This window comes from Bacillus sp. FH, assembly GCF_052216825.1.
Taxonomy (GTDB): Bacteria; Bacillota; Bacilli; order Bacillales; family Bacillaceae_G; genus Bacillus_A; species Bacillus_A paranthracis.
Window position 1 is genome coordinate 2,014,526 of the sequence record NZ_JBQOUU010000001.1, and the last position, 57,671, is coordinate 2,072,196.

Here is a 57,671-nt window from a genome sequence, read left to right on the forward strand (position 1 = left end):
AACAATATCGATGCAGAAGAGAAAGCAAAGCTTGGTAAAATCGGTTACTATTTAAGCACAATCCGAACTGTAAAAAATGCTGAAACATTCCCGGTAAAAATTACGTACGACGGACAAGTATATGAAGACGAAGCTGTTCTTGTTATGGTTGGCAACGGTGAATATCTTGGCGGTATCCCATCCTTTATTCCGAACGTAAAATGTGACGACGGAACACTTGATATTTTCGTAGTCAAATCAACAGGTATTCAAGCATTTAAAGATTACATCGGAAAGAAACTATTTGAAGACTCAAACGAAAATGACATCTTCCACGTAAAAGCGAAATCCATTCATATCGAAACAGAAGAAGAAAAAGAAGTAGATACAGATGGAGAAAGTTCGCTTCATACACCTTGTCATATTGAATTGTTACAAGGGCACTTTACGATGATTTATAACCCTGCGGTTGTGTAATACAAAAAGACGAGCTAAAGTTTTAACATTTTAGCGCGTCTTTTTTATTACAAAGATATTTCAATATGAATTTTCGTAATCAAACTCCACCCAATTTTTCCAGTGCGTATTAGCATCCTTCTTCACAATAATACTTGGATCTTTCTTCTCTATTGCAGCGGCTACTGATTGGAAGAATTCATTTTCACTTACTTTTTCATCTTCAACATGTTTCCATTCTTCCGTTTCATACGCTACTTCCCAATTTCACTAGAGTATAACATAACCATACTTACCTCTGACATTATAATAATCCTACTTAAAAATAGCAGAATGGTCTATTTGCATCCTCTAGTTATTTTTAGATACAATTAAGAAAAGAAGCACCTTCATATAAGGGAGAGGACAACCTTTGTTCAACCAACAATTAGTGAATTTACGCATTGATTTTGCATTTAAACAATTGTTTGGTACGAATGGTAGTGAAGATATTCTCATTGCCTTTTTAAACGCGATGTTACAAGAGTCTTTAGAGTCACCTATTGCTTCTCTACAATTAGAAGATCCACATTTACACCGAGAACACGCAAATGATAAATTATCAATTCTAGATATTTCAGTAACATTAGACACAGGGACAAAAGTAAATGTAGAAATACAGCTTAATAATAATCACGATATGATGAAACGCAGTTTATATTATTGGGGAAAATTATACACATCCCAGTTACAAAAAGGTATGCCCTACAGTGCACTTCGTAAAACCATCACCATTAATTTATTGAACTTCATAATGTTTTTAGATCACAAAGAATTTCATACAAAGGGCACATTGTGGAATACACAACAACAGAAACTCTTGAGTGATGACATAGAAATTCACATTGTAGAAATTCCAAAGTTAACAGAACAGTGGCATGAAGAAAAAGTAAATCCGTGGAAAGACCCATTTGCTCGTTGGCTTTTATTGCTTTCAGCAAATGAGGATGAGCACTTAACTAAACTATTGGAGGATATTGCTATGAACCAAGACCCTATTTTACAAAAAGCAATAAACAAGTGGGAACGTATGAGTCAAGATTCCTCTTTCCGACAAGCCTATGACGCAAGGGAGAAAGTTTTAATGGATGAAGCAGCAAAATTCGCCCACGCAGAGACAGAAGGTATGAAAAGAGGCATGGAAAAGGGTATGGAAAAAGGTATGGAAAAAGGCTTAGAACAAGGTATAGAAAAAGGTCGAAAAGAAGGAGTTCAACAGGGAAAAATCCAAATGATTAAAAGTATGTATGATCTTGGTATACCACTTGAGACGATTGCTAAGGCAAGTAAATTAAGTGTACATGATGTTGAACGAATTTTAGAAAATAAATAATGATAAAAAGCGAAAGAGAACATAATTTTCACTATGCTCTCTTTCTCTCTTTTCTATTTACTAACGATCCCAAAATAAGCACGAACCGTCAACAAATAATAACCAATATAAATAACACTATACACGCCGATGCTAATTAACAACGGAACTGCAATTTCATACGGAAGTACTGTCGCTAATCCTGTTAATGCAAATAAAGTGTGTAATATGCCAACTACTAAAGGAATGAAGAAAATAAATCTCATTTGTTTTGCGATTGCCCTTTTCATTTCTTTTTTCGTGACACCTAGTTTTCGAAGAACGATGTAACGCTCACGATCTGCATGTGCTTCTGTTAATTGCTTGAAGTAAATGATAGACCCTGTTGCGAGTAAAAATACAAGTCCTAAGAACATACCACTAAACATCATTAAACCTGATACCTCAATACCATCACGGAAAATAGTATAGAAATCACTGAATTGTTCTTTACCTTCTGCATCTTCTTCCGGTATTACTTTCTTTAAATTCTCCGTTAATACTTTACTATTTCTTTCATCTTTCACATCAATATTTTTTACAGTATGAGAGCCAATTGTCTTCTTTGCTTGCTCATATACTTCGTCTGGAACAACAACTAGAAGTTCATATAAGTTTGTAATGTTTTTTGCTTGTACATCTTTCACTTGTACTGGTGCTACTTCTTCAATTTGGAATGTAGCCTTTCGATTTTTATATACCCCACTATCTCTCTTACCTTCACTGTACATACCATCAAATGCATACAATTCGTTCTTCTTTAAATCTAAAGTTTCTTCATTTAAATATTTTGCAATTTTATTAAATGATGATTGTGCGATAAGTTCTGTTGTTCTTGATTGTAATGAAGTTCCATCATCGTATTCTCCTACTACTTTTACTGTCTCTAATTCATATTGATGAATGACTTCATTCTTTCCTTCTTTTAAAATCCCACTCACTTTACGATCCAATTCTATATCTTTCTTTTCATATGAATAACTAACTGGGTGATATTTCTTCGCCTGCATATATGTGTTGTAATACATCGTAACAGACATTCCAACCGCTGTTAACGTTACTGCGCTTAATACAGCAATTGTCGCTAACGATTTTGCATTTCCTTTAATGCGGTATAGTAATTGAGATGTCGTCACCATTTTCATTCCATTATAAAATGAAGATTTTATATCTCGCGCTCTTTTTAATGCAAAAACAGTAAAGAACCTAAATAATAAATACGTTCCAAGTACTGTTGCTAATACAATATAAAGCGCAAGTGGCATAAAGTTATCGCTGCTTGCATTTTTAATAGCCGTTACTGAAAAGAAATAACCTGATCCAATTAATAATAAAGAAATGATAGCCATTATTTTAGAATCTTTTGGCATAACTTCGCCTTCGTTATCTGCACGAAATAGCTCGATTAACTTAAATTGATAAATAACGCGGTATCCTTTAAATGACGTATATAAAATAATGAAACAAAAAATAACTGCTGTATCTATAATAGCTCCAATTGGTACTTCAAAATGAACATTTACATGTAGCTCTAACATATTTACAAGTAGCTTTAGGAATCCTTTTGAAAGTAAGCTACCAATTACAATTCCGATTACTAACGATAATAAACCCATTAACATATTTTCATAAAAAAGCATTTTACCTATTTCTTTCTTTCGAATACCGAGTAAAGAATAAAGACCTATTTCCTTCTTACGCTTTCGTGTAAAGAAACCATTCGAATATATAATAAATACCGCAACGAAAATAATGAGCATAACACTCGCGAGCTGGAATCCTCGTCCGATGTTATCTCCAGCTTCACTTATTTGTGAATTGTATTGCAACGCCTTAAACGTAAAATAAATGACGATGCTAAAAATCATAGAGGCAAAGTATATAAAATAATCTTTAAAATTTCGTTTTATATTACGAAGTGCAATGCTAGATAAGCTCATTTGTCGCACCTCCAGATATGGAAGACATCATATCAATAATTTGCTGGAAGAACTGTTTTCGTGTCATCCCTTTACGATGTAATTCTTTATATAACTTTCCATCTTTAATAAATACAACACGTTTACAATAACTTGCCGCAAACGCATCATGCGTTACCATTAAAATCGTTACAAGATCTTTTTCATTTAATGTCTTCATACTTTCTAATAAATCCGTCGCTGACTTTGAATCAAGCGCACCAGTTGGCTCATCTCCAAAAATCATACTTGGACTTGTTACAATTGCCCTTGATGCTGCGCAGCGTTGTTTTTGTCCACCGGATACTTCATACGGATACTGATTTAAAATATGATCTATTCCAAACTTCTTCGCAATCTTCTCAACGCGAGATTCTACTTCTTTCGCCTTCACTTTTGACAAAGCAAGTGGCAATGCAATATTTTCTCGTACCGTTAACGTATCTAATAAGTTATAGTCTTGAAAAATGAACCCTAAATGATTACGGCGAAAGAGTGCCAATTCATCATCATTCATCTTCACAATATCTTTTCCATCAATTAAAATCTCACCCTTTGAAGCCGTATCAATAGTAGAAAGAACATTCAAAAGTGTCGTCTTACCAGAACCAGATGGTCCCATAATACCGACAAACTCTCCTTCTTTCACCTGCAGATGAATATCTTTCAACGCTTCAAACGTATTCCCGCCTGTATTATATATTTTCGAAATCCCTTTCGCTTCTAACATCGTTTTCATCTATTTGTACCTCCTGTTATAATTCGTGATGTTCTCTTTAAGCAACAGAATTCAGTATAGATACATTTTCTTAACAAATAGTGCTAGGGTTTCTTAATATTTTCTTAAAAAGAAATTCCATAATCAAAAAAGTCTGCAGTTGTTACACTGCAGACTTTCAAATGTTTAATAAATTGATTAAGCTAAATATGTTTGTTGTAACGCCTCTAAACCATCTTTATAAATGCCATGGAATAGATTAATTGCCTCTTCATCAGTAACCGCTACAGGAGTGAAGCTACCAGACCATTCAACTAATGATGTGTTAGCATCTTTACCTTCTTTAACACGGATTGTAGATAAATAATTCGTCACAGGGAATGGTGCTTGCATAATTGAATATGTGTAGTAACGTTCTTTCTCATTAAATGCTTCTAAGCGCTCTACGATTGCATCGCCATCAGGATTAGCTAAATGACGTACACGTCCACCTTCCGTTACTTTACTGCTAGGGATATATGGTAACCAATCTGGAAGTGCATCAAAACCTCCGATTAATTGCCATACTTGGGCAGGTGAAGCTGGAATTTCAATAGATGTAATAGTATTTGCCATTTTCATTACTCTCCTTTTTATTTAACGTTAATTGGTAGTGGTGCATTAACTGCAACTAATTTTTGTTCACGCATTTCTTCCCAGAACGCTGCTGGAATCACTGTTTTCAATGCAGCTTGGTCTTCTGCAATTCGTTCCGGTTTACTTGCACCTGGAATAACAGCAGCAACCGCTGGGTTAGCCAGTGAAAACTGTAAAGCAGCAGCTTTAATACTGATTCCATGACGATCGGCAAGGTTTTTCATTTTATTAACTTTTTCAATGATTTCTGGTGACGCTTTTTGGTATTCAAAGTGAGTACCTCCAGCAAGAACACCTGAGCTATATGGTCCACCAACAACAATGTCCATATTGTTTTTTACAGCCGCAGGCATTACGCGTTCTAACGCACGCTCGTGGTCTAATAATGAATAGCGACCAGCTAATAAAGATACATTTGGTTTTGCTTCTTCTAAGTCCAGCATAAGTTCAATAGCTTCTACTTTATTTACTCCAAGGCCCCAGCCTTTAATTACACCTTCATCACGCAATTGAGTAAGTGCACGGAATGCTCCTGTTCGAGCAATCTCAAATTGTGAAATCCACTCATCTCCATAAAAATCTTGTGCTACGTCATGAATATAAACAAAATCTAGACGATCTGTTTTTAAACGTTTTAAACTATCTTCAATAGAACGAAGAGTTGCATCCGCACTGTAGTCGTTGATGATTTTATTTTTACGACCAAATTCGAAAAGTCCGCCTTTTTCACCTAAATCACGTGTAGATGGATCTTCCAATTCATCTGAAATAATTCGACCTACTTTTGTACTTAAGAAGTACTCATCACGATTTCTTTTCGATAGTGCTTCACCAAGACGAATCTCTGCTAAACCAGATCCATACAGTGGAGCTGTATCAAAGTAACGAACACCATTATCCCAAGCAGCATCCACTGTTGCGATTGCTTCTTCCTCTGGAATATTACGGTACATATTACCTAGTGGTGCCGTACCAAAACCAAGTGTACCTTTTAATAAATCTTTCATTTAAAATCTCCTCCTAAAATCTATTTAAAAATGATGAATGAATATCAATTAATGTGACAAGGGCTGACCGATTAAAGCACGATAGTTATGAAAAATAACGTATATGCTTTTTAGTTCTACACTACTCATTTCCCTCTCACGTATGTAATTATGTCTTATCTACAACACAATAAAAAGTACGCACTTTAAAGTGTTATAGATACTAATAAGTAACAATTTTATGTTTCAACGTCTGTAGCTCCAAAATAAAATGATTTTATAAAAAAAACCTATTTTTGCGGAGATAACCGTAGAAATTATGAGTGGAACATAGAAAGTTGTTATTACTCTTCATTCAAAAAAGGCCAAAACGAACTGAAATATGTTCGTTTTGGCCTTTTTATCTTCTTTAAAAGATTACATTACATTTCGAACAAAAAGGAGCAGAATTCCCTTTTCTAATTTTCGCATCACATTTTGGACAATATACGTATCGTTCTTCTATCTTTTCTCGTTCTATCATATGTAATGATACTATTCTCATACTACACATGATTCCAATTAAAATAAGGCTAACAATGAGTAGCATTCCTCTCACTCCTCCCCTTTAAATTTTACCATAAAATAACAAAACCGATTCTCTCATCGAGAATCGGGTTTATATTTACAATCCTAACTTTGCCTTTGCACCGTCAGGAATTATTTCTTCTTCTATTTGTACCTTATCGTGCACAGACTTTCCTCTCGTAATTACATGCCAGTATGAACCTTTTTGCAATGTATCCACTCCATCAATTGTTATCTCTTTTTCGTTTCCATCCTTATCATATGTGTTCACTGTGTATGCACGGCCTTTATTTCCACCTAAATCTTTTCCATCGTTATCAATTACGGCATAACGATATTCTAATTTAAGAAACGGGTTCATGGAATCTACTGTAGCACTTCCACTTAATAAATATGTCGCTCCTGCGACGATAACAAGTAATGATCCAAAAATAAATCTTTTCATTTATATTCCGCCTTTTATTAAGTTTTCTTGAGAACATTTCTAAGTATAGTGCGCATTTCTTAATAAAAACTCGTACTGTTTCTTAACTTTTTCTTAATGTAGAAGAAATGTGGCGTTACATCTAGGTACATGAAATTATATCGGCGATTTTTCAAATATATCGAACACAACTCAAAATATATCAACGATTTTTCGAATATATCGACGTTTCGACAAGGAATATCGACTTACCGACAAAAACTGATAGTAGAAACAACAAAAAAGGCTGTCCAAAATGTATTTTGGAACAGCCTCCGCTACTTACTCACTACTGCACTTCTTTTTACATAAAACAAACTACCAATTAAAACGACAATTACGCCAAAATACACACCATACTCTATCGCAACTGCTACAATTCTTTCAATATGTTGTCCGAATAAAGAACCGAGCACAAAATAAATGAGCGTCCAAACAAATCCTGTCGTATAGGAATACAAAGCATATACCCGAAATGACATGTTATTCATTCCAACTACATACGGTACAATATGTCTTACAACTGGTATGAAGTAACTTGTAACTAACGCATAATGACCATATTTCTCTACCATTTGTTGAGATTTCAAAAGATATTTTGCCTTTTTCTTTTTCATTAGTTTATGAAGTACTTTTGTACCAAATATTTTCCCTAGTATATAACCTAAAGAAAGTCCGGATACAACTCCTAAATACGTTAATAAAAATGCAGGAATGATACTTAATATCCCTAGTGAAGAGACAAATCCGCCACTCATTACAATCATTTCGTCTGGAATTGGCATACCGATAATACCCAACCATAAACAGAAAAATAACGCCCAATAACCATACTGCTCAATATAGGATAATAATTCATGCAATTCCATTATGCATATACTCTCCTTAGCTCTTTTTTACAGCTAAAGACGTACGCTGGCGGGAAATTGAGCCACACTTTTTCTAATGTAATTTGAGGAAAGAAATGCTGTATAAATCCTTTTTTCACAAGTGAATATTGAAATGTTATGAATTCCCCATTCTCATGTATTGCTTCCATTACATTATTTAAAATGCGTTTTGAAACTTCTTCTGGTAAAGAGGTAAAAGGTAATCCCGATAAGACATAATCCACGCATTCTATATGGAACTCTTCCATATACTTCTTTATATTTTCAGCTGAACCGTGTACAACAATAACGTTCTGCTCATCTTTATATTTTCTCTTTAACTCATTGCAGAACACTTCATTAATTTCAATAAGAAGAAATATTGTTCCCTTCTTTTTTCTCTTCATAATCTCCTTCGTAAAAACCCCTGTACCAGGCCCTAACTCTACGATGCATTTTGCTTTATTAAAATCAATTACATCTACCATTTTCTTTGCTAATATTTTTGAACTTGGCGCAACTGCACCAGTATGTTTCGGATGTTTAATAAATTCATGTAAGAATGTTATGAGCTGCATGTAAACCTCTCCCCATTTGTTCAATAGTTTTTAACTTGTTTTTAAGTATAACTATCGTTTCTTAACAAAAATTGAGGAGATTTCTTAAGATTTTATGAAGAATATATCATTTGTTCTTATATATAAACATCTCTCTTATATTTATTAATTCGGTATAATGGATATAAAAAATGAACTTTATGGAAGGTACCATCACTACGTCTATTTTCATACAACATCTGTAGAAATAAATCTGTCAATTATCTTTCATTATTATCCAACATATGTAATTATTTTGTATGAACAAAGAAATTCAAATAATAAGAAATTTATATTTTGTAGAAACGAATATAGGTTCAAATATATTTCAAAACGATTTAAAAGGAGAAGATTATGAATAATTATATCGACATACAGCACTTATGCGACCTTGTACATAGCACTTTTCATGTACCTGTTCAATTTTTAGCTACTAATAAAAAAATTGTATATGAATCTACTTCTCATACGATTGGTAGTCCTTTTTATACTTCTAAAGAAGAACATCTGAATGAACTTTATCAAGAAAATGCTCCTTGTAATTTTCCAATTTTCAAAGGGAATAAATATCTTGAGAATTTCATTAGCATTCATATAACAAATCATGAACATATAAAAGGAACGATTATAATCGGCCCTACCACTTACCCAAAAGTATCAGATGAAATGGCTATTAAACTTATGAAGTATTTCAACTGTAATGATAAAACGCAGCAAGGAATAGACTACTATCAATTTCTACCCGAGATGAAAAAAAGTACGCTAATTGATATAAGTATTTGGTTACATTACGTCATTTTCAATGAAAAATTAGATCGCGATATTGTTTGGAAAAAAAATAAATTGCTCGAAGATGTTTCTTATAAAATCGTAAATCCTGATCTATACATTTCAAAACGTCTTCGGCATGATCCGCAACATTATGACATATCATTGGAACGTAAATTTTTTTCTGCAATTAAAGAAGGCAATAAAGAAAAAGTCATACAATATGCATATTCCTTCCCGCAAGAAGATTCAGCAATTTCATCTAAAGGAGATCAACTGAGAAACCAAAAAAATAATGGCATTATCGCCATTACGCTAGCTATTCGATATGCGATAGATGGTAATCTTCCATCACATATTGCTTTTTCACTCGGTACTTTATATATCCAAACCATCGAAAAACTAGATAACATGTATTCCGTAAATAGATTAATTGAAGATGCATTATGTACTTTTGCAGAACGTGTAAAAGAATATAATAATCAAGCATATTCTAATGCCATTACTACATGCCTAAATCATATTCACAAACATATTTACGATGAAATAACTCTTAATGACCTTGCTAACCTTTTACATATTTCCCCTACTTATTTATCAAAGCTATTTAAAAAAGAAGTGGGAATTCCTTTAAGTGAATACATCCAGAGGGAACGAGTAGAAGAAGCCAAAAAGTTATTAACATTAACGACCTACCCATTATCAGATATTTGTGCCTGGCTTAACTTTAATGACCAAAGTTATTTCACAAGGGTTTTCAAAAAAATTACAAACATGACTCCTAGACAATATCGTGAAAATCATACCGTTATATAAAAACGCTTTCTTAATAGAGGGTGAGATAGTTGTCATACTTGCTCACCTTCCTCCATTTGATTTCCTCTCCTTCATCCAAAATAAAGTTTTAATCCTCTTCAAAAAAGTACAAAAATGACAAATAAATTACTATAAATAAGTGAATGAATTTGATAATTTTTTAGTACTAAGCAAATTCGGTTCCCAATCAGACATAATAAAACTAACACAAGGTACTTCGGAATGATCAGCAGTAGTTACTTCCATAGTGATTAACCTTCCTATATAGAAAATATATTGTTAGGAGAATAGAAAGCATGAGTAGTACAAATATATCAAAATCGGTTCAATTGACTAGTATGTCTAAACAATCTGCTCACATGAAAGAATCGGGAAAAGTATCACCATACGATGATAGAGAAAGAATTGAAGACACTTTATTACGCTCATTCATTTCAGAAAAACAAATATTGGTCACTTATTATAAAGATAATTATTTCCCTACAATGTATATGACTGTAATTGAATTAAACCCTTTGAAACGTTCTTTAATATGTATAGATACCTTTGGCCGTAAACATACCTTTAGTTTCATCGACATAATTGATGCACGTTAATTATTTCTATACAAAAAAGCCACTCACCTATAAAAATTAGGTAAATGGCTTTTTCCTTCCTCACAGCTTCACTTATTATTTCGCACTCACAATCTTATAATAAGAACGAACTGTTAAGAAGTAATATCCGATATAAATAGCGCCGTATACTCCAATACTAATTAGGAGTGGGATCATGATTTCATACGGTAATATGTTCCCTAAACCTTTTAGTGCAAACAAGCTGTGCAAAATTCCGATTACTAACGGAATAGCGAAGATAAAGCTTACTTGTTTTGCGATAGCTTTCTTCATTTCTTGCTTCGTTACACCAACTTTATGAAGGACAATGTAACGATCACGGTCAGCACTTGCTTCTGTTAATTGTTTAAAGTAAATGATTGAGCCTGTCGCTAATAGGAAGACTAATCCTAAGAATAACCCAATAAACATCATTAAGCCTGTCGTTTCAAGCCCCATTTGGAATCCTGTATAGAAATCGTTAAATGGTTTTAAAACTTCTGATTCACCAGCTGGCATAACGCTTGCTAATTTCGCTGTTAACTCTTTACTATTTCGCTCACCTTTTACATCAATATTTTTTACAGTGCGCGTTTCGTTTACTTGTTTCGCCTGCTCATATGTTTGATCTGGAACGATTACAAATAATTCATTTAAGTTTGTAACACTTCTACTATTTACACCTTTAATCTTTAACTCTTTCAATTCATTTCCAACAGGGAATACAGCTGTATTTCCTGTGTAAAGGGGACCAAAATCAAGTGTTTCAATATATAAGCTATCATATACAAAAGCTTCATTCGCACTTAAATTTACAGGTTCTATATCTAAATGTTTCGCGATTGTATTAAATTTTGATTGAGAAATAAGCTGGTACTGCTTCGTCACATTATAGTGTGTGTTCAGAACTTGATCCGCTCTTTCACCTTTAAATGTTCCTTTCACAGGAATCATTTCAACTTCTGATTCATATGTGACTGGATGATTATTCTTTTCTCCAGCAAGTATTTCATTTACTTTTTTATCTAATGCTGCATCTTTTTTCTCATAGGAATAACTATACGGCGCAGCAACTTTTGATTGCGTAAATGTGTTGTAATACATCGTAACTGACGTACCAACCGCCGTTAATGTTACTGCACTTAAAATAGCGATTGTCGCCAGTGATTTCGCATTTCCTTTAATGCGATAGAGTAACTGTGATGTCGTTACCATATTCATACCGTTATAAAACGCTGATTTATTATTTCTCGCACGTTTCAATATAAATACTGTGAAGAACATGAACAATAAATAAGTTCCTGCTACTGTCGCTAATAAAATGTATAATGCAACGACCATAAAGTCTGCATACATAACTGCTTTCATGTACATTAGCGCTAAGAAATAACCTGAACCGATTAAGAAAACTGAAATGAATGCCATAATAACAGAGCCCTTCGGCATTGCTTCTCCTTCACGTTCTGCACGGAAAAGTTCAATTAGCTTGAATCGATAAATTAAACGATATCCTTGAAGTGATGTATATAAAATAATCACAAAGAAAATAATTGCTGTATCAATAATGGCAGCCATCGGTACTTCAAAATGAACATTTAAATTTAATCCCATCATATTTACTAATAACTCAAGGAATAATTTTGAAAGGACACTACCAATCGCAATCCCGATAATTAAAGACATTAACCCCATTAACATATTTTCATAAAAGAGCATTTTACCAATTTGTCTTTTACGAATACCTAATAAGGAATAGAGTCCAACTTCTTTTTTACGTTTTCTTGTAAAGAAACCGTTCGAATATATAATAAACACCGCTACGAAAATAATAAGCATCACACTGGAAACTTGGAATGCCCCGCTAATTTTTTTAGAAGCTTCCGCTGCTTTTTCCATTTGTGAATTATATTGCAGTGCTTTAAATGTAAAGTAAATAACGATACTAAAAATCATAGATGCAAAATATACAAAGTAGTCTTTAAAGTTCCGCTGTATGTTGCGGAGGGCAATGCTAGATAAGGTCATCAGCCATACCTCCGGAAATAGAAGACATTACATCAACGACTTGTTGGAAGAACTGTTTACGCGTTAACTCGCCGCGGTGCAATTCTTTATATAACTCACCATCTTTAATGAAAATAACTCGTTTACAGTAACTTGCCGCAAACGCATCGTGCGTTACCATTAAAATTGTAGAATTATCATATTCATTTAGCGACTTCATACTTTCAAGTAAATCTGTCGCTGATTTCGAATCAAGTGCTCCCGTTGGCTCGTCCCCGAAAATCATACTTGGATTTGTAACGATTGCACGTGATGCCGCACATCTTTGCTTCTGTCCACCAGATACTTGATATGGGAACTGACTTAAAATATGATCAATACCGAATTTCTTTGAGATTTCAAGAACGCGGCGATCAATCTCACTCGCTTTCACCTTTGATAACGCAAGAGGTAACGCAATGTTCTCTTTTACAGTTAACGTATCTAATAAGTTATAATCTTGGAAAATGAAACCTAAATGATCGCGGCGGAATAACGCTAACTTATCATCATTCATTTTCACAATATCTTTTCCATCAATTAAAATTTCACCGTTCGTCGCATTATCAATTGTAGAAAGAACGTTTAGTAAAGTCGTCTTACCAGAACCAGAAGGTCCCATAATTCCAACGAACTCACCTTCTTTTACTTGTAAGTTAATACCTTTTAACGCTGCAAATTTATTACCACCCGTGTCATATACTTTTTCAATATTTTTTGCTTCTAACACTGTTTTCATCTCGACATCCCTCATTTCATCTATTCTCTATTTTCACTATATACATTCTCTACTTTTTCCACTATCGATGTTTCTTACACAAACATGACAGTTATGTAAGACCAGTAAGCAAAGAAATCAAAATTTAACCTAATGAATCAAAGTACTTTGTTACTATAACATTGGGATATCATGCCATCCATTCATTCTCCTTACAGGAACATTACAATTTTGTAAGGTACAAAATGTACCCTACAAAGTTGTGCACGAAATGTCGGATGGAGCTATTTCGTTCCTGCTATTCTATGTACAGAGGAGGTCATCATATGGATTCACTTAAAAATATGAATGCTGCAATGCACTATATTGAAAACAACCTAACAAATGAAATTAATTTTAAAGAAGTTGCGAAGCTAGCTTACTGCTCGGAATATCATTTCAAAAGAATGTTTTCTTTTCTAGCTGGCATATCACTATCAGAATATATTCGTTGTAGACGTCTGACTCTCGCTGCTTTTGAACTAAAAAATAGCGATGCAAAAGTCATTGATGTCGCTATTAAATATGGGTACAACTCACCAGATTCTTTTGCGCGTGCCTTTCAAAATTTGCACGGCATAACACCTTCAGAGGCCCGAAATAGTAGTCATTCCCTAAAAGCCTATTCACCAATGACCTTCCAATTATCCATCCAAGGAGGAAATGAAATGAATTATCGAATTGAAGAAAAAGAACCATTTCGAATTATAGGTATTACAAAACGCGTACCGATTGTATTTAACGGTGTAAATGAAGAAATTGCTTCTATGTGGAAAAGTTTAAATCCAGATGTCATTCAAACTTTAAAGTCACTTTCAAATATGGAACCTACTGGAATTATTAGTGCTTCTACTAACTTTTCTGAAGGAAGAATGGAGGAAAAAGGAGAACTTGATCACTATATTGGCGTAGCCACAATGAAAGATTGCCCAGAGCAATTTGCGCAACTTGAAGTTGCAGCTTCAACGTGGGCTATATTTGAAGCTGTTGGTCCATTTCCGGATGCACTACAAAATGTATGGGGACGCATTTATTCCGAATGGTTTCCTTCCTCAAACTATGAACTAGCAGAAGGACCGGAAATATTATGGAATGAACAGAAAGATATATCTTCTCCAAACTTTAAAAGTCAAATTTGGATACCGGTTTTGAGGAAATAAAAAATAAAGCTGCTTTTCCCTAAAAGGAAAAGCAGCTTTATTTTACATTTTTAGTTCTTTTTTATAAGCGACATAGGAATACACCATCGTACCAACAACCAATACAGCAACAACACTTAACAAACTAATCACTTTCCACATTCCCGGTAGAAACGCCGAAATCATAATTACAATACCGCCAATCATCATAATCTTTGCCCCTAACCTATGTGTTTTTCTCCATACTTCCTCATTACTTAACGTCCACGGCGTTTTAATACCTATGAAGAAATTTGGTTTACATTGCTGCATATAATTGCCGAGTACAATAAAGAGTATACCGAGCATTATGTTCACAACAATTGCAATAGGAATGTTGTATCCTAAAGCATTTGCGAGTGCCATGATGTTATTAGCAAATAAGAATAATAAAATAGCTCCATTCATCATCATATATGCTTTCGAAAACTTGCCGTAATTCGCATATCTCGTATCTAATTTAGGTAAAACAATTGCTAAAATATATATAAATAACATAACTGCAACATCCAAAATCATCATGCCCATCTTCGACATATGTCCATCTACTTCACCCGAGACATTTATATGGCTCGGAACCTCTCCTGGTAAATAAGGCCACGCGACGCACCATGCAATAATCGTTAAAGCAATTAACAATAACGGAAATATATGCTTCCTCATTTCCCCTCTTCCCCCTTATTCGTAAATGTAAACACCCAAGTCAATAAATCTTGAAAGACCGTTGTGTTTAAAGAGTACATAACGAATTGACCTTTCTTCTCATCTTGAATAAGTTCAGCATTTTTAAGTGCGTTTAAGTGGTGTGAAATACTTGGTTTTGTCATATTGAAATGTTCAGCAATCTCACCAGCGGTTAGATCACCTTCTTTTAATAAGTCTAAAATTTTTCGCCTTGTTGGATCTGCTAATGCTTTGAACGCTTGATTCAATGTCTTTCTTCCTTTCACTAATTAGACATTTAGATATTTATCTAAATGTTAAAATGTTTTCAGTTAATTGTCAATTATATACGAGGCCCTTTTTACTTTCTCCGCTTTTGACCTATACTGTTTATTAGCTTATCTTTCAACATAATGAAAAGACTTGAAACACATGATACACTATATCTACAATTGTTTTTTAGGAGGAATATACATATGTATAAAATTTTAATCGTTGAAGACGATCCAAATATTTCATCATTACTACAATCTCACATTCAAAAATATGGCTATGAAGCTGTTGTTGCAGAGAACTTCGATGATATTATGGAGTCTTTTAACGCTGTAAAGCCACATCTTGTTTTACTTGATGTAAACTTACCAAAATTCGATGGATTTTACTGGTGCCGCCAAATTCGTCATGAATCTACTTGTCCTATTATTTTCATTTCAGCTCGTGCTGGTGAGATGGAACAAATTATGGCGATTGAAAGCGGTGCGGATGATTATATTACAAAACCGTTCCACTATGACGTTGTAATGGCAAAAATTAAAGGTCAATTACGCCGTATTTACGGTGATTATGCGCCAAATATTTCTGAACGTATCGTTGAAGTAGAAGGCTTAAAACTATTCCCAGAACGTCCTGAAATTCACTTCGGATCTGAACAAGTTCTTTTAACGAAGAAAGAAGCTATTTTAGCAGAAATGTTATTATCTAAATTCCCTCGTACAGCGAGCCGTGAAGATTTACTAGCCGCTCTTTGGGATGACGAGAGCTTCGTTGAAGAAAACACATTAAACGTAAACATTACGCGTCTTCGTAAAAAGTTCAATGAGCTTGGTATTGAAAATGCTATTGAAACAGTGCGCGGACTTGGGTATCGTTTTAACGCAACTTGGAGTGAATAAGCATGAAGCTATTTTTACGTGATCATTTTGCATTTTTTCTACTGTACGTATTAAACTTCGGTATCATTTTCGTTCTGTATGATGCAGTAGATGGATTTCAAAATAATAAATTTTACTTCGTCGTTTTAAGCTTATACTTATTTATTTGTTTCCTCGCTTACCGTTACGTTCGTAATCGTAGAATGTACCATAGATTAAGTGAACAACCAGAAAAAATGGAAGATGCATTTATTGAAAGAGCAACTGCTCCGATGCCTCACGGTGTAAATGAACTCGTGCGCACGCAGTATCGTCTATTCCAAAAAGAACTACAATCGTACGAAGTAAAACAACAAGAACATCAATTATTCATTAACCACTGGGTGCATCAAATGAAAACGCCCGTTTCTGTTATGCAACTTATGGTACTCGAAATGGAAGATGAACATTTAATTCCGAAATTCAAAAAAGAATTAGAACGTCTAAACCAAGGGCTTGATATGGCTTTATACATGGCAAGGTTAAATAACTTCCATGAAGACTTCCATGTTGAGACGATTTCATTAAAAGATACGGTAACGAAAAATATTAATGGATTAAAAGAACTATTTATCCGAAACGGAGTCTTCCCTGTTTTAGAAGTTCATTCTGATTTACAGGTTGCTTCTGATGCGAAATGGCTAAAATTTATCATCTATCAGTTAATGACAAATGCCGTTCGTTACTCTGGTGAGCGCGGAAAGAAAGTATTCTTATCCGCTTATCGAAACGGAAAAGATATTATTTTAGAAGTTCGTGATGAAGGTGTTGGTATTCCGCAAGAAGATATTCGACGAGTATTCGAACCGTTTTACACTGGGAAAAATGGTCGTACATTCGGAGAATCTACTGGTATGGGACTTTATATCGTAAGTAAAATTTGTGATTATTTAGGTCACTCTGTCAAACTAGATTCTGAAGTTGGGAAAGGAACGACGATTAAAATCATCTTCCACAACGCTGCAAATAATCAATCAGAACATACGGAGAAGGTGACCGAAGCATGATCGTGACATATGCAAGCAAAATGTATGAGAACTCACTCTCATACATTTTTTGCAATAAAACTACTTCTATATCTTCTAATCGGAGGTATAATTTATGACATTTTGGCAATTTGCATTTAAAAACGTCACGCGCAACTCGAGAGCTTATTTTGCTTACTTTGTAAGTAGTTCTTTTTCGATTGCCGTTTTCTTTTCATTTGCTGTTTACTTATTCCATCCGAAATTACAAAACTTTGGCACGGTCTCTGAAATTTCAGGATTAATGATATTTTCAGAAGTAGTAATTGTATTTTTTTCTTTCTTCTTTTTACTATATTCCATTGGCACTTTTTTAAAAGTTAGAAAAAAACAATTCGGCGTTTTGACCGTTTTAGGAATATCGAGAAAACAATTACACCGTCTCGTCTTCATGGAAAATATGTTAATCGGTATTTTATCTATCTTTTTCGGCATGCAGTTTGGACTTGTCTTCTCGCAATTTTTCTTATTAGTGACAGCAAAAATTACGCATGTACCGGGCATATATTTATACTTGCCTATTAACGCGTTTATTTTAACGACAATCGTCTTCCTTAGTCTTTTTATCGTTGTATCTACATTGACACCGATGCTCATTCGTACAAAAAAAGCGGTACACCTGTTAAAAACAAAGAGCGGAAAACAAAAAGAAAAAAAACCATCCATACTCGTTTCTTTATTTGGTGCGATTTGTTTATTTGGTGGCTATGCGTTAGCTGGAAATCCTAAATATTTCGTATCAGTAAGCCCACAAATAGGTGTTATATATATGGTTTCAAGTATTTTCGTCATTCCAACGCTCGTTACAATCGGTACATATTTCTTCTTTTCACAAATTAGTTTCTTACTTATTCATATTTTAAAGAAAAGAAGAAAGTTTTATATGAAACAGATTAATATGCTTTGGATTTCTGATTTAGCAAACCGTATTCGAACGAATATTAATATGCTTTTTATTGTAGCAATGCTATCTACTATCGCTTTCACAATGATTACGTTCCTATATGGGTTCGGAAAATTTATTAAGCTAGACGTTAATCGAACTTCGCCTTTCCCAATTTCTTATTTTTCTTATGATGCGAATCCTTTTGTTACAGAGCATTTAAATTGGCTTGAGCAACAATTAAAAAAAGAGCATTTTCCTTATGAGAAAATAACAGCTGATATGTATGAAACACCGCTAGAAGAAGATAAAGGTATAGCTATTTATAATGACGTATACGCAATTAAGCAAAGTGACTATAACAAACTTGCGAATTCTTTACGAATGAAACAACTATTTATAAATGATAACGAGGCATATGTTTTAACGGGGACGTCTTATATCACTATATTCAATGAATTTGAGCAAAGCTATAAAAGAGATTACATTACACTCTCTAGTACAAATACGAAATTAAAAGTAAAAGGCTATGAACAGATCCATGCAATTCCATCTGACTTTTCATATCAAACGATCGTTTTGCCTGATATTGTTGTGAACAACTTACCTAACTCGGTAAAGCATATATCGGCATATAATTATAAAATTCAAAATTGGGAACAGACATATGAAATTGCTGATACTTTTATAGAAAAAGTGCAAAAAGATCGCAACAACTCCCAATATGAAGGGACTCTTATTCGACTATTTGAATCAGCAGGATCGTTATACAGAATAACATCTGGTAGTGCTGCATACTTCCTAATTGGAACATTTTTAGGAGTTATTTTCTTCATTGGAGCCGGTAGCGTTCTTTACTTTAGAATGTATACAGATTTGACGAACGAACAAGAGAAATATATAACGATTTCTAAAATCGGTGTAACAGGTGCAGAGATGAAACGATCTGCAACCATACAACTTAGTATTTTATTTTTCGTTCCGTACATTATGGCATCCATTCATACAATGTTCGCAACGAAAATGCTACAAGATGTAATTGGCTTATCTTTGTTCAAAGAAGTTTCAGCCGTTCTTATTATTTTTGGATTCGTTGAAATTGTATTTTTCTTATTCATTCGCTCACTTTATATGCAGAAGTTATCACAATATACTGATACACATTAAAAAGGTTATTACATGAAAAAGGTGGGATCTCTTCCCTCCTTTTTCATGCCCATTATATTAGGAGGTTTAGGTGAATGACATTTTGGCAGTTTGCATTTAAAAACGTCACAAGGAACGCCAGAGCTTATTTCGCCTATTTTGTAAGCAGTGCATTTTCCATTGCAATTTTTTTCTCGTTTGCAGTTTATTTATTTCATCCTAAATTGCATATGACAGGCGTGAATGCTGCTCTGAACATATTAATGACAATTTCAGAAATTGTCATCGTATTCTTTTCATTTTTCTTTTTACTATATTCAATCGGTACTTTCTTAAAAGTGCGAAAAAAGCAATTTGGGATTTTAACAGTACTTGGCATATCCCAAAAACAATTAAAGAGACTCGTATTTCTAGAAAACATGCTAATTGGTGTTCTTTCCATCTTTTTCGGCATTCAACTTGGACTTGTTTTCTCGCAGTTCTTTTTATTAGTTACCGCCAAGATTACACATGTTCCTGGTTTATATTTATATTGGCCAACAGCTGCCATTATTTTAACTATGATCATTTTTCTAGGACTCTTCATTCTCGTCTCATCGTTTACGCCGATGCTAATTCGGACGAGAAAGGCTGTACGTCTTTTAAAAGAAGGAACAAAACAAAAAGAAAGAAAAGCATCTGTGCTCATCTCTCTATTTGGTGCGATATGTTTAATATCTGGATACGTGCTAGCAGCCAATCCGCTATATTTCATGTCGCTCGGCGACGTAGTTGGGCTTTTGTACGCCGCCACCAGTATATTTCTCATTCCGTCACTTGTTACAGCTGGAACATACTTTTTCTTTTCACAAATTAGTTTTTTACTCATTCGTATATTAAAAACGCGAAGAACATTTTATATGAAGCGAATTAATATGCTTTGGATTTCTGATTTGGCAGCGCGCATTCGGACAAACATTAACATGCTCTTTATTGTAGCGATGCTATCAACACTTGCTTTTACTATGATTACATTCTTATATGGATTTGGTAAATTTATGAAGTTCGATACAGTAAGAGAAAACCCTTTTCCTTTTACATATTTATCACATACTGAAAATACGTTGGCGGATGAACATTTAAACTGGTTAGAACAAAAATTTAATGAAGAGCACTTTACTTATACAAAATTTAAAACGGATATATATGAAGTATCTTCAGCTGAAAATAACACGCAGCTCTATTATGCCATTAAGCAAAGTGACTATAATGTACTTGCTAAAGCTTTAAATTGGGAGACACTCACGGTAAATAAGAATGAATCTTATATTCTTATGAAAGACTTAGATGATCAAGTTATTGGAACGCTTCACAATAAAGACAAGAAAAATACTCTTACACTTACGCAAAACAATTTACAACTACAAGTGAAAGAATATAAAAGTTATAATCCATTCCCAAATCGCTTAATATACCAATTGCTCATACTATCTGATGAAAATGTAGAAGCATTATCCACTGTTTCAAAACAGATGAGTGTATATAGCTTTAAAGTTAAGGACTGGGAAAAAGCTAATAACATCGGCGCGGTATTCATAGACAAAATTAATACCGACGGGAACAACATTCAAGCAGAACACCCGCCTTTCCATGCAAGTGAAGCGAGCGATTCTCTATACACAACAAAACAAAATGTCGCTTCGTTCTTCTTAATTGGTACTTTCTTAGGTGTTATTTTCTTTATTGGTGCTGGCAGTGTTCTTTACTTCAGGATGCATACAGATTTAACAAATGAACAAGAAAAGTATGTAACGATTACAAAAATTGGTTTAACAGAAGCCGAAATGAAACGATCTGCTACAATTCAACTTGCGATTCTATTCTTTGTCCCGTACATTATGGCATCAATTCATACGATGTTTGCGACAAAGATGCTGCAAGAAGTTTTACATCTCTCGTTCTTCGCTGAGATTACAGTCGTACTGATGATTTTTGGAACAGTTGAAATTTTATTTTTCCTTTTAATTCGTTCCTTCTATATGCAAAAATTATCACACCATATTAAGTTTTAAAGGATAGAAAGGTGATTATTATGGAAGAAGTGTTACACATTAAAAATGTCTCAAAAGTGTATGAAGGAAAGGTCCCTCATACTGCTTTAAAAAATATAAATTTACATGTAGATAAAGGTGAATTCGTTGCGATTATGGGACCATCTGGTAGCGGTAAATCTACATTTTTAAACGTTATTTCTACCATTGATTCTCCGACTGCTGGTGATGTCGTGATTAATGGAAAAAAACCGCACACATTTCGTAGAGAGAAGTTAGCTATTTTCCGCCGCCAAGAGCTAGGATTTGTTTTCCAAAATTTTAACCTACTAGATACACTAACAATCGGTGAAAATATCGTACTACCTTTAACATTAGATAATGTTCCTTTAAAAGAAATGGATGAAAAGCTTGATAACATTTCAAAGAAACTTGGAATTGATCATATTTTAGACAAGCGTATCTTTGAAGTGTCAGGAGGACAAGCACAGCGTACCGCAGTAGCACGTGCTGTTATTCATCATCCTTCACTTTTACTTGCCGATGAACCGACAGGAAATTTAGATTCAAAAGCGGCAATTGACGTGATGGAACTATTTACGAAATTGAACAAAGAAGAAGATGCAACAATTTTAATGGTTACGCACGATCCATTCGCAGCAAGTTATTGTAACCGCGTCATTTTCATTAAAGATGGCGAACTTTACAATGAACTACACCGCGGATTGTACCGTGAGAAATTTTATCAAGAAATATTAGATGTTTTAGCATTACTAGGAGGAAGACGTGGATGACATTTTGGCAATTCGCATTTAAAAATGTCTCCCGTAATTCAAAAGCATATTTCGCCTACTTTGTAAGTAGTGCGTTTTCTATCATGGTTTTCTTTTCATTTACTGTATATGCATATCATCCGCGGTTACAAAGTGTACAAAGTTTCCAAGAACGTGATCCTCTAATGAACTTAGCTAGTACAGCGCAGTTGGTTATCGTTATGTTCTCGTTCTTCTTTCTCTTATATTCAATTGGAACATTTTTAAATGTACGGAAGCAGCAATTTGGCGTTTTAACTGTTCTCGGTATATCTCAAAAACAATTAAAACGTCTTTTGTTTACTGAAAATATGATCATTGGAATGCTTGCTATCTTTGCAGGTATTCAAGGCGGTCTTGTTTTCTCTAACTTTTTCTTACTCGTTACTTCTAAATTAACAAGTGCAAAAGGCCTCTATTTATATTGGCCAACAGAAGCTATTATCGTTACAACCGTAACTTTTATTATTTTATTTTTCATCGTATCTACGTTTACACCAATGTTTATTCGTACTCGAAAAACAACGCAGCTTATTAAGGGAGTTAACAAAGAGAAGAGCGAAAAAAGACCATCTATAATCATTTCACTATTTGCTTTAACTTGTCTAGGACTATGTTATTATATTGCCGGTTATCCGCAAGGCTACATAACAGAAAAAAATGCCCAAAATGGATCTGTATTCTTAATTATGTTATCTATTTTACCGCTTGTAGTAATTGGGACGTATTTATTTTTTTCACAAACATTTCTTCTCTTTATCTATATTTTAAAGAAACGAAGAAAGTTTTATTTGAAACAAATAAATATGTTATGGATTTCAGATTTAGTTTCTCGTACCCGCAGTAATATTAATGTACTCTTTATCGTTTCTATGCTATCTGCACTTGCATTTACGATTATTATCGGGTTATTTGCTGCAAACAATCATACGAAAGCACCCATACTAGAACGATATCCTATACCATTCACCTATACATCAGAAGGTATTAATGTATTTGAACAAAAGCATATTACTACGATTGAAACTGAACTTACAAATGCTAATTTTCAATATAAAAAATATAAATTTACCGTTTTAAAAGATACAGCTTCAAAAGAATCAATTGCCATTATGAAAATGAGTGATTATAACGCAATAGCAAAGCAATTAAACAGGCCAGAAATCACTCTCGAATCTTCACAAGTTTATAATATTTCTCGCTATTCACCAGCGTTATTAAATCTCGTGTCTAACCCATTTGCGAAGCAGGGCACGATTACACTTGGCTCTAATAAAAAGGAATTTCAAATTAAAGGTTTTATTAATAGAGGAATTGAGCCTCCCTTTGCATTACCTCACTTAATAGTGATGCGAGATGAAGTAATTGAAAATATGGTTCCTCATATTGAAACAATTACAGTTTATAACTACTTCGTGGAGAATTGGGAAAATGCAATTGTCCCAACAAAAAATATATTAAAAAGCTTAAATCATGATGAAGAAACTTTGTATGAAGCACATAAGGGTGAAGAAGATTTCATTAAACCATTTCATATTTATACAGCTACGGATGAACTGGTTCATAGTAAAGGAAATGCAGTTGCTCAATTCTTTATTTGGGCATTTCTCGGCTTTATTTTCTTTATCGGTGCAGCTAGTGTTTTATACTTCCGTATGTATAACGACTTAACGAATGAAAAACAAAAATATATTACGATTACAAAGCTTGGATTAACTGAGTCAGAAATGTTTCGCTCCGCAACGATTCAATTAGGAATTTTATTTTTCGTCCCTTACATTGTTGCTGGTGTTCACACATTATTTGCGGTTAAGTTTTTACAAAGCATGCTCGCTTTTTCTTTACTAAAAGAGCTATTAATTGTACTCACTTTCTTTGGGATTATCGAGATTATTTTCTTCTTCTTAATCCGATCTCTGTACATTAATAAATTATCACAACACATAAAAATATGAATAAAATGGCCTTGTGCGTATTGCACAAGGCCATTTTCAATAGTTTTTAATTAGCAGCAATATCCGCCGTAGCCACCATATCCGTAGCCGCCGTAACCGCCATAACCACAACCGCCACCGCCGAAGCAGCTAGCACCGATGATAATTAATAAAATAAACAATACGATTAGAAGCGCAAAACCGCCTCCGCACCCATGTCTGCGGTTACAATCATCATGTCTGTGTTCACACTTTTCGCTCATTACTCTATTCCTCCTTTAGTATCATTCATAACAAGTTCACCTTGCTCTAAATGAGGGGATTCCATTTATATTATGTTTTCAGGGCGAATAGGAAGCTTGGCTTGCTTAAAAACGGGCTTGTTTTTAGAAATGGGCTTTATCAAAAAAAGATACCTGTTAAGGTATCTCCTAAATAAACATATTCAATAAAAGTGCAAAACCAAATGCAATAAATGATAACAATGTCTCCAGTACCGTCCACGTTTTAAACGTTTCCTTCACCGTCAAACCTAAATACTCTTTTACAAGCCAGAACCCTGCATCATTTACGTGAGAAAACATTAATGAACCTGCTCCGGTTGCTATAACGAGCAATTCTAAATTCACACCAGACATGTGCTGAATAACTGGTGAAACAATCCCTGCTGCTGTCGTTAATGCTACTGTCGCTGAACCTGTTGCGATTCGAATTAATCCAGCTACCATGAAAGCTAACACAATTGGTGATAACGATATATGTTCTGCCATTTGCGCGATCGCCGTTCCAACGCCGCTTTCAATTAATATTTGTTTAAATCCACCGCCTGCACCGATAATTAAAATAATGGAACCGACAGGTAATAAGCTTTCATCCGTTAATTTTTTAATCATCTTTTTATTAATTCCTTGTCTTATTCCAAGTAAATAAAATGCTGCGAAACATGAAATAAGTAAAGCGATTACTGGACTTCCAATAAACACAAAAAATTCAGTCATCTTTTTCGGTAATGAAATATATGGTGCAACGACCGATAAAATCATCAATACAACTGGTAATAAAATAATAAAGAATGAAACTTTACGACTCGGTAAATCAGTTGAGACAGTCGTAACTCGAATAAGCTCTGGTTCATTTTCAGGTATAACCCTTTTATGTACCCACTTTGCAAATATCGGTCCTGCGATAATGGCTGTTGGTAACGCGATAAGTAATGAATATAAAAGTACCTTTCCTAAGTTCGCGTTATAAATACCGATTGCTGTCATCGCCCCTGGATGTGGTGGCACGAGCCCGTGAACAATAGATAACCCAGCAATAACAGGTAAAGCAATTAATAATATGTTTTGTTTCGTTGTTTTTCGAATTGAAATAACAAGTGGTAATAAAATGACAATCCCTACTTCAAAAAAGACGGGAATCCCTATAACAAACCCTGCAAATAACATAGCCCACGGTAATTTTTTCACACCGAAAAATCGAATAAAGAAATCTGCCACTTGCATGCCTGCCCCTGAATCGGACATCATTTTTCCTAAAATTGTACCGAGAGCTAAAATACCAACTAAATGCCCTAGTACACTACCAACACCAGATTCATAGGCAGCCACTATTTTCGTTAAGTTCAGTCCAGACATAATAGCTAAAAATAAACTCGCAACTGTTAAACTAATAAATGCATGCCACTTCCACCATGATACCCCTAAAATAACAATCGCAATTGCAAGTAACGTGACGATTAATAAGTATATATCCATTTTTCATTCCCCTTACTTTATAAAAAAAGAGGGCGAATACCCTCTTTTTATACGTCATAATTCACTACATAATGCTGCATTTCTGTATTGTAGTAGCCTTCGCTATATTCAATTACTTCGCCAACTTCATCGTAAGAATAGCGCATTCGTTTTAATAGCGCTGTCCCCTCTTTTTCACCTAACGCTTCTGCAACGAAATTAGGTGCAAGTCCAACAGCGAATTCATCTCTAAAGTTTTCTAAATGAATGCCTCGGTCTTCAACTAAATCATAAAGCGATTGCAAGTCAAAGTCCGATAAATCTGTACTTGCCATTTTCGCTGAGAAATAGTGCGTATAATGAATGTACGGTGCATCATTTAACGTATATAAACGTTCAATACGAAAACTCTCTTTACCGAATAATCGAAATGGCACTGTTCCTTCTTCATTCTGAACAATTTCTGCTTTTAGCAATTTTTTCTGTACTTTATATCCTTCTTCCACTAACACTTCAGTAAATTTCTTACCCTTTGACAGTTTTGTCGCAGAAGTGTTACGGATGACTTTCGTTCCTTTACCGCTTTTCTTTTCTAAATACCCTTCTTGAGCGAGTTCTTTAATCGCATTTCGTACTGTAATTTTACTCACTTTGAACTCTTCTTCTAACTGCGGTTCGGAAGGAATATTTGTATGAATTGCATATACACCATGCAATATTCGATCACGAATAATGTTTTTTATTTGTAAATATAATGGTCCTTTTTTCCTCGTTACGTTCACCGTTACACCCACTACCTTTCTACATCACCTACTGATGCCGTCATTGCCCGAAGTATATCCTTCTCTGATGACATTGGCGTATCACCGACGATTGTATGTGCAAGCATTCCAGCTGCTGACGCAAATGAAACAGCTTTCTCTGGTGCAAACTCTTCTATCTCGCCATGAATAATCCCGCTCGTATAAGCATCTCCAGCACCTATTCTATCATATACAGAAAACGTAAGTGTTTTTGCAAAAGTGAACGCACCATCTTTACATATAAATCCGCGAAGCGAGTGTGTATTATCGCTATTAATAGAGCGATGTGTACCAGCGATTGTAGCGATACTATACATTTCAGCTACCTTTGGAATAAGATCCATGAGCTGCGCCTCTCGCTCCGTTTCTTCTGTTTTCATTCCTAAAACAAACATTGCATCTTTTTCATTCATCATTACAATATCAGCTAGCCCTAACATTTCTTCATAATGCGGTTTCGCTTGTTCATATCCGTCTTCTCCCCAAAGTGATGGACGATAATTGCAATCAAAAACGACAGTGCCTCCGTTTTGTTTAACTGCTTTCGCTAAAGATTTCATATGATGGCGCACAGTATCATTCATCGCAAGTGTAATCCCGCAAAAATGAACGATATCAATTTCCTTCGCGATTTCTTCAAATTGATACATTTCTTCACATGCCGTATTAAAGCTACTTTCTAATCGATTCGAATATGTAACGCGGCTTGCACGTGCGCCAAATCCATTTTCTAAAAAGTACATGCCGACATATTTACCGCCTCTTGAAACAAGCGAGGTTTGCACGCCTAATTTTTGAATGTAAGATAATGCAGCATCTCCAACCGAGTTTTCCGGTAAAGTAGAAATAAGAAGCCCTTCATGCCCGAGATGAGAAAGTGCTGCAGCAACGTTCACACCTGTACCAGAAAATGAGTATTTTAATGTATTAGCTTGCGATAACAATTCATATCCTGGTACTTGCAGGCGCATCATTACTTCACCGAATGCTGCAATTTTCTTACGCATATTGATCAACTAACTTCTTCACGACTGCTAATAATTCACGAACATCTTCTACTTTCGTATTGCCAGTTTCTTTATCAATAATAGAAGAGTACACATGCGGGATCACTTGCTCTACGTTTGCTTCAAGCGCAATACGTACAATTGTTTCAAAGTTTTCTTTATCGATTCCGCCCGTTGGCTCTAATGCGAATCCTTCTTCCGCACAAGCTTTCGCAACTGCGCGATATTCTTCTTCATGAGCTAGCCCTTTCATCGGGAAGTATTTCAATGAATTTCCGCCCATATCACGTACAAGTGCGATCGCTGTTTTAATTGGAACGATTGCTTTTTCTTCTCCAGCTGCACTAATTGGACCAGTAGAAATATTTACGTACCCTACTTTTCCTGTTGGCGATACTAAACTATTAATCCAGCTATCTTTTCCACCAAGATTTGCGCGTGTCGCTCCAACTGAAGGGAATACTTGGTTAATATGGCTACCTGGATAATGTTTCGCAATTTCAGCTACAACTGCTGCTTGGCGATTATCTCCTGCTCCTAGCCCGATCGATACAGCGTCATCAATTTCTTTTCCGTATGCTTTCATCGCTGTAACTGCTTCTTCTACTGTTGGATAGTCTTTTGATAACACTCCCACTACTACATAACCTTCTGCTGCTTCAAAAATATCTTTCGCATTTTCGATATTGTTCGCTAATACATTTAATGCTACGCGGCCTTTATAAAAACGTTTTTGAATGTTTGTCATTTTAGTTTCCCCCTACAATTTCTCTCAATTTTTCTTCAATCACATGTATGTCATCACCTTGAAGTGGACGTGGATCAATATCAAAGAATCCTTGTCTTACTCCATAATCACGTGTATAAATCGCGATTTCCCCTTCGCGTAATGCTGTCACAACGTCTTTTGCCGATTTATTTAACTCTTTTTCGTTAATATGAATACGGGCTCTAAAGATTGCTCTTCCCGCTTCATCTTGAACAATCGTTACATTTACACCGTTTAATTCTTTTAGCGGCATAAGTACTTGTAACAACTCTTTTTCTTGCTCACTCTTATCTTCTTTTACTCCGTACTCATCAAGCGCTTGAAGTAAGCCAAATGTTGTTTCTTTCCCAACTTTCATACTTCTTCCGATGCAATGTAATTGCACTTTCAGCCACTCAATATATTTTCGTTTCCCGCCAACAATACCAGAAGTAGGCCCTTCAATTGCTTTTGAACCGCTATAAATGGCAAGGTCTGCATACTTCACATATTTTTGAATATCTTCTTCAGCTGCCGCATCGACGATAAGTGGTACATTATTTCGCTGCGCAACTTCCCATGCTTCTTCAACAGAAATCATATTTTTTTGCACGGCATGATGTGATTTTACATAAAGAATTGCTGCTGTATTTTCACCAATTGCATCTTCAATATGTTCTGCTTTCCCTTCATTTGCGTAGCCAACTTCTACAAGTTTTCCTCCGCCTAAGTAAATCATCGTTTCAACAGGAGCACCATACTGAACGTTATGACCTTTTAACATAATCACTTCGTTTTTCGCGATGACCTCTTGATGAAGTCTTTCACTTTTACGGCGATTTCCTTCTGTCACAATTGCTGCGATAGAAAGCGCAATTCCGCTCGATGCTGAATTTACAACAACCGCTGCCTCTGCATCTAGAATTCTCGCAATATGGTCTCCTGCTTTATCTACTAAATCAGCAATTTCCACATAATTTTGTCCCCCATGTTTCATTGCATCCATAACTGTATCTGTCGGAGCGGATACACCTAAAATACTCATTCTACCGCTCGCATTAATCACTCTTTTTAATCCATACTTAGCATTCAATGAATGACCCATTGATTACAACCCCTTTCGTATCAATCCTTCTTTCAGCAATGCGCTGATCCCCTTCTGAATCAATTAACGTAATCTTCTCATCTTTCACCGTAAATAAAGTTAAATTTGCAATATCGCCTTCTTGAATACGGCCAAGCTCAGGTTTCTTAAGCCATTCTGCCGCATGTTTCGTCACCGCATCAATCACTTCTTCTAGCGAATAACCTAAGTAAAGGAATTTCGAAAGAACGTGAGCCATACTATACACGGGACCGTGCACGCGATTCTTCCGGTAAATATCTGTACTAATTGTATTAAAGGCAATACCGTGACGCTTCGCCGCCTCTGCTACTTTAAAAGAAAAACTAGCATTCCCGTGACCAACATCTAAACGTACGCCGCGATTCACTGCATCTAGTAACACAGGTAGCGGTTTGCCTTCTTCATCAAATAAATTATTTTCTTTCCCGTTTAAGTAATGTGTAATAACATCATCTTTTTCTAAAAGAGGTACAACTTCCTCAATGCGAGGAGGCGCTGAACCGATATGTACCATAATCGGTAATGATGTTTCACGGGATAAAGAGCGCGCTACATGCAGCGGTTCAATTCCACTATCACAAACGACGCTTTTACTCATTCTCGCCTTTAAACCAACGATTACATCTTTATACTTTTCTACTGCTTCTATTACTTTCTCCTTATCGATCCATTCCATATTGGATAATTCATCAATTCGTTTCAAACCGATGCGAGAAATATTTAAAAAGGCAAATAAATTCGTTTTTGCCTGCTCTCTATTTTTTACTAAATCTGCAATGCGATCAGCTCCGCAGCTACCCGCATCAACAATTGTCGTTACCCCTTGTTTAACGCCAATTTCATCCACCTCATCGCCATACGGATCAAACTCTGGAAAAGCATGAACGTGCAAATCAATCCAACCACTCGATACGTAAGTACCTGAGTAATCAAGAACCTTTCCACCCTCTCCAGCACCTGCTTTCGTCACCTGTGCGATTTTATTATTTTCAATTACAATGTCAATCTCTTCCCCGTTCACACGTTTCACATTACGTAGTACGAATCGTTCTGTCATTGTACTTCCACCCTTTTCTATAAGAAGCCATAAGAATACGCTTACATTAAAATTTCATTTTATATATCTTTCACACGTTTAGCGTAACACAAAAAAAGGGAGAAGTAAATATAACGTTATAATGTTTAAATTTAAATAAAAAGATGCTGCTCCAAAACGGAACAACCTCTTTTTCTATTCCTGAACCGTCACAATAACCCCGTCCATATTGTTTCCCGAAATTTCATACTGCTTATTCACCGGAACATTCACTTTCATGTTTCCGGAAACTTTATAATAAGAAACCGTATATTGCTTACCTTCCACATCGGTTGTGATTTCTTTTTGCTCTTTTAAGAAGTCTAAGTATTCCTCTAATGTAATTTTCTTTTTTTGCATAATTGCACTATGAGGTAGGCCGACATAACGGATGTGCCATGGCTCATATTGAATGCCTGTAATGTTACTTTTATTTTTCGGATAGCGTAAAACAAATCCGTGCTTCCATACGTTCTCTTCAATCCATTTTCCTTCAGGCGCTTTTTCCATTTTCTTTTGCGTTGAACCAACGTCCAGTGATAACCCTAAATTATGTTCACTATATCCTGCTGGGAGTGCATAATCAGATCCCATTTTTTCATATAGCTGTCTTTGCTCTTGGAAATCTCGATAGCCGCTATTCATTAAGAAATGTTGTACGCCATCTTTTCCAGCCGCATCGACAACGTTCAAAAACTTTTTTACAACATCCTTTGATAAACGAAGATTTCTATCAAATATTACGTAGCCTCTCACTAACTCACTATTATGATTTACATTTGTAATATCAGACCTAATGCTATCTTTTTTTAGTGGATAATCTTTGTTAACTAATAATAGATTCCCTTTATAAATTTCTTCTTTTGTAATCTCGACCTTTTCCATATTTGCATTCTTTATTGCGCTATTTTCCTCGCCGATTTTCACATCAATTTCTTTTTGAAATAACGGTGATATATATAAGCCTACACAGATTGTGCATGCGATAAAAAGAGAAATAAATACCCACTTTTTCATTTCTAGTTCCTCCTTAACATAACTTACGTATAGAATAGAAAAAACTATTAAAATAAAAAGTGGGGTAAAGTTTAAATTTTTATTAAATTGTAACGTTCTCGTCTTTTGGCAATCGCACTTCAAACATTGTTCTAACTACATTACTTTCAGCAGAAATCGTCCCGTTATGCTGTTCAACAATATTTTTCGCAATAAATAGCCCAAGGCCTGTCCCGCCACGGTTTTCTGACCTCGATTTATCACCTGTATAAAACATATCAAAAAGATACGGTAAGTCCTCTTCTGGAATGCTATCTCCGTAATTCATAACTTGTACGACAACTTCTTCATTATCGATATACCCATTCAAATCAACAAATTGCCCATCATATCCGTAACGAACAGCATTTGTTAACAAGTTTTCAAATACTCTAGCTAACAATTTCCCATCACCGTTAATCGGCAAATGAGGATCAACATTCAATCTAGCTTCTAAATGATGTTTTTCTAATAACGGATACAATTCCTCATCTAGCTGTATAAGCAGCTCACTTATATCAATCGGCTTTTTATCCAGCTTTAGCATGCCATAATTCATACGTGTAATTTCAAATAACTCATCAATTAAACTTTCGAGCCTTTGCGATTTCGTATATGCAATTGTGGAGAAATGTTTAATTTGTTCTTTTGTTAAATTTTCATCTTTAAGAATTAAATCTAAATAACCTAAAACAGATGTTAACGGCGTTCTTAAATCATGAGCTAAATTTACAACGAGCTGATCTTTACTACTCTCAGCAAAGTCTCCTCTTTCCACCGCTTCTTTTAACTTTTCACTCGCAACATTTATTTCACGCGCGATGTCTCCAAATTCATCATTTGATGAAACTTGAACTCTATTCGTAAAGTTACCGTTCGCAAGATGATGAATTCCGTTAGAAATCTCACTAAAATACTTTAAATACGGTTTTGTCAAAAAGAAGAAAAAGATAATAGATAACGGGATAAAGAAAATTAAAAAGAAGTTAATGTCTCCAAATTCCCTTACGATTGACCTAAATTGTGCTAAAGGCTCTTCATAGCGAACCATCGTTTTATAATACAACTGCAATCCTTTATAAATTATATAAGTTACAGTTGCAGCGAGCACCATACTTAACGCAAATAAGGCAATCATTTTAAATCGAAAGCTTTTCATCATGTTATCCATTGAAAGTATACCCTACTCCCCACACTGTTTTTATTAGCTTATCTTTTCTTTTATCTTCCCCGAGTTTTTTCCGCAACGTACGAATATGTACCATAACTGTATTTCCGCCTTCATAATAATCATCTGCCCATACTTGCTGAAAAATATTTTCCACATTGTATACTTTCTTCGGGTGACTCGCTAATAAATATAAAATATCAAACTCTTTCGGTGTTAATTCAACTTGTTCTCCGTACACATTTACTGTTCTTCGCTCAGGATCAATCACAACTCCGCCTATCGCTAAAGCAGATTTATTCTCCGCTACTTTCGGCTGATTTAACGTAAGAAACCTACGTAATTGTGCATTTACACGTGCAACTAATTCAATTGGTGTAAAAGGTTTCGTCATATAATCATCTGCACCTAATACAAGACCTGTCACCTTATCAAAATCAGACGTTTTCGCACTCAAGAAAATGATTGGCATATGATGCTTCGCACGAATTTGACGCGTCACTTCATACCCATCCATTTTCGGCATCATAATATCTAAAACCACTAAATCGATTGGCTGCGTTTCAATAATATGAATTGCCTCTTCTCCATCAGCTGCTTTCACGACGTGGTACCCTTCTTTTTCTAAATGTATCTCAATTAAATCAGCAATTTCTGCCTCATCATCCGCTATTAAAATGGAAATGCGCTTCATTTTACTCCCCCTTTATACGCTCGATTGTAAACTAGTCTATCCAATTTGTACAATAAGAAAAGGCTACTCGCGGGAGTAACCTTAGTAAATGAAATTATATCGACGATTTTCCAAATATATCGAACACAACTTGAATTATATCGACGATTTTTTTAATATATCGACGTTTCGACAAGGAATATCGACTTACCGACAATTAACGACGAAATTCGCCCACTATTTTAAAGACTCAACCTACCGCTCAAACACAATCCGCTGCTTCGTGATTTCCGCCAGTCTCCCGCGATCTACTTCATACTCAGTATCAACGCTTTGCGGCACCATCACTTTCCCTCCCTCAAGCATCACTTGCGGTGAAATAATATCCTTCTCCCAATGCCTACTAGAAGCGGATATATCGCCTGGAATCGTAAAGTTAGGCAGTGAGGCAAGGGCAACATTTTGTGCTCTTGAAATCCCCATCTCTACCATACCGCCGCACCAAACTGGTATGTTATGCTCCATACAATAATTATGGATTTGGATTGATTCTGTTAATCCGCCCACTCGCCCTGGTTTAATGTTAACGATTTGACAACTGCCAAGTGTAATCGCAACACGCGCATCTTCTAAACTATGGATACTTTCGTCCAAACAAATTGGCGTTTCTATTTTCTTTTGCAACTGTGCATGATCAAGAAAATCGTAATCCGCTAGCGGTTGCTCAATCATCATCAATTGGAATTCATCTAGTCGTTTCAGACTCTCTGTATCCGCTAATGTATACGCTGAATTTGCATCAGCCATTAACGGGATATGTGGAAACTCTTTACGAATTTCTTTCAATAACTCATAATCATGCTCTGGCTTTATTTTCACTTTAAAACGCTCGTATCCTTCTTCCGCGTACTTCTCGATTTGTTTTAACATAACCGGAATCGTATTAAGCCCAATTACAACACCAACTTCAATTTCAGCTTTCGTTCCGCCAAGCAATGTCGCTAATGATTTCTTTTGACGCTTCGCATATAAATCCCAAACAGCCCCTTCAATTCCGGCCTTTGCCATTCGGTTTCTTTTTATATGCTGGAACAAACTTGGCACTTCATTCGGATGAGAAATTTCAGCCTTTAATAAATCCGGTAATAAAAAGTCTTGCAGTACATGCAGCGCCGTCTTCACTGTTTCTTCCGTATACCACGGTTCAGAAAAAGCAACGACTTCCCCAAATCCAATGTACCCGTCCGTATCTTCTAATTCAATGACGATACTCTCACGCTTTTCATACGTTCCGTAGCTTGCAGCAAACGGGATGACGAGTGGCATTTCCGTTATATGAAGTGTCGCTTTTTTTATCTCCACTTACATCTCCTCCACTAATTGTCTTAACTCTCGTCTTAACAATTTTTTCGAAGCATTTCGTGGTAATTCCTCTAAGAACCACGCTTTTTTCGGCACTTTATATTTCGCTAATTTCTCCTCGCAAAAGTGAAGAATTTCTTCTTCTGTTACCTCTCCACTTTTTACAACAAAAGCAGCGGGTACTTGTCCCCATTTATCATCAGTCATACCGACAACACCAGCTTCCGCTACCGCCGGATGAGAAAGTAACACTTCTTCAATTTGAGCTGGATATATATTCTCTCCGCCAGAAATAATTAAATCACTGCGGCGATCTAATACGTATAAAAATCCTTCTTCGTCTAAATAACCGAGGTCGCCAGTATGAAGCCATCCGTTTTGAATTGTCTCACGCGTCGCATCTTCACGGTTAAAGTAACCACCTGTTACGTTCGGTCCTTTTACTACGATTTCGCCTTCTGTAAACGCCGGCACTACTACGCCATCTTTTTCAATACGCAGTTGGCACTGAAATAGTGGTTTTCCAGCTGACCCTACTTTCGTTAACATATAATCTGCGGATAACGTACAAATTTGCGAAGACGTTTCTGTCATACCGTACGTTTGATATACAGGAATCCCTTTATCAACACACGTTTCTAATAACGGTTTCGGCGCTGGTCCTCCGCCAAGTAACATACATCGTAAAGAAGATGGATATGTCTCTGCCCCAAGTCGCTCTAATAAATCAGTTAACATTTTAGAAACGACAGAAATAATCGTTACACCTCTCGTTTGAAGTGCTTTATGAATAAAATCAGCATCATATTTCGGAACGAGTAAAATGCGCATGCCGTACATAATATTTTTCATTAAAAGAGATAGCCCGCCAACGTGGAACATCGGCATACAAGCTAACCAGCAATCATCATCACGAAGTCCTAAATTAAGCGAAGAACCAACCGCGCTTGCCCAATGATTGCCGTACGTTAAAATAACGCCTTTCGGTTTTCCAGTCGTCCCTGACGTATAAATAATTGTCATCGCTTCTTTTAAAGAGAATTCTTCTTGTATAGGGGCTTCCTCTTTTGGTCCATTCATTATGTCGGTGAATGAATACACAGGAACATCTTTAGCCTCAAAATCTTGATCCGTCACTAAACAAATAACTTCAGCATCATCCATTTGCCAAAGTAGCTCTTCTCTTGAAAGACGCGTATTTAAAAGCACAGCTACTGCACCTACGTACGATAGGGCGTGAATAACTGTAATCATCTCCATACCATTTTTCATCAGAACAGCCACCTTTTGCCCACGCTTCACTCCAACATGCGTGAGATGCTCACAAACAGATACTACTTTTTCATGCAGCTGCATAAAAGTAACTTTCTCTTCCTCTATTTCAATTGCAGTTCGATCTGGTGTTAAAAATGCACGTTGCTTTAACCAATTTGGCATCGTCTCCATCATTCATTCTCCTTTCATGAAAGAAAGAGACTTGATATGACATCAAGTCTCTTAGTTGTTTTGTTTCCGGTTTGATCTTATCCAGCTGCGCCTCCTAGCCCCTTCCGTCTAAGAACCTTCCGCACAAGAAAGTAAAAAACACTTTCTGTGCGAAAGAACCTTAGCCAACGGGGGCTAAACAGTCGGCTCCGCTTTTAAAACATCCAGCTACAGCGGCTAGAACAGTCGGTCGTTTCACGCCTTCCTGCGAGGCAAAAAGCGCCTCTACGTCAGGAGTTCCAACGCCCTCGTGTTCTAAGTGAGCCGCTTTCGCTTTTGATCTCATCCAGCTACAGCAGCTAGAATGTTCGGTGGCTTCACTTCTTCCTACGAGGCAAAAAGCGCCTCTACGTCAGAAGCTCCATCCCCCTCACATTCTGAACGAGCTGCTTCCGCTTTTGGTTTGATCACGGGAAACGAGGGAATTGACCGAAGTCTGGACGGCGTTTTTCTTTGAACGCGTCGCGACCTTCTTTTGCTTCGTCAGTTGTGTAGTACAATAACGTTGCATCTCCAGCTAGTTGTTGAATACCAGCTAGACCGTCTGTGTCTGCGTTGAATGCAGCTTTTAGGAAACGAAGTGCCATTGGGCTGTTTGCTAAAATTTCTTCTGCCCATTGTACTGTTTCTGCTTCAAGTTGTTCTAATGGTACTACTGTATTTACTAAGCCCATATCAAGCGCTTCTTGCGCGTTGTATTGACGGCATAGGTACCAAATTTCGCGAGCTTTCTTGTGGCCTACCATACGAGCTAAGTAACCAGCTCCGTATCCACCGTCAAAGCTTCCTACTTTAGGACCTGTTTGTCCGAATACAGCGTTGTCTGCAGCGATTGTTAAGTCACATACGATATGAAGTACGTGCCCACCACCGATTGCATAACCTGCTACCATTGCGATAACTGGTTTAGGAATTGCGCGAATTAGACGTTGTAAGTCTAATACGTTTAGACGTGGGATTTGGTCGTCACCTACATATCCACCATGACCGCGAACTTTTTGGTCGCCGCCAGAACAGAATGCACGTCCACCTTCACCTGTTAAAATGATAACGCCAACATTTGCATCATCACGAGCATGTGCAAAAGCGTCGATTAACTCCATTACCGTTTTAGGACGGAATGCGTTATGTACTTCAGGGCGGTTAATCGAAATCTTTGCGATACCATTGTATGTTGAATAAATAATATCTTCGTAATTGCCTTCTTTTACCCATTCAATAGCCATTACAACTACCTCCTTGTATATTTCTGATCTCCTCTATAAGTGTAACTTCATTCTTAACTGAAAAAAGCATCACTGCATAGTTTTTAGAAATCCCTTTACTATTGTATCAAACTTTTCCGGTTGTTCCACATGAATTGCATGACCAGCACCATCAATTTTGACAAATTTCGCGTCAGAGACGCATTTTTCGATATTTTTTAATATGCGAAAGAACTTTTCATCATGCTCACCGTTCATTAAAAGAACAGGAATTTTTAAGTTTTGCAGCTCATTCCACCATGAAGGCTGAGCCCCTGTTCCCATGCCGCGCAAGCTATTTGCGAGCCCTTTTGGATTGTTAGCAAGTCGTTCTTTTCGCACTGCTTCTTGTACGTTTTGTGCTAAACGTTTTTGCGTTTCAAACAGCGGAATATTTTCCCACATCGATACAAAACTTTCGATGCCTTCTCGCTCAATTTTTTGAGCAAGTCGCTCATCTTTTTCACAGCGTTCTTTTCGCTCATCTTCCCTTTCAAGCCCAGCTGTACAATTTTCTAATAAAAGAGAGCGTACATATTCTGGATATAGACACGCCATTGTAATCGCCAGTCTACCGCCCATTGAATAGCCAAGTATGTGCGCCTTTTCAATATGAAGGTAATCTAGTAGTTCTTTCATTTGCAACGCTACATTTCGAATATCATAATGCGTCACATCTTCAGGACTTTCCGTTTTTCCGTGCCCAACAATATCTACTAAAATGACTTGAAATTGCTCACTCCAAGAAGGAACGAAGGAACGCCACGTCTCCATGCTTCCCGTAAAACCATGAAGAAGTAGAAGTGGTTCCCCGCTTCCGACTACTTCATATTCATACGATACACCTTGCAGCGTTACGTTCATTTTGATTCACCTTGCAACGATGTAGTAATTACGTCCTGTGTTTTTGCCCATAACGTACGGTGCAACGTTAAGTTTTCATCACGGTTCGTACAAATTTCCACAACGTGTAAACCTTCTGTCGTTGTTCCTTTTTGTACTTCTTCTCGGAATTGCTCCCAGCCATTTACACGGCTAAATGAACCACCGTACATGTTGACAACATGCTCATAATCAAGGCCAATCGGTGTTCCAAATAACGATTCGAAATGTTCCTTTTTCTCATACTGTGGTAAGAATGAGAAAATACCGCCACCGTCATTATTTACAACGACAATCGTTATGTTTAATTCATGTAATTTTGCGGCTAGTAGTCCATTTAAATCGTGATAGAATGATAAATCACCAATCACTAATACAAGTGGATCGCAAATCATGCTCGCTCCTAAAGCTGTCGAAATGATCCCATCAATCCCATTTACACCGCGATTTGCCATTACTTGAATGTCTTTATCCGATGTGAAGAAGAAAGAATCTGTATCACGAATTGGCATACTATTACTTGCAAATAACGTTGCCCCTTCTGGTAATACGCGGACAATATCTGTAATGACTCTTCCTTCAAATGCCGTATCATATGTTTCCATTTCACGAAGCGTTTCCTTCGTTTTTTCGTTTATATGTTGCCACATTTGGGACCAATCATTCTTTTTCATAACTGGCATTTTTTCTATTAGTGCACTGCAAAATGCAATATCACTCGCTTGGACAACTTCTGTTGCAACGAGAGCCGGATCTCTCCATTGTCCAGATTCGTCAACAACGATATGAACGGCTTTCGTCTGTTTTTTAATGAATCGCGTTAATGCTTTCGAAACAGGCATACCACCGAAGCGAATTAAAACGTCCGGCTTCCACGTTTCTTTTAACAATTCATTTCGTAAAAATGTATCGTAACAGTCAATTACCATCGTTTTGTCGTGGTGCCCGCTACGAATGTTAGAAAGTGGATCCGCTAATATTGGATATCCCGTTTTTTCAGCTAGTTGCGTTGCAAACGTTGCGATTTCTGAATGACTATCATCTCCACAAATAATAAGCCCCTTTTCCATATGTGAAAGGCGCCCTACAAGAGAATCTACATATTCACTCGGCATCACCGCGTTCCCTCGCTGAACTACTCCTGTATATTCTCCGCGTCCTTTATCCCATAAACTTTCTAATGAGAAGTCCGGGATAAGCGGTTCGCGAACCGGAAAATTAAGATGAACAGGTCCTTGCGGTGCTAAAAGCGCGCTTGCTATCGTGCGCTGCGTTGTCATGCGAGCGTAATGATACATCGCCTCATTCGCTTCTGGAAGTGCCATCTCTGTAAATTGCTTCACAAACGTGCCGTATAAATTAATTTGATTCATCGCTTGTGGTGCACCGACATCTCTTAATTCATGCGGTCTATCTGCCGTTAAGACGATAAGCGGCACTCGCGAATGAAAAGCTTCACATACAGCTGGATAGTAGTTCGCTGCAGCCGTTCCTGACGTACATAATAATGCAACAGGACGTTTTTTCGCTTTTGCAATACCGAGCGCAAAAAATCCTGCAGATCTTTCATCTACATGTAAATATGTGTTCATTCCTTCATGTTGTTCCATTAGTAGAGCAATCGGCGTTGACCGTGAGCCTGGACTAATGACAACATCACATACATTTAGACGCGTCAGTTCATCCACGAACGCGCCTAAATAATATGATAATGCTTCTATATGATTGTTCATTTCATTAATTCCTCCAAAGCACCAAGCATCGGTCTAAACTTCAAACTTGTTTCTTCATATTCAAGTTGCGGTACTGAATCAATTACAATCCCGCAACCGGCAAATAAGGATGCTTTCTCTCCATTTAATAATCCGCAGCGAAGTGCAACCGCAAATTCACCATTTCCTTCATCATCTATCCAGCCAATCGGTGCACCATATAATCCTCTGTCTAACAATTCAACATCACGAATTAGTTTCATCGCTTCTAAACGAGGTGTCCCGCCAAGAGCTGGTGTTGGATGTAATTCTTCTACCATCGTTAAAAGACTCGCGTCGCCTTTTGCCTCTACAGGCGTATATAAATGAATTAAGTTTTTCGTTGTTAATAGACCGGGACTTTCCGGAATATTAACGGATTCGCAGTGCTCATTTAATACTCCTCGAATCATGTTCACAACATAACCGTGTTCAGCTAAATTCTTTTCATCATGAAGAAGCGCATCACTATTTCGCTTACTTTCTTCTATAGATTGACCATGACCAGTTGAACCAGCAAGACACATTGAAGTAAACTTCTCATCTTCTTTGCGAATTAATCTCTCTGGCGTCGCTCCTAAGAAGCATGCTCCTTTATAATCAAAAGAAAATACGTAACAATCTGGTTGCCCAATGCGAAGTGCTTCTAAAACAAGCGCAGAATCAATATGATGATCCATCTCTACTTTTAGCTCCCTCGCTAATACAACCTTCTGCACGTTCCCCTGCTTCATCTCATCTTGCACTTTCTCAATGGACTTCATCCAGCCTTTCGGATCCACTTCTACTTTAGAAGTAACTGTTAATTTCGATCCTTCTAGTGCACATTTACTCTCCTCAAAAATTTTCTCTTCTAAAGAAACAATTTCGTTATAAAGAGTTTCTGCACAATCTGTTGCTGAAACGAATGTATTCATTGTTAACCATGCTCTTTCATTTTTTACAGTTAATAAAAATGCCGGTAGTGAAAATGTCGTATCATCAAATTCTTTCCATAAATCTGTTTTCTCTTTTTCTTGGTCAAATGAAAATCCACCAAATAAAAGAGGACCTGTTCCAAATTCGTATCTTTCTCTTTGTACAAATGCTTTCTCTTTTACTTTATCCCACTCGTCACGAGCAGTTTGAAAGCGTTTGTGAGAAGCAGTTGCTATAGTGAAAACAGAACCAATTCCAGCAAATATTACATGCTGAGCTGGGTCTGCAAAATAACATCTATTTTCGAATGAGATCCTTTTTCCTGCTGCATAAAACAGAAGTGGATCCATCCAGTCTATTTTTTTTACAAAACTAACCAATATTTTTTCATCAGTTGCATGCTTAATGGCTGCACTTAGAACTTCCTGCAAGCCTTTTTGTTTCGTTTGAATCACAATTGTCTCCCCCCTATGGGCGAAAAATAGTCATAATTACGCTTGATTTTAAGATACACCTCAAACGAAAGGCCTGTCAACGTTTAGCATTTCTGAGAAATTCACCTTCTCTTCCTAGAAAATAAACGTTGACACTAAATGATGCTTTTTCTACACTTAGTTGTGTACAATATGTGACCAAAGGAGGATTCAACATGGAAATGAACGTCGAAACGAATTCCTCTCCTACGGCGCCAAAGCCAAGCAAGCAAACAGGCTGGCGCATTTGGTGGAGTTTACTACGTCCCCATACATTAACAGCAGCTTTCGTTCCTGTTTTCATCGGAACAGCCTATGCAATGCAGGTCGGAGGTATAAATCAAATACATCTCCCTCTTTTCCTTATAATGCTTCTTGCTTGTCTTCTCATTCAGGCAGCAACAAACATGTTTAATGAATATTTTGATTACAAAAGAGGACTTGATCACGAAGGTTCAGTTGGTATCGGCGGCGCTATCGTTCGCGATGGCATTCAGCCAAAAACAGTGCTTAACTTAGCATTTGGATTTTTCGGCATCGCAATACTATTAGGTGTTTATATTTGTATGAATTCTAGCTGGTGGCTTGCTGCAATCGGTCTTGTTTGTATGGCCGTTGCTTACCTTTATACAGGCGGTCCACTTCCAATTGCCTATACACCATTTGGAGAGTTAACAGCCGGATTATTTATGGGTGTCATTATTATCGGGATTTCATTCTTTATTCAAACTGGAACTGTAACATCAGAAGTCGTTTTACTATCTATTCCAAGCTCCATTTTAATTGGTGCCATTTTACTAGCTAATAACATCCGTGACTTAGATGGCGATAAAGAAAACGGTCGTAAAACATTAGCCATTCTCGTTGGACGCGAGCGAGCAGTCGGTGTACTTGCTTCTATGTTCATCGTTTCCTACATTTGGACAATTGCTTTAATTATCGTGGGCATTGTATCACCATGGATGCTTATCGTATTTTTAAGTGCACCGAAAGCATTTAAAGCGACGAAAGGCTTTATCGGCAAAAGCATTCCAATGGAAATGGTACCTGCGATGATAGCAACAGCAAAAACAAATACAATCTTCGGTCTCCTCATGGGAATCGGATTATTACTTGGATATTTCCTTTAAAAGGAGCTGCTAATGCGGCTCCTTTTTCATATACCAATTTCAGCTCATAATTCCTACTCGCAACGCTCATACTATGTAAAGAAACTGAATTGTAGGAAGGTGGACGACTATGTTAACTCCACAACAAATAAATCAATTTAAATCCGTTTTAGAAAAACAAAAACAAGAACTAGAGCAAACGATACAAACACACGAAAATGAAGATCGTGCATCTGAACGTGAATCTGTTGGAGAATTATCTAGCTACGATAACCATCCGGCTGATATGGCAACAGAGCTATATGAACGTGAAAAAGACTTCGGGCTTATTGAACTTTGGCATAAACAGCTTGAGGACACGAAACACGCCTTACAAAAAATAGAAGCGGGTACGTACGGCATTTGCGAAGTGTCTGGCGAAGAAATTCCATTTGAAAGATTAGAAGCAATGCCGACTGCTACAACATGCATACAGCACACGACAAGTAAGTTAAATATGAATACACGACCAGTCGAAGAAGAAGTGTTATCTCCTTCTTTCCACAAACATGATGAAGATCGTTCTGTTGAATATGATGCAGAAGATGCATGGCAAGATGTTGCCAATTACGGAACATCTGAAACACCATCTGATTTAGAAAGACAAGATTCGAAAAACTATAACGGCATGTACGTAAATAGTGAAGAAAACGTAGGCTACGTAGAGGATTTTGAAAACTTTATCGGTACAGATATGTATGGAAAAAATCCGCAAGTTTTCGCTACGGAAGAACATGAAGAATATGAGCAAATGCTTGATGACTTTGAAGAGCGTACCTTTAAGGGCGAATTATCTTCAAATGAGTCGAGTTCCAAAGAATAAAAAAAGCATTCCGAAAATCGGAATGCTTTTTATCGCTAGCTAATTAGTTTTTTGTAACGTTAGCAGCTTGTGGTCCACGGTTACCTTCAACGATTTCGAAAGAAACTTCTTGACCTTCTTCTAAAGTTTTGAATCCGTCACCTTGGATAGCTGAGAAGTGAACGAATACATCGTCTCCACCTTCAACTTCGATGAAACCGAAACCTTTTTCGCTGTTGAACCATTTAACTTTACCTGTTTGCATGTCATGTACCTCCTAAATAAAAATGAAACTATGAATCCACATGAAAAGGTGGATATAAAGGACATGAATGTATAACAAGCTTACAGCCTTTAATTCAACGTGCTTTATTTCCGTACCACATTATGTAGCTCAATAGTGACTTCACTATATCACGCTATATCCAAAACGTCAAATGAGAACACTTTCATTCCATTATTTTTTTATAATTTTAATATAATGTTGAACTTCCATATTCATATTTTATTGGAAAATTAACAAAACTATAGTGTTCTAATTCTAATAATTTCTGTACAATATAATTACTACATATTTATGAGGTGAAAAAAATGCAAGCACATGAAATCGAGTATAAATTATACGGCGATGATATGCAGTTTGTTGAAATTGAGTTAGACCCAGAAGAAAGCGTTATTGCAGAAGCTGGCGCAATGATGATGATGGAAGACTACATCGAAATGGAAACAATCTTCGGTGATGGTTCTGGACCATCTGGAGGTTTATTCGGAAAGTTAATGGGCGCTGGTAAGCGTCTCGTTACAGGGGAAAGCATGTTTATGACTGTATTTACAAATACAGGTCACGGCAAGCGTCACGTATCCTTTGCTGCTCCTTATCCGGGTAAAATTATTCCTGTAGATTTAACAGAATATCAAGGGAAAGTAGTTTGTCAAAAAGATGCGTTTCTTTGTGCCGCAAAAGGCGTTTCTATCGGCATTGAGTTTACGAAAAAAATAGGAACTGGTTTCTTCGGTGGTGAAGGTTTCATCATGCAAAAACTTGAAGGTGATGGACTTGCTTTCATGCATGCAGGCGGAACTGTATACAAACGTGAATTAAAGCCTGGCGAAAAACTTCGCATTGATACAGGTTGTCTCGTTGCCATGACAAAAGACGTTAATTACGATGTCGAGTTCGTTGGAAAAGTAAAAACAGCTCTATTTGGCGGCGAAGGTTTATTCTTCGCAACGTTAGAAGGCCCTGGAACAGTTTGGATCCAGTCCTTAACACTTAGCCGCTTAGCAGCACGCCTGACAAGCCCAGCAGCACAAAGCACTGGTGAAGGTAGTGTTTTAGGTGGACTTGGTCGTTTATTAGATGGAAAAGAGTAAATAGGGCCCTTATAGGGCTCTTTTTATTTAGGTGGACTATACAAACCACTTCGAATCATATAATACTCCATCACTTCGTTAAGCCACGCCTCTTCTCCTTGAAAACTCACCAATTGGATAGCCTTCTCTTTTGCTTATCTTACACTCCTCCTAACAGTATGTTTACAAAAATCATACTCCCTCACGTAACTGTAGTTTCAAGGTTTTTTTCTAAAAGAATGAATCAAGTCCCTCACTGCATATATTGAACTATACCTTTTCTTAAGGAGGCTCCCTTAATGCGTACTCCTTTATCCTTTGATAAAGATACTGCCATACTGTTAGCTTCTTGTTGTGAGTTAACGTATGAACAATATAAACAAAATGGGATTTTTGAAATACCAGATGGTTTCCAATATGTACAAGGCTTTCAAGGAAAAACCATTCAAACGACAGAATGGTTCGGATTCATACTAGAATCTGAGGATACCGTTATTGTAGCTTTTCGAGGGACACAAACAGATACAGACTGGATTATCGATTCACTCGTTAACCAAAAACCATATCCATATGCTTTAAATAGCGGAAATGTCCATAACGGATTTCTTTCCATTTATGAGTCTTGCCGAGATTCTATTATGGATATGCTCGTATCATTACCAGCCCATAAGAAACTTCTTGCAACAGGTCATAGCTTAGGCGGCGCGCTCGCTACACTACATATACTAGATGCGCGTATCAATACCGCCTTCGCACAGTACGGTCTGTATACATTTGCCTCCCCAAAAGTGGGAGATATTGCATTTCGTAATTATTATAAACTGCAAGTAGCTAGTAGCTTTCGCTTTGTTAATTTATTTGATGTCGTTCCTCTTCTTCCTCCCCGCAACGTCCATTTTAATGAACAAGACTGGGAATATGCACACGTTCATCACAACATGACTTTTACAAAAAACACAAAATCTATTACAAATAATCATGCCATGACAACATACAAAACATGTCTGACTTCTCATTTTTAACCAGTAAACAATTGGAAATTAAATATCCTTATACTATAATAATATATGAATTTACTTTTGGATGAGGGGACCTTACATGCTAAAATTTATCTTTGCACTTTTTCTCATTGTAATTTTTACGTTTACAGGTTTCTTTACATTTTCATACTTTGCGACAGGAGAATATGATGGAACAGGTATCATATATACTGCGATCCCATTTCTTTCTTAAGCAAAAAAGAAAACCGAGCTTAATGAGTTTAAGCTCGGTTTATTTATCAGTGTCATTTTTTGTCGGTAAATCGATATATCTTAAAAATCGCTGATATACCTTAAAAATCGCCGATATAAATTTCATATAGCCTTTTCCGGCCTAGCAATCTCTTTAAATTTGCGTAACTGTATTACCAATACCCCAAATCTCATTACTATACTGTAAAATCGTTCGATCGCTCGCAAAATGACCAGATTGTGCAATATTTAAAATCGACATTTCGAGCCACTTCGTTCGGTTCTCATAAGCTCTACCAACAGCTTCTTGCTTTTCCGCATATGGGCCAAAATCTCGCAGAACGAAATATTCATCATTTTGAATAACAAGAGAATCGTAAATTGCTTCAAATTCAGCTCCCGACTGTGCAAAGAAACCATTCGTTAACTGGTCTACTACCTTCTTAATGTGCCCATTGTGGTGATAATAATCACTTGCACGATATCCACCATTTTGATTGTAATGAAGAACTTCTTCGGCCGTTAAGCCGAAAATGAAACAGTTATCATCACCGACTCTATCTTTTATTTCAATATTCGCTCCGTCTAACGTGCCGAGCGTAATCGCACCATTCATCATAAATTTCATATTGCCTGTTCCAGATGCTTCTTTACTCGCTGTTGAAATTTGTTCACTTACATCGGCCGCTGGGAATATATCTTCCGCTACAGACACTCGATAGTTTTCTAGAAAGATAACTTTCATATATTGGCTTACGTACGGATCGTTATTCACTTTCCTTGCAAGTTCATTTATTAATTTAATAATTTTTTTCGCATAGTAATAGCCAGGTGATGCTTTCGCTCCAAAAATAAAAGTACGCGGATAAAATGTAAAACTAGCATCCTCTTTCAAACGGTTATACAAATATAAAATATGAAGAACATTTAATAATTGTCGCTTGTAAGCATGTAGCCTTTTTACTTGCACATCAAAAATAGAATTAGGATCAATTGTAATTCCCATTGTATTATGAATACGCGCTGCTAAAATCTCTTTACGCTCTTGTTTTACCTCTGCAAATTTCTCTTGGAAACTCGCATCGTATTGAACTAATTGTAGCTCTTGAAGCTTAATCGGTGCTTTCTTCCACTCTGTTCCAATCGCCTCTGAAATAAGATTTGTCAGCTGCGGATTCGCCTTCATTAACCAGCGTCTATGAGCGATTCCATTCGTTTTATTATTAAACTTATCTGGATAAAACTCATAAAACAATCGCATTTCACGTTGTTTTAAAATCTCCGTATGAATTTTTGCTACGCCGTTTACGCTATGACTACCGACAATTGCTAAATGAGCCATTTTCACAAGATCATGCGCAATAATTGCCATCTCTTCAATGCGATGCCATTCATACGGATAACGTTCCCAAAGTTCATGACAGAAACGTTCATTAATCTCTTCAATAATCATATAAATTCTCGGTAATAACGGTTTAAAAATGTGAATTGGCCACTTTTCAAGAGCTTCTGATAACGTCGTATGATTCGTATAAGAAATCGTTTGCGTCGTTATGTGCCAAGCTTCTTCCCATGCTAGTTTTTCTTCATCTAATAAAATACGCATCAGTTCTGGAATCGCCAAAACTGGATGGGTATCATTAATATGAATCGCAATTTTCTCATGTAATTGACGAAGGTCACCATATCTTTCTCTATGCATACGAACGATATTTTGCAAGCTTGCTGATACGAGGAAATACTGTTGTTTCAAACGAAGTATTTTCCCCTCATCATGCGTATCATCTGGATATAAAAACTCCGATACCGCCTCTGTTTCACGCTTATATTTCAAAATATCTTTGCAATTTTGTGGGAAAGGAACTGGTTCCGCATTCCAAAGTCTAAGTGTATTTACAGTACTCGTCTCATAACCTACTACTGGAACGTCATATGGTACGGCCATAATTACTTCTGCATTTGTATGCCTGAATTCTAAACGCCCATCAATGTAGAGCGGTTCAACATTGCCGAAATAACTTACTTCTACAGCTTGATCATGCCTTCTTACTTCCCATACATTTTCATGAAGAAGCCACTGTTCTGGAAATTCAACTTGATAACCATCAACAATTTTTTGATCAAATAAGCCGTGTTTATAACGAATTCCGCACCCATGACCTGGTAAGTTTAAAGATGCAAGTGAATCAAGGAAACAGGCTGCTAACCGTCCAAGTCCACCATTTCCAAGACCTGCATCTGCTTCCACCTCTTCTAATTGTTGCAACGAAATTCCAAGCTCAGAAAGCCCTTGCTCACATACATCCTTGATGCCTAAATTTAATATGTTACTTCCAAGCAAACGCCCAAGTAAAAACTCAATGGATAAGTAATACATTTGCTTTCGCTCTCCAGACCGATAACTTTCATTCGTTGCAATCCATTGACTATTCATATACTCACGTACCATGTACCCAAGCGTATTGTATTGATCACGAGTTGTAGATTCTTTGAAACTTTTACCATACATCGTCTCTAACTTTTCTAGAAAAGTTGATTTGAAACTTTCAACATGAGTAAACATCTCTTCACCACCTACATGTTATTCCATGAGACTTTTATACAATTTTTTATAAGCAAGGGCTGATTTTTCCCAGCTATAATCTTCAGTCATTGCTTGTTTTACAAGCTGCTCCCATACCGGTTTATCATGATAAAATTCAATTGCACGACGAACAGTGTGTAACATGTCATGTGCATTAAAGTTCGTGAAACTGAAACCATTTCCTTCTCCAGTTTCTTCGTCATAAGATTGTACCGTATCATTTAATCCGCCTGTCTCTCTTACAATTGGAATCGTACCGTACGCTAATGCGATAAGTTGTCCAAGTCCACACGGTTCAAACAATGATGGCATTAGGAATAAATCACTTCCCGCATATACTTGGTGAGCTAATTCTTCATTAAAACCGATGTACACTTTTACCTTCTTAGGATACTCATATGCCATCCACTCGAAGAATTGTTCATATTCCGAATCACCTGATCCTAAAATAATACATTGTACATCTTCTTCCATTATTTCACGGAATACAGTACGTACTAAATCAAGACCTTTTTGCTTCGTTAATCTCGTTACCATTGAAATAATCGGCGTATCTTCTTTTTCCGGCAAACCAAAATAACGCTGCAACGCACGTTTATTTTTACTCTTTTCATATAATGAATCTGCATCGTACTGAGCAGTAATATACGAATCCGTTTCTGGATTATACACGCTCGTATCAATTCCATTTACAATGCCACTAAGCTTACCATTATATTTTCGCAACAATCCATCTAACTTCTCACCGAAAAATTCATATTGAATTTCTTCTTTATATGTCGGGCTAACTGCTGTAATTTGATCAGAAGCGATAATACCGCCCTTCATAAAGTTCACATTTCCATAAAACTCTAACTGCTCACTATGAAAATATTCATCACCAAGTTCTAGCAAGTCGTACATCACTTCAGGAGGAAATACACCTTGGAACTGCAAGTTATGAATCGTATATACTGTTTTAATATGCTCATATAATGGGTTATCTTGATACTTTTCACGTAGTAAGAAATTTACCATAGCTGTATGCCAATCGTGGCTATGAAGAACATCCACTTCAAAATCAAGATGAGGAATACACTCTAAAACTGCTTTCGAAAAATAAGAAAAACGCTCTCCGTCATCATAATGACCATACAGAGAATCCCTCTTAAAATAATATTCATTATCTATTAAGTAATACGTAATCCCGTCTTGCTCACCTTTTAAAATTCCGCAATATTGATTTCTCCAGCCAAGCGGGACGTTAATTACTTTATGTAGCGTACATCCGTCCCTTAATTTTTGCGGAATAAGACTATAATTCGGGAGTATAATGCGAACTTCCACACCTAATTTTTTTAGCTCTTTTGGGAGCGCACCTGCTACATCAGCTAATCCTCCCGATTTAACAAATGGTACACATTCTGATACTGCAAATAAAATATTCACTTGTTGTCCCACTGCACGAAAAGCTTATACTACTTCCCTTGCAGCTTCCTCCCTTCGAGTTTTCATTTAAATTAAAACTTGAATCAGTGGAGGAAAAACCCCCACTGATTTCTTAAGAATAACTATTAATCGTACTGTTTTGAACGCTTCCTTTTTCTACAACGTATGGCTCATCGGCGTTTCCTTTTAAGACAACACCGTCACCAATTTTCACATCTTTATCAATAATAACACCGTCTATTATACAATTATCTCCAATTTGGCTCTTTTGCATAATAATGCTATTACGAACAATTGAACCTTTTCCAATTTTAACAGAACGGGAGACAACGCTATTTTCTACTTCACCTTCAATAATACTGCCGTTTGCAATCATTGTGTTTTTCACAGCTGCACCCTTTACATAACGAGTTGGTGGTTCATCTTTTACTTTCGTAAAGATCGGTGCTTCTTTCTTAAATAGTTGCTTCCAAATAGCAGGTTGCAAAATTTCTAAGCTATGTTTATAGTAACTTTCAATCGAATCAATAATAGCTACATATCCTGTATGCTCATATGTAGCAATATGTAGTGATTTTCCGCGCTTTTCTCTCACTACATCGAACAAGCTATATTGCTCCACATCTTTATATGACTCAAATAAATCTAACAATAATTGTTTCTTTAACACGTATGTTTGAAGCGAAACCCCTTCATGGCAAACTTCCGTAATATCAGCTGCCGTATGTATATGTCGCTCTAACACTGCTTGAAAATTTAATGCTGTTACGAGATGGCTATTCGTAATCACGACGTACTCTTCTCTGCTTCTTAGAAAATAATCAATATGTCTTCTAAAATGTGCAAAAGATCCAAATTCATCTTGATCACATTGGCAATTTGGCGGGAATAAAAACAGTCCGTCTCGTTTTCTATCTAAATCCCACTGTTTGCCTGAACCAACGTGATCCATTAGTGAACGGTTTTTATGGCTTGTAAAAACTGCCACACTATGAATATTAGAATTCACCATATTTGAAAGCATGAAATCAATGAGTCGATAACGGCCCCCAAACGGTAACGCCGCTAGTGAACGATGCCCTGTTACTTTCTTTAAGGAAGGAAAACTTCCCGTTGCATTAATAATTCCTAACATTTTTTCTCCCATTCATTTCATCCCCCTTTTCTATTTCCCTTCAGCAATGAGTACTACATCGTCAACATTTTTTTCCGGACGAATAATTGTTCCATCTTCAATAACCATTTCCGATCCAACAATTGCCCTTTCAATCACAACATTTTTGCCAATCTTCGCTCCTGGCATAACGACAGAATCAATAACCATACTACCTTCTTCCACCGTCACCCCTTGGAATAATACAGAATGCTTCACGTCCCCTTCGATGACGCATCCTTCGTTAATAAGTGATTCTTCTACTCTTGCCTTTTCAGCAATATATTGAGGCGGTTCGTTTGGATTAACAGAATAAATACGCCAGTCACGGTCGTTTAAATTCAGTGATGTTTCATCGCGCAGTAAATCCATATTCGCTTCCCATAAGCTCTTCACTGTACCAACATCTTTCCAATATCCTTCAAACGGATACGCCATTAGCTTCTTCCCTTCATCTAATAAAAGCGGAAGCACATCTTTTCCGAAATCATTACTAGATTCAGGGTTTCTTGCATCCATTTCTAAATACTCTTTCAAAATCGCCCAGTTAAAAATATAAATTCCCATTGATGCAAGATTACTTCTTGGAAATTGCGGTTTCTCCTCAAATTCAACAATCTCCATCTCTTCGTTCGTATTCATAATGCCAAAGCGACTCGCTTCATCCCAAGGCACTTCAATAACAGAAATGGAAACGTCCGCTTCTTTCTCAATATGGTAATCTAGCATTTTACTGTAATCCATTTTATAAATATGGTCACCTGATAAAATGAGAACATACTCTGGTTCATATTGACTTAAATAGTTTAAGTTTTGATAAATGGCACTTGCCGTACCTGTGTACCACTTCACACCCGAAGACTCCGCATAAGGAGGTAATACTGTGACTCCACCGCTTACTCGGTCTAAATCCCACGCATTGCCAATTCCGATATAATTATGAAGTTCTAGCGGTTGATATTGCGTTAAAATCCCAACCGTTTCAATACCAGAATTCGCGCAGTTACTTAGCGTAAAATCAATAATGCGATATTTACCACCAAATGGAACAGCTGGCTTGGCTAAATTTTTTGTTAATGCACTTAATCGACTACCTTTTCCCCCTGCTAGTAACATTGCTACGCACTTTTGTTTTTGAGCCATCTTGTTTTTTGCTCCCCTTTCTCGTCTTCACTGGTCGTAATATGGATACGCCAAATGGTGGAATTGTAATTTCTACATGTGCTGCTTGATTATGAAACGGTTCTTGAATCGCCTTCAGACGTTTCTTATTTACTTGCCCTGATCCGCCATATTGCTCAGCATCACTGTTTAAAATCTCGTTATAATACTCAAAATCTGGTACACCTACTTTATAGTTTTCATATGTAGCTTTCGCAAAATTACATACGACAACTAACGCATCTTCTTGTTTATCCCCTTGGCGGATAAAAGAGAAAATACTTTGCTCATTATTATTAGCATCAATCCACTGAAAACCTTCAGGCGAATGATCAAGCTGCCAAAGTGGTTTGGAGCGCTTATACAATGCTATGAGCTCTTTAAAGTAATCATGCATATAACGATGCATTTCAAAATCATGTAAATTCCAATCTAAATCTTCAAGGTCTTTCCACTCATCAAACTGCCCGAATTCTCCTCCCATGAAAAGTAATTTCTTTCCTGGGTGAGTAAAGAAATATCCATATAATAAACGAAGTTGAGCAAACTTATCCCAGTAGTCTCCTGGCATTTTATTTAATAACGACTTTTTCCCATGAACGACTTCATCATGAGAAAGCGGTAATATGAAATTTTCAGAGTAAGCATATAGTAAAGAGAACGTCATTTTATCATGAATATATTTTCTATACTCTGGCGCACATTCCATATATTTCAGCACGTCATTCATCCAGCCCATATTCCATTTGTAATTGAATCCAAGCCCACCTTCATACGTTGGAGCTGTTACAAGTGGCCAAGCTGTTGAATCCTCTGCTGTCATAAGAAAATCTTCATCCTCTGCGAACACAGCTTCATTTAACTCTCGTAAAAATGAAACAGCGTGCTCATTACTTTGCTCTTGTCCTTCTTTATTCCAGTACAGCATGTTCGCAACTGCATCTACCCTGAAACCATCAATATGGAAATATCTCATCCAAAATAACGCATTTGAAATTAAGAAATTACGTACTTCCCTCTTTCCTAAATCAAAGTTGACAGTTCCCCATACTAGATTTTCTTGCACATCTTTATCTTTATATTCATAAGTCGGTGTCCCATCAAACAAATATAAACCGTGAGCATCTTTACAAAAATGCCCCGGCACCCAATCTAAAATGACACCGATTCCATATTTATGACATTCATCGACAAAATGCATCAAATCATGTGGTGTGCCGAATCTACTCGTTGCTGCATAATATCCCGTTCCTTGATATCCCCAAGAACGATCATATGGATGCTCAACAAGCGGCATAATTTCAATATGTGTAAATTGATGTTCCACCACATAAGGAATGAGTTCTTCTGCCATTTCCCTGTAAGAGTACAGTGTTCCATCTTCTTTCTTTTTCCAAGAACCGAAATGTAATTCATAAACTGTCATCGCTTCTTTATAAACCGATTTTTTCTTTTTCTTACGACTCCAGTTTTTATCATTCCATTCGTATCCCTTTATATCAAAAACTACAGATGCCGTATTCGGTCTTACTTCTGCATACACAGCATACGGATCTGCCTTAAGAATGACATCACCAGCCATCGTTTCAATCGCATATTTATATATTTCTCTTTCTTCTATATGCGGTATAAATAGGGACCAAATTCCCTCTTCTGTCACTTGCAGCATCTTATGTTGCTCATAATCCCATTCATTAAAATCTCCAACAACACTCATTGCTTTCGCATGAGGAGCCCATACTGTAAATCGTACACCTCGCATCTCATCTTCCGTCACAATATGTGCGCCAAAGATGTTATAACTGTCATAGTACTTTTCTGTATGAAACTCATCTCGTTTCACTTCTTCACAATTTATTACACTCAATATGCTCACCCCACTAAGATGACAGAATTTTTTATACTTTACCAATTCTGCGAAAAACTGAAATATCCTTGTTAATTTATAAAAAATATACGTTTTTTTCTTAAAAATATTGAATTTTTTTCACATTTCTATATAAAATATCGAATTTTGACGAATATTCATTGAAAACGCTTCATTTTTTACTAGTCTTTCATCTTACTATTTATTTCTCAACCTCTATTTTATTAGCTTCATCCTCTTTTTCATCCTATTTTCCACTTAAAATCGCAACAAAATAATCTGTCATAAAAAAATGTTTCTCAACATTTTTCGTCACAATTGTATTGAAATGGAAAATTTATAAGCATATACTTGTTCTCAATAAAGAACACCGACTTTTCGTAACTATAATTCATAGCGGACTACTATGTTTACTTATTTATCCTTGTTACGAACAGTCGCTATAAAAATTTAATTAGGGGGCTTTCTTATGTCATTAAAACAAAAGGTTGGAATGGGAGTTGTCACAGCAACGCTTGGCTTATCCCTTACATTCGGCGGTGTATTCGCCTACTTCAGTGATTCAGAAACATCTAGTAACTCATTTCAAGCTGGAACACTAGACCTTTCTATTAATCCAAGTGTAATTGTTAATGTGAAAGATTTAAAACCAGGTGACTTTATTGAAAAAAATTTCACACTTGAAAATAAAGGATCATTGGATATTGCAAAAGTAGCACTTGAAACATCCTATGAAGTTACAGATGCAAAGAAAAATAATGATGGTGAAGATTTAGGCGATCACATCATCGTTAAATTTTTAGTGAATGATGGAAAGCCATCTAATCCAAACGATGATCATGAAATTTTGTGGGAAACAAAACTATCAGAATTAAAAACTATGAAACCTGAAGATGTGGCTACTTCTCTAGAACGTCATAACTTAATAGACGGTATTAAATCTGGTGAAACAGATTATTTACACGTGCTCTTCTCCTTTGAAGACAACGAACAAGATCAAAATAAATTCCAGGGTGATTCCTTACAGCTAAACTGGGCATTCCATGCAGAGCAAACACCAGGCACGGAGAAATAAATTTTAAAATATAAATTATCGGAGGCTTATACATGAAAAAGAAAAATCGTTTTGTTACCGGAATTGTAACGGCTGGTGTTCTGCTTTCAACTGCCCTTCCGTTCAATGTACTTGCTGAAAATCCTATTAACCAAATTGACTCTTCAAACGCCCAGTCTTTACTATCAAAACTTTCTAAAGAACAGCGCCAGGCATTACAAACGTTAGATGCCAACCCTGGTTTTACTATCTCGCCAGATATTAATACAAGTAGTTCGGAACCAGTAAATATCATTGTAGAATTTCAAACAGCTCCAGTAAAGATTAATGAATTAAAACAAAAAGAAAAAGGATTACAAGCTGCTCCTGAAAATATAAAAGCGCGTATTGATCAAGAGCATGAGGAATTTCAAAAAGGACTAAAACGCCTTTATCAATTTAGCCCATCAGTAAAGTCAGGGAATTTCCAGTCTGTACAAATTAAACGTTCTTATAAACATGCGATAAATGGGGTTGCGCTGACGTTACCTGCAAATACAGTAGAAGAATTGTTACGAATTGGCGTTGTAAAGCGTATTTGGAAAGATTATGAAGTGAAACTAAATTTACCAAAACAAGCAGAGCAGAAAGCACCTCAAAAACTAACAGATAGTATTCCGCAAATTGGGGTCGATAAGTTACATAGCGAAGGCATTACCGGAAAAGGAATTAAAGTTGGTGTATTAGATACAGGTATTGATTACAATCATCCTGACCTAAAAGACGTGTATAAGGGCTATCGCGCAAAACCTGGCGAAGACTCTAGCAAGGTAGATCCAAACTCAGTAAAAGGTTGGGACTTTATTAATAACGATGCAGATCCGATGGAAACAACTTATACAGAGTGGCAACAATCTGGCGCTCCTGAATTTGATGATCGTGGCTCTTCCTTCTACACAGCCCACGGTACTCACGTAGCAGGTATCGTTTCTGCGCAAAAGAAAAACAAATCAGATTCCGCAGTAAAAGGTGTTGCACCTGACATTGAACTGTATAACTATCGTGTACTCGGTCCATACGGAAGTGGAGCTAGTTCAGGTATTATTGCTGCAATCGATAAATCAATTTCTGACGGTATGAACGTCATTAACTTATCGTTAGGTGATGAGAGCAACAATCCGCTTGATCCAACGTCTATCGCTGTTAACAACGCAATGCTTTCCGGTGTTGTTACAGTCGTTGCCGCTGGAAACTCTGGTCCAAATCCAGCAACACTCGGATCACCAGGTGCTTCTCCCTTTGCAATTACGGTTGGAGCAAGTGATAGCTCTATTTCCTTACCGAAACTATCAAGTCATGCTGGACAAGTGCAATTCCCTAACTTAATTTTATTTGGCAAAAACTTCACTGATAAAATAGAAGATTTCAAGGGACAAACGTTATCTATCGAATCGGTAGGAATCGGTACGCCTGATGAATTTAGTAAAAAAGATGTAAAAGGAAAAATCGCTCTCGTTGCACGCGGTACACTCTCATTTGATGAAAAAATTGCGAATGCAAAACAAGCTGGTGCAAAAGCCGTTATTATTTATAACAATGTGGACGGAGAAATTCCTTTCTACGTTGGCGAAAGTACAAAATACATTCCCGCATTCCGCCTAACGAAAGAAGACGGTGAAAAACTAAAAGCTCAAATCGAACAAGGTAATACATCCTTTACCTTTGACGAACTTAGTTATATTCAAACAGAAGGCGATCATCTTGCAGACTTTAGCTCACGCGGCCCTGTTACATCAAATGATGATATTAAACCAGATATTACAGCGCCTGGTGTTGCTGTACTTTCAACAGTACCTGAATATATTAACGACCCACAAGAGGGCGAAAACTATGACGTTTCCTACGAGCGTATGCAAGGAACATCTATGGCTTCTCCTCATATCGCGGGCGTTGCTGCTCTTATTT

General features: G+C 36.5%; 51 protein-coding genes and 2 pseudogenes (2 of these 53 running past the window's edge). 18 read left to right on the forward strand and 35 right to left on the reverse strand.

The genetic code is table 11. The annotated features are described in order from the left end of the window. Window positions 1-456, forward strand: partial view of a diacylglycerol/lipid kinase family protein gene (locus ACTT1L_RS10740; protein WP_442821902.1) — the 3' portion only. The gene continues 447 nt to the left of window position 1, outside the view; the window shows 456 of its 903 coding nt (coding positions 448-903); the start codon falls outside the window, past its left edge; its stop codon occupies window positions 454-456. Between the two features lie 60 nt (window positions 457-516). Here ACTT1L_RS10740 and ACTT1L_RS10745 read toward each other — a convergent pair. Then, window positions 517-702: pseudogene (locus ACTT1L_RS10745) on the reverse strand (DUF7003 family protein); the annotation flags it as partial. Between the two features lie 145 nt (window positions 703-847). Between ACTT1L_RS10745 and ACTT1L_RS10750 the strand changes: the two are divergent. Then, on the forward strand, window positions 848-1,807 hold the full coding sequence (locus tag ACTT1L_RS10750) for an Rpn family recombination-promoting nuclease/putative transposase (RefSeq protein WP_076867806.1): 960 nt from the start codon (window positions 848-850) through the stop codon (window positions 1,805-1,807). A gap of 53 nt (window positions 1,808-1,860) precedes the next feature. On the opposite strand, the gene ACTT1L_RS10755 is transcribed toward ACTT1L_RS10750, so the two are convergent. The 8 genes from ACTT1L_RS10755 to ACTT1L_RS10790 all read right to left on the reverse strand — a co-directional run bounded on the left by ACTT1L_RS10755 (window position 1,861) and on the right by ACTT1L_RS10790 (window position 8,600). Then, window positions 1,861-3,765, reverse strand: coding sequence for an ABC transporter permease (locus ACTT1L_RS10755; protein ID WP_048557017.1), 1,905 nt, complete (start codon window positions 3,763-3,765; stop codon window positions 1,861-1,863). Further along, on the reverse strand, window positions 3,752-4,522 hold the full coding sequence (locus ACTT1L_RS10760; protein WP_000855640.1) for an ABC transporter ATP-binding protein: 771 nt from the start codon (window positions 4,520-4,522) through the stop codon (window positions 3,752-3,754). Before ACTT1L_RS10760 ends, ACTT1L_RS10755 begins: the two co-directional genes overlap by 14 nt. A 177-nt stretch (window positions 4,523-4,699) precedes the next feature. Then, on the reverse strand, window positions 4,700-5,116 hold the full coding sequence (locus tag ACTT1L_RS10765; RefSeq protein ID WP_000024113.1) for an SRPBCC family protein: 417 nt from the start codon (window positions 5,114-5,116) through the stop codon (window positions 4,700-4,702). A 17-nt stretch (window positions 5,117-5,133) separates the two neighbouring features. After that, complete coding sequence (locus ACTT1L_RS10770) at window positions 5,134-6,144, reverse strand: aldo/keto reductase (RefSeq protein WP_000653984.1); 1,011 nt, start codon at window positions 6,142-6,144, stop codon at window positions 5,134-5,136. Between the two features lie 388 nt (window positions 6,145-6,532). Further along, window positions 6,533-6,712 (reverse strand): hypothetical protein, encoded by a 180-nt coding sequence (locus tag ACTT1L_RS10775; RefSeq protein WP_000924671.1) that lies wholly within the window; start codon window positions 6,710-6,712, stop codon window positions 6,533-6,535. A 75-nt stretch (window positions 6,713-6,787) separates the two neighbouring features. Continuing rightward, window positions 6,788-7,135 (reverse strand): YxeA family protein, encoded by a 348-nt coding sequence (locus ACTT1L_RS10780; protein ID WP_046199465.1) that lies wholly within the window; start codon window positions 7,133-7,135, stop codon window positions 6,788-6,790. Between the two features lie 296 nt (window positions 7,136-7,431). Further along, window positions 7,432-8,022 carry a DedA family protein gene (locus ACTT1L_RS10785; protein WP_061131988.1) on the reverse strand — a complete coding sequence of 197 codons (591 nt, stop codon included), beginning with the start codon at window positions 8,020-8,022 and terminating at the stop codon, window positions 7,432-7,434. Further along, entirely contained in the window at window positions 8,022-8,600 is a 579-nt protein-coding gene (locus ACTT1L_RS10790; protein WP_061131987.1) for a class I SAM-dependent methyltransferase, read from the reverse strand. The genes ACTT1L_RS10785 and ACTT1L_RS10790 overlap by 1 nt, the downstream gene beginning before the upstream one ends. A gap of 372 nt (window positions 8,601-8,972) precedes the next feature. On the opposite strand from ACTT1L_RS10790, the gene ACTT1L_RS10795 reads away from it, so the two are divergent. Beyond that, window positions 8,973-10,202, forward strand: a complete 1,230-nt coding sequence (locus tag ACTT1L_RS10795; RefSeq protein ID WP_001067274.1) for a helix-turn-helix domain-containing protein — start codon at window positions 8,973-8,975, stop codon at window positions 10,200-10,202. 296 nt (window positions 10,203-10,498) lie between these two features. Continuing rightward, entirely contained in the window at window positions 10,499-10,798 is a 300-nt protein-coding gene (locus tag ACTT1L_RS10800) for a YolD-like family protein (protein WP_061184986.1), read from the forward strand. 75 nt (window positions 10,799-10,873) lie between these two features. On the opposite strand, the gene ACTT1L_RS10805 is transcribed toward ACTT1L_RS10800, so the two are convergent. Both ACTT1L_RS10805 and ACTT1L_RS10810 read right to left on the reverse strand, forming a co-directional pair. After that, the gene (locus ACTT1L_RS10805) at window positions 10,874-12,823 is read right to left on the reverse strand and encodes an ABC transporter permease (RefSeq protein ID WP_442821903.1); all 1,950 of its coding nucleotides are present in this window, start codon (window positions 12,821-12,823) and stop codon (window positions 10,874-10,876) included. After that, complete coding sequence (locus ACTT1L_RS10810; RefSeq protein ID WP_000859654.1) at window positions 12,810-13,580, reverse strand: ABC transporter ATP-binding protein; 771 nt, start codon at window positions 13,578-13,580, stop codon at window positions 12,810-12,812. The genes ACTT1L_RS10805 and ACTT1L_RS10810 overlap by 14 nt, the downstream gene beginning before the upstream one ends. A 305-nt stretch (window positions 13,581-13,885) precedes the next feature. Here ACTT1L_RS10810 and ACTT1L_RS10815 point away from each other — a divergent pair, with 305 nt between their 5' ends. Beyond that, window positions 13,886-14,758, forward strand: a complete 873-nt coding sequence (locus tag ACTT1L_RS10815) for an AraC family transcriptional regulator (RefSeq protein ID WP_000377685.1) — start codon at window positions 13,886-13,888, stop codon at window positions 14,756-14,758. A 42-nt stretch (window positions 14,759-14,800) separates the two neighbouring features. Here ACTT1L_RS10815 and ACTT1L_RS10820 read toward each other — a convergent pair whose 3' ends face one another. Together ACTT1L_RS10820 and ACTT1L_RS10825 are read right to left on the reverse strand one after the other, a co-directional pair. Then, window positions 14,801-15,439 (reverse strand): SdpI family protein, encoded by a 639-nt coding sequence (locus tag ACTT1L_RS10820; RefSeq protein ID WP_076874931.1) that lies wholly within the window; start codon window positions 15,437-15,439, stop codon window positions 14,801-14,803. Further along, the gene (locus tag ACTT1L_RS10825; RefSeq protein WP_001070523.1) at window positions 15,436-15,708 is read right to left on the reverse strand and encodes an autorepressor SdpR family transcription factor; all 273 of its coding nucleotides are present in this window, start codon (window positions 15,706-15,708) and stop codon (window positions 15,436-15,438) included. The genes ACTT1L_RS10820 and ACTT1L_RS10825 overlap by 4 nt, the downstream gene beginning before the upstream one ends. 207 nt (window positions 15,709-15,915) lie before the next feature. Between ACTT1L_RS10825 and ACTT1L_RS10830 the strand changes: the two genes are divergently transcribed. From ACTT1L_RS10830 to ACTT1L_RS10855, 6 genes are all read left to right on the forward strand, one after another. Then, on the forward strand, window positions 15,916-16,611 hold the full coding sequence (locus tag ACTT1L_RS10830; RefSeq protein ID WP_000276737.1) for a response regulator transcription factor: 696 nt from the start codon (window positions 15,916-15,918) through the stop codon (window positions 16,609-16,611). 2 nt (window positions 16,612-16,613) lie between these two features. Further along, on the forward strand, window positions 16,614-17,636 hold the full coding sequence (locus ACTT1L_RS10835; protein WP_000765352.1) for a sensor histidine kinase: 1,023 nt from the start codon (window positions 16,614-16,616) through the stop codon (window positions 17,634-17,636). A 94-nt stretch (window positions 17,637-17,730) separates the two neighbouring features. Beyond that, window positions 17,731-19,704: an FtsX-like permease family protein gene (locus ACTT1L_RS10840; protein WP_074542770.1), complete on the forward strand. Its 1,974-nt coding sequence runs from the start codon at window positions 17,731-17,733 to the stop codon at window positions 19,702-19,704. Between the two features lie 74 nt (window positions 19,705-19,778). After that, window positions 19,779-21,734, forward strand: a complete 1,956-nt coding sequence (locus ACTT1L_RS10845; RefSeq protein WP_000145014.1) for an ABC transporter permease — start codon at window positions 19,779-19,781, stop codon at window positions 21,732-21,734. A gap of 20 nt (window positions 21,735-21,754) precedes the next feature. After that, window positions 21,755-22,507, forward strand: a complete 753-nt coding sequence (locus ACTT1L_RS10850) for an ABC transporter ATP-binding protein (RefSeq protein ID WP_000393244.1) — start codon at window positions 21,755-21,757, stop codon at window positions 22,505-22,507. Next, complete coding sequence (locus tag ACTT1L_RS10855; RefSeq protein WP_442821904.1) at window positions 22,504-24,480, forward strand: FtsX-like permease family protein; 1,977 nt, start codon at window positions 22,504-22,506, stop codon at window positions 24,478-24,480. The genes ACTT1L_RS10850 and ACTT1L_RS10855 overlap by 4 nt, the downstream gene beginning before the upstream one ends. 50 nt (window positions 24,481-24,530) lie before the next feature. Here the strand turns inward: ACTT1L_RS10855 and ACTT1L_RS10860 are convergent, their stop codons facing one another. From ACTT1L_RS10860 to ACTT1L_RS10935, 16 genes are all read right to left on the reverse strand, one after another. Next, on the reverse strand, window positions 24,531-24,722 hold the full coding sequence (locus ACTT1L_RS10860) for a YjcZ family sporulation protein (RefSeq protein WP_001290390.1): 192 nt from the start codon (window positions 24,720-24,722) through the stop codon (window positions 24,531-24,533). A 168-nt stretch (window positions 24,723-24,890) separates the two neighbouring features. Next, window positions 24,891-26,216: a gluconate permease GntP gene (gntP, locus tag ACTT1L_RS10865; RefSeq protein WP_242265269.1), complete on the reverse strand. Its 1,326-nt coding sequence runs from the start codon at window positions 26,214-26,216 to the stop codon at window positions 24,891-24,893. Window positions 26,217-26,263: 47 nt separating this feature from the next. Next, complete coding sequence (locus ACTT1L_RS10870; protein WP_000539281.1) at window positions 26,264-26,989, reverse strand: GntR family transcriptional regulator; 726 nt, start codon at window positions 26,987-26,989, stop codon at window positions 26,264-26,266. Then, on the reverse strand, window positions 26,989-28,005 hold the full coding sequence (locus ACTT1L_RS10875) for a sugar kinase (RefSeq protein WP_431079212.1): 1,017 nt from the start codon (window positions 28,003-28,005) through the stop codon (window positions 26,989-26,991). The genes ACTT1L_RS10870 and ACTT1L_RS10875 overlap by 1 nt, the downstream gene beginning before the upstream one ends. Further along, window positions 27,998-28,753, reverse strand: coding sequence for a 2-dehydro-3-deoxy-phosphogluconate aldolase (gene dagF / locus ACTT1L_RS10880; RefSeq protein ID WP_044793624.1), 756 nt, complete (start codon window positions 28,751-28,753; stop codon window positions 27,998-28,000). The genes ACTT1L_RS10875 and dagF overlap by 8 nt, the downstream gene beginning before the upstream one ends. A gap of 1 nt (window position 28,754) precedes the next feature. Beyond that, entirely contained in the window at window positions 28,755-29,858 is a 1,104-nt protein-coding gene (locus tag ACTT1L_RS10885) for a DgaE family pyridoxal phosphate-dependent ammonia lyase (protein WP_071728702.1), read from the reverse strand. Continuing rightward, complete coding sequence (locus ACTT1L_RS10890) at window positions 29,836-30,936, reverse strand: amidohydrolase/deacetylase family metallohydrolase (protein WP_163072426.1); 1,101 nt, start codon at window positions 30,934-30,936, stop codon at window positions 29,836-29,838. The genes ACTT1L_RS10885 and ACTT1L_RS10890 overlap by 23 nt, the downstream gene beginning before the upstream one ends. 174 nt (window positions 30,937-31,110) lie before the next feature. Next, a complete protein-coding gene (locus tag ACTT1L_RS10895) occupies window positions 31,111-31,971 on the reverse strand; it encodes a M15 family metallopeptidase (protein WP_442821905.1) in 861 nt (286 codons plus the stop codon). 82 nt (window positions 31,972-32,053) lie between these two features. Next, window positions 32,054-33,160, reverse strand: coding sequence for a HAMP domain-containing sensor histidine kinase (locus ACTT1L_RS10900; RefSeq protein ID WP_000369658.1), 1,107 nt, complete (start codon window positions 33,158-33,160; stop codon window positions 32,054-32,056). Then, window positions 33,153-33,851: a response regulator transcription factor gene (locus ACTT1L_RS10905; RefSeq protein ID WP_046199482.1), complete on the reverse strand. Its 699-nt coding sequence runs from the start codon at window positions 33,849-33,851 to the stop codon at window positions 33,153-33,155. The genes ACTT1L_RS10900 and ACTT1L_RS10905 overlap by 8 nt, the downstream gene beginning before the upstream one ends. Window positions 33,852-34,085: 234 nt before the next feature. Further along, complete coding sequence (menC, locus tag ACTT1L_RS10910) at window positions 34,086-35,192, reverse strand: o-succinylbenzoate synthase (RefSeq protein WP_000403291.1); 1,107 nt, start codon at window positions 35,190-35,192, stop codon at window positions 34,086-34,088. Beyond that, window positions 35,193-36,638 carry an o-succinylbenzoate--CoA ligase gene (locus tag ACTT1L_RS10915; RefSeq protein ID WP_309422032.1) on the reverse strand — a complete coding sequence of 482 codons (1,446 nt, stop codon included), beginning with the start codon at window positions 36,636-36,638 and terminating at the stop codon, window positions 35,193-35,195. It abuts the gene before it with no gap. Window positions 36,639-37,084: 446 nt separating this feature from the next. Beyond that, a complete protein-coding gene (gene menB / locus ACTT1L_RS10920; RefSeq protein ID WP_000963874.1) occupies window positions 37,085-37,903 on the reverse strand; it encodes a 1,4-dihydroxy-2-naphthoyl-CoA synthase in 819 nt (272 codons plus the stop codon). Between the two features lie 69 nt (window positions 37,904-37,972). After that, a complete protein-coding gene (gene menH / locus ACTT1L_RS10925; protein ID WP_214328391.1) occupies window positions 37,973-38,785 on the reverse strand; it encodes a 2-succinyl-6-hydroxy-2,4-cyclohexadiene-1-carboxylate synthase in 813 nt (270 codons plus the stop codon). Next, window positions 38,782-40,536: a 2-succinyl-5-enolpyruvyl-6-hydroxy-3-cyclohexene-1-carboxylic-acid synthase gene (menD, locus tag ACTT1L_RS10930; RefSeq protein ID WP_442821906.1), complete on the reverse strand. Its 1,755-nt coding sequence runs from the start codon at window positions 40,534-40,536 to the stop codon at window positions 38,782-38,784. The genes menH and menD overlap by 4 nt, the downstream gene beginning before the upstream one ends. Then, window positions 40,533-41,927 carry an isochorismate synthase gene (locus ACTT1L_RS10935; RefSeq protein WP_071743349.1) on the reverse strand — a complete coding sequence of 465 codons (1,395 nt, stop codon included), beginning with the start codon at window positions 41,925-41,927 and terminating at the stop codon, window positions 40,533-40,535. Before ACTT1L_RS10935 ends, menD begins: the two co-directional genes overlap by 4 nt. Window positions 41,928-42,121: 194 nt before the next feature. Between ACTT1L_RS10935 and ACTT1L_RS10940 the strand changes: the two genes are divergently transcribed. Both ACTT1L_RS10940 and ACTT1L_RS10945 read left to right on the forward strand, forming a co-directional pair. Continuing rightward, window positions 42,122-43,075, forward strand: a complete 954-nt coding sequence (locus tag ACTT1L_RS10940) for a 1,4-dihydroxy-2-naphthoate polyprenyltransferase (RefSeq protein ID WP_000425747.1) — start codon at window positions 42,122-42,124, stop codon at window positions 43,073-43,075. Window positions 43,076-43,184: 109 nt separating this feature from the next. Next, complete coding sequence (locus tag ACTT1L_RS10945; protein WP_000957379.1) at window positions 43,185-43,916, forward strand: yteA family sporulation protein; 732 nt, start codon at window positions 43,185-43,187, stop codon at window positions 43,914-43,916. Between the two features lie 43 nt (window positions 43,917-43,959). On the opposite strand, the gene cspD is transcribed toward ACTT1L_RS10945, so the two are convergent. Further along, complete coding sequence (gene cspD / locus ACTT1L_RS10950) at window positions 43,960-44,160, reverse strand: cold-shock protein CspD (protein WP_001193054.1); 201 nt, start codon at window positions 44,158-44,160, stop codon at window positions 43,960-43,962. Between the two features lie 326 nt (window positions 44,161-44,486). Here cspD and ACTT1L_RS10955 point away from each other — a divergent pair, with 326 nt between their 5' ends. From ACTT1L_RS10955 to ACTT1L_RS10965, 3 genes are all read left to right on the forward strand, one after another. Next, entirely contained in the window at window positions 44,487-45,269 is a 783-nt protein-coding gene (locus ACTT1L_RS10955) for a TIGR00266 family protein (RefSeq protein WP_001147837.1), read from the forward strand. 278 nt (window positions 45,270-45,547) lie between these two features. After that, window positions 45,548-46,270, forward strand: a complete 723-nt coding sequence (locus tag ACTT1L_RS10960; protein ID WP_001260124.1) for a lipase family protein — start codon at window positions 45,548-45,550, stop codon at window positions 46,268-46,270. A 76-nt stretch (window positions 46,271-46,346) separates the two neighbouring features. After that, window positions 46,347-46,481 (forward strand): hypothetical protein, encoded by a 135-nt coding sequence (locus ACTT1L_RS10965; RefSeq protein ID WP_000911070.1) that lies wholly within the window; start codon window positions 46,347-46,349, stop codon window positions 46,479-46,481. Between the two features lie 153 nt (window positions 46,482-46,634). Here ACTT1L_RS10965 and glgP read toward each other — a convergent pair whose 3' ends face one another. The 5 genes from glgP to glgB form a co-directional block, all read right to left on the reverse strand. Continuing rightward, window positions 46,635-49,043, reverse strand: coding sequence for a glycogen phosphorylase (glgP, locus tag ACTT1L_RS10970; RefSeq protein ID WP_319608879.1), 2,409 nt, complete (start codon window positions 49,041-49,043; stop codon window positions 46,635-46,637). Window positions 49,044-49,061: 18 nt separating this feature from the next. Next, window positions 49,062-50,492: a glycogen synthase GlgA gene (gene glgA / locus ACTT1L_RS10975; RefSeq protein ID WP_442821907.1), complete on the reverse strand. Its 1,431-nt coding sequence runs from the start codon at window positions 50,490-50,492 to the stop codon at window positions 49,062-49,064. 112 nt (window positions 50,493-50,604) lie between these two features. Next, window positions 50,605-51,639, reverse strand: a complete 1,035-nt coding sequence (glgD, locus tag ACTT1L_RS10980) for a glucose-1-phosphate adenylyltransferase subunit GlgD (RefSeq protein WP_000504157.1) — start codon at window positions 51,637-51,639, stop codon at window positions 50,605-50,607. Between the two features lie 18 nt (window positions 51,640-51,657). Continuing rightward, window positions 51,658-52,788, reverse strand: a complete 1,131-nt coding sequence (gene glgC / locus ACTT1L_RS10985; protein ID WP_000057612.1) for a glucose-1-phosphate adenylyltransferase — start codon at window positions 52,786-52,788, stop codon at window positions 51,658-51,660. Continuing rightward, window positions 52,736-54,673, reverse strand: coding sequence for a 1,4-alpha-glucan branching protein GlgB (gene glgB / locus ACTT1L_RS10990; RefSeq protein WP_442821908.1), 1,938 nt, complete (start codon window positions 54,671-54,673; stop codon window positions 52,736-52,738). Before glgB ends, glgC begins: the two co-directional genes overlap by 53 nt. 469 nt (window positions 54,674-55,142) lie before the next feature. On the opposite strand from glgB, the gene ACTT1L_RS10995 reads away from it, so the two are divergent. Both ACTT1L_RS10995 and ACTT1L_RS11000 read left to right on the forward strand, forming a co-directional pair. Beyond that, window positions 55,143-55,748 (forward strand): TasA family protein, encoded by a 606-nt coding sequence (locus ACTT1L_RS10995; RefSeq protein ID WP_442821909.1) that lies wholly within the window; start codon window positions 55,143-55,145, stop codon window positions 55,746-55,748. A 32-nt stretch (window positions 55,749-55,780) separates the two neighbouring features. Further along, window positions 55,781-57,671: pseudogene (locus ACTT1L_RS11000) on the forward strand (S8 family serine peptidase); it runs 2,334 nt beyond the window's last position.

Excerpts from the sequence above, each read along its gene's own strand:
- ACTT1L_RS10755 (WP_048557017.1), bottom strand. The coding sequence starts at position 3,765 with ATGAGCTTATCTAGCATTGCACTTCGTAATATAAAACGAAATTTTAAA.
- ACTT1L_RS10760 (WP_000855640.1), bottom strand. The coding sequence starts at position 4,522 with ATGAAAACGATGTTAGAAGCGAAAGGGATTTCGAAAATATATAATACA.
- ACTT1L_RS10765 (WP_000024113.1), bottom strand. The coding sequence starts at position 5,116 with ATGGCAAATACTATTACATCTATTGAAATTCCAGCTTCACCTGCCCAA.
- ACTT1L_RS10770 (WP_000653984.1), bottom strand. The coding sequence starts at position 6,144 with ATGAAAGATTTATTAAAAGGTACACTTGGTTTTGGTACGGCACCACTA.
- ACTT1L_RS10775 (WP_000924671.1), bottom strand. The coding sequence starts at position 6,712 with ATGCTACTCATTGTTAGCCTTATTTTAATTGGAATCATGTGTAGTATG.
- ACTT1L_RS10780 (WP_046199465.1), bottom strand. The coding sequence starts at position 7,135 with ATGAAAAGATTTATTTTTGGATCATTACTTGTTATCGTCGCAGGAGCG.
- ACTT1L_RS10785 (WP_061131988.1), bottom strand. The coding sequence starts at position 8,022 with ATGGAATTGCATGAATTATTATCCTATATTGAGCAGTATGGTTATTGG.
- ACTT1L_RS10790 (WP_061131987.1), bottom strand. The coding sequence starts at position 8,600 with ATGCAGCTCATAACATTCTTACATGAATTTATTAAACATCCGAAACAT.
- ACTT1L_RS10795 (WP_001067274.1), top strand. The coding sequence starts at position 8,973 with ATGAATAATTATATCGACATACAGCACTTATGCGACCTTGTACATAGC.
- ACTT1L_RS10800 (WP_061184986.1), top strand. The coding sequence starts at position 10,499 with ATGAGTAGTACAAATATATCAAAATCGGTTCAATTGACTAGTATGTCT.
- ACTT1L_RS10805 (WP_442821903.1), bottom strand. The coding sequence starts at position 12,823 with ATGACCTTATCTAGCATTGCCCTCCGCAACATACAGCGGAACTTTAAA.
- ACTT1L_RS10810 (WP_000859654.1), bottom strand. The coding sequence starts at position 13,580 with ATGAAAACAGTGTTAGAAGCAAAAAATATTGAAAAAGTATATGACACG.
- ACTT1L_RS10815 (WP_000377685.1), top strand. The coding sequence starts at position 13,886 with ATGGATTCACTTAAAAATATGAATGCTGCAATGCACTATATTGAAAAC.
- ACTT1L_RS10820 (WP_076874931.1), bottom strand. The coding sequence starts at position 15,439 with ATGAGGAAGCATATATTTCCGTTATTGTTAATTGCTTTAACGATTATT.
- ACTT1L_RS10830 (WP_000276737.1), top strand. The coding sequence starts at position 15,916 with ATGTATAAAATTTTAATCGTTGAAGACGATCCAAATATTTCATCATTA.
- ACTT1L_RS10835 (WP_000765352.1), top strand. The coding sequence starts at position 16,614 with ATGAAGCTATTTTTACGTGATCATTTTGCATTTTTTCTACTGTACGTA.
- ACTT1L_RS10840 (WP_074542770.1), top strand. The coding sequence starts at position 17,731 with ATGACATTTTGGCAATTTGCATTTAAAAACGTCACGCGCAACTCGAGA.
- ACTT1L_RS10845 (WP_000145014.1), top strand. The coding sequence starts at position 19,779 with ATGACATTTTGGCAGTTTGCATTTAAAAACGTCACAAGGAACGCCAGA.
- ACTT1L_RS10850 (WP_000393244.1), top strand. The coding sequence starts at position 21,755 with ATGGAAGAAGTGTTACACATTAAAAATGTCTCAAAAGTGTATGAAGGA.
- ACTT1L_RS10855 (WP_442821904.1), top strand. The coding sequence starts at position 22,504 with ATGACATTTTGGCAATTCGCATTTAAAAATGTCTCCCGTAATTCAAAA.
- ACTT1L_RS10860 (WP_001290390.1), bottom strand. The coding sequence starts at position 24,722 with ATGAGCGAAAAGTGTGAACACAGACATGATGATTGTAACCGCAGACAT.
- gntP (WP_242265269.1), bottom strand. The coding sequence starts at position 26,216 with ATGGATATATACTTATTAATCGTCACGTTACTTGCAATTGCGATTGTT.
- ACTT1L_RS10875 (WP_431079212.1), bottom strand. The coding sequence starts at position 28,005 with ATGCGTAAGAAAATTGCAGCATTCGGTGAAGTAATGATGCGCCTGCAA.
- dagF (WP_044793624.1), bottom strand. The coding sequence starts at position 28,753 with ATGACAAACATTCAAAAACGTTTTTATAAAGGCCGCGTAGCATTAAAT.
- ACTT1L_RS10885 (WP_071728702.1), bottom strand. The coding sequence starts at position 29,858 with ATGGGTCATTCATTGAATGCTAAGTATGGATTAAAAAGAGTGATTAAT.
- ACTT1L_RS10890 (WP_163072426.1), bottom strand. The coding sequence starts at position 30,936 with ATGACAGAACGATTCGTACTACGTAATGTGAAACGTGTGAACGGGGAA.
- ACTT1L_RS10895 (WP_442821905.1), bottom strand. The coding sequence starts at position 31,971 with ATGAAAAAGTGGGTATTTATTTCTCTTTTTATCGCATGCACAATCTGT.
- ACTT1L_RS10900 (WP_000369658.1), bottom strand. The coding sequence starts at position 33,160 with ATGGATAACATGATGAAAAGCTTTCGATTTAAAATGATTGCCTTATTT.
- ACTT1L_RS10905 (WP_046199482.1), bottom strand. The coding sequence starts at position 33,851 with ATGAAGCGCATTTCCATTTTAATAGCGGATGATGAGGCAGAAATTGCT.
- ACTT1L_RS10915 (WP_309422032.1), bottom strand. The coding sequence starts at position 36,638 with ATGGAGACGATGCCAAATTGGTTAAAGCAACGTGCATTTTTAACACCA.
- menB (WP_000963874.1), bottom strand. The coding sequence starts at position 37,903 with ATGGCTATTGAATGGGTAAAAGAAGGCAATTACGAAGATATTATTTAT.
- menH (WP_214328391.1), bottom strand. The coding sequence starts at position 38,785 with ATGAACGTAACGCTGCAAGGTGTATCGTATGAATATGAAGTAGTCGGA.
- menD (WP_442821906.1), bottom strand. The coding sequence starts at position 40,536 with ATGAACAATCATATAGAAGCATTATCATATTATTTAGGCGCGTTCGTG.
- ACTT1L_RS10940 (WP_000425747.1), top strand. The coding sequence starts at position 42,122 with ATGGAAATGAACGTCGAAACGAATTCCTCTCCTACGGCGCCAAAGCCA.
- ACTT1L_RS10945 (WP_000957379.1), top strand. The coding sequence starts at position 43,185 with ATGTTAACTCCACAACAAATAAATCAATTTAAATCCGTTTTAGAAAAA.
- cspD (WP_001193054.1), bottom strand. The coding sequence starts at position 44,160 with ATGCAAACAGGTAAAGTTAAATGGTTCAACAGCGAAAAAGGTTTCGGT.
- ACTT1L_RS10955 (WP_001147837.1), top strand. The coding sequence starts at position 44,487 with ATGCAAGCACATGAAATCGAGTATAAATTATACGGCGATGATATGCAG.
- ACTT1L_RS10960 (WP_001260124.1), top strand. The coding sequence starts at position 45,548 with ATGCGTACTCCTTTATCCTTTGATAAAGATACTGCCATACTGTTAGCT.
- ACTT1L_RS10965 (WP_000911070.1), top strand. The coding sequence starts at position 46,347 with ATGCTAAAATTTATCTTTGCACTTTTTCTCATTGTAATTTTTACGTTT.
- glgP (WP_319608879.1), bottom strand. The coding sequence starts at position 49,043 with ATGTTTACTCATGTTGAAAGTTTCAAATCAACTTTTCTAGAAAAGTTA.
- glgD (WP_000504157.1), bottom strand. The coding sequence starts at position 51,639 with ATGGGAGAAAAAATGTTAGGAATTATTAATGCAACGGGAAGTTTTCCT.
- glgC (WP_000057612.1), bottom strand. The coding sequence starts at position 52,788 with ATGGCTCAAAAACAAAAGTGCGTAGCAATGTTACTAGCAGGGGGAAAA.
- ACTT1L_RS10995 (WP_442821909.1), top strand. The coding sequence starts at position 55,143 with ATGTCATTAAAACAAAAGGTTGGAATGGGAGTTGTCACAGCAACGCTT.